General features: G+C 66.6%; 61 protein-coding genes, 1 tRNA gene and 1 other RNA gene (2 of these 63 only partly in view). 23 read left to right on the top strand and 40 right to left on the bottom strand.

The window, feature by feature from the left end; genetic code table 11:
* Both hrpB and BR78_RS0115590 read left to right on the top strand, forming a co-directional pair.
* On the top strand, window positions 1-1465 hold the 3' portion of the coding sequence (gene hrpB / locus BR78_RS0115595) for an ATP-dependent helicase HrpB (protein WP_029937014.1). It extends 1058 nt beyond the left edge of the window; only the last 1465 of its 2523 coding nucleotides appear in the window; the start codon falls outside the window, past its left edge; it ends in the stop codon at window positions 1463-1465.
* A gap of 27 nt (window positions 1466-1492) precedes the next feature.
* Complete coding sequence (locus BR78_RS0115590) at window positions 1493-1774, top strand: ETC complex I subunit (protein WP_029937013.1); 282 nt, start codon at window positions 1493-1495, stop codon at window positions 1772-1774.
* A 141-nt stretch (window positions 1775-1915) separates the two neighbouring features.
* Here the strand turns inward: BR78_RS0115590 and BR78_RS0115585 are convergent, their stop codons facing one another.
* From BR78_RS0115585 to BR78_RS0115565, 5 genes are read right to left on the bottom strand one after another with little or no spacing between them, the layout of a single operon-like run.
* Window positions 1916-2446 (bottom strand): NUDIX hydrolase, encoded by a 531-nt coding sequence (locus BR78_RS0115585; protein ID WP_029937012.1) that lies wholly within the window; start codon window positions 2444-2446, stop codon window positions 1916-1918.
* Window positions 2443-3111, bottom strand: coding sequence for a TPM domain-containing protein (locus tag BR78_RS0115580; protein WP_029937011.1), 669 nt, complete (start codon window positions 3109-3111; stop codon window positions 2443-2445). Before BR78_RS0115580 ends, BR78_RS0115585 begins: the two co-directional genes overlap by 4 nt.
* Entirely contained in the window at window positions 3111-3983 is an 873-nt protein-coding gene (locus tag BR78_RS0115575; RefSeq protein WP_029937010.1) for a TPM domain-containing protein, read from the bottom strand. Before BR78_RS0115575 ends, BR78_RS0115580 begins: the two co-directional genes overlap by 1 nt.
* Window positions 3980-4429, bottom strand: a complete 450-nt coding sequence (locus tag BR78_RS20605; RefSeq protein ID WP_231478274.1) for a TPM domain-containing protein — start codon at window positions 4427-4429, stop codon at window positions 3980-3982. The genes BR78_RS0115575 and BR78_RS20605 overlap by 4 nt, the downstream gene beginning before the upstream one ends.
* A 53-nt stretch (window positions 4430-4482) precedes the next feature.
* Window positions 4483-5064 carry a LemA family protein gene (locus BR78_RS0115565; protein WP_029937008.1) on the bottom strand — a complete coding sequence of 194 codons (582 nt, stop codon included), beginning with the start codon at window positions 5062-5064 and terminating at the stop codon, window positions 4483-4485.
* Window positions 5065-5181: 117 nt separating this feature from the next.
* Here BR78_RS0115565 and mscL point away from each other — a divergent pair, with 117 nt between their 5' ends.
* On the top strand, window positions 5182-5616 hold the full coding sequence (gene mscL / locus BR78_RS0115560) for a large conductance mechanosensitive channel protein MscL (RefSeq protein ID WP_029937007.1): 435 nt from the start codon (window positions 5182-5184) through the stop codon (window positions 5614-5616).
* Here the strand turns inward: mscL and BR78_RS0115555 are convergent.
* Window positions 5613-6044 (bottom strand): RrF2 family transcriptional regulator, encoded by a 432-nt coding sequence (locus BR78_RS0115555; protein ID WP_029937006.1) that lies wholly within the window; start codon window positions 6042-6044, stop codon window positions 5613-5615. The two genes, mscL and BR78_RS0115555, sit on opposite strands and share 4 nt — an antisense overlap.
* Before the next feature lie 58 nt (window positions 6045-6102).
* Between BR78_RS0115555 and ssrA the strand changes: the two genes are divergently transcribed.
* Window positions 6103-6448: a transfer-messenger RNA gene (gene ssrA / locus BR78_RS21415) on the top strand.
* Between the two features lie 126 nt (window positions 6449-6574).
* On the opposite strand, the gene BR78_RS21410 is transcribed toward ssrA, so the two are convergent.
* From BR78_RS21410 to BR78_RS0115530, 5 genes are all read right to left on the bottom strand, one after another.
* Window positions 6575-7474 carry a DUF2971 domain-containing protein gene (locus BR78_RS21410; RefSeq protein WP_081855806.1) on the bottom strand — a complete coding sequence of 300 codons (900 nt, stop codon included), beginning with the start codon at window positions 7472-7474 and terminating at the stop codon, window positions 6575-6577.
* Window positions 7475-7647: 173 nt separating this feature from the next.
* Window positions 7648-10023, bottom strand: coding sequence for a polyribonucleotide nucleotidyltransferase (gene pnp / locus BR78_RS0115545; protein ID WP_029937004.1), 2376 nt, complete (start codon window positions 10021-10023; stop codon window positions 7648-7650).
* Window positions 10024-10275: 252 nt separating this feature from the next.
* Entirely contained in the window at window positions 10276-10545 is a 270-nt protein-coding gene (gene rpsO / locus BR78_RS0115540) for a 30S ribosomal protein S15 (RefSeq protein WP_029937003.1), read from the bottom strand.
* Between the two features lie 24 nt (window positions 10546-10569).
* Window positions 10570-11490: a tRNA pseudouridine(55) synthase TruB gene (gene truB, locus BR78_RS0115535; protein ID WP_029937002.1), complete on the bottom strand. Its 921-nt coding sequence runs from the start codon at window positions 11488-11490 to the stop codon at window positions 10570-10572.
* A 3-nt stretch (window positions 11491-11493) separates the two neighbouring features.
* Window positions 11494-12078 carry a thymidine kinase gene (locus BR78_RS0115530; RefSeq protein WP_029937001.1) on the bottom strand — a complete coding sequence of 195 codons (585 nt, stop codon included), beginning with the start codon at window positions 12076-12078 and terminating at the stop codon, window positions 11494-11496.
* Window positions 12079-12144: 66 nt separating this feature from the next.
* Between BR78_RS0115530 and BR78_RS0115525 the strand changes: the two genes are divergently transcribed.
* Window positions 12145-12564: a GNAT family N-acetyltransferase gene (locus BR78_RS0115525; protein WP_197021388.1), complete on the top strand. Its 420-nt coding sequence runs from the start codon at window positions 12145-12147 to the stop codon at window positions 12562-12564.
* A 9-nt stretch (window positions 12565-12573) separates the two neighbouring features.
* On the opposite strand, the gene rbfA is transcribed toward BR78_RS0115525, so the two are convergent.
* From rbfA to BR78_RS0115485, 7 genes are all read right to left on the bottom strand, one after another.
* Window positions 12574-12969, bottom strand: coding sequence for a 30S ribosome-binding factor RbfA (rbfA, locus tag BR78_RS0115520; RefSeq protein WP_029936999.1), 396 nt, complete (start codon window positions 12967-12969; stop codon window positions 12574-12576).
* A gap of 8 nt (window positions 12970-12977) precedes the next feature.
* Window positions 12978-13397, bottom strand: coding sequence for a PaaI family thioesterase (locus tag BR78_RS0115515; protein WP_029936998.1), 420 nt, complete (start codon window positions 13395-13397; stop codon window positions 12978-12980).
* Between the two features lie 154 nt (window positions 13398-13551).
* Window positions 13552-16245, bottom strand: coding sequence for a translation initiation factor IF-2 (infB, locus tag BR78_RS0115505; RefSeq protein ID WP_029936997.1), 2694 nt, complete (start codon window positions 16243-16245; stop codon window positions 13552-13554).
* A gap of 8 nt (window positions 16246-16253) precedes the next feature.
* Window positions 16254-16946 carry a DUF448 domain-containing protein gene (locus BR78_RS0115500; RefSeq protein ID WP_037566772.1) on the bottom strand — a complete coding sequence of 231 codons (693 nt, stop codon included), beginning with the start codon at window positions 16944-16946 and terminating at the stop codon, window positions 16254-16256.
* Between the two features lie 61 nt (window positions 16947-17007).
* Window positions 17008-18636, bottom strand: a complete 1629-nt coding sequence (gene nusA, locus BR78_RS0115495; RefSeq protein ID WP_029936995.1) for a transcription termination factor NusA — start codon at window positions 18634-18636, stop codon at window positions 17008-17010.
* The gene (rimP, locus tag BR78_RS0115490; protein WP_029936994.1) at window positions 18636-19184 is read right to left on the bottom strand and encodes a ribosome maturation protein RimP; all 549 of its coding nucleotides are present in this window, start codon (window positions 19182-19184) and stop codon (window positions 18636-18638) included. The genes nusA and rimP overlap by 1 nt, the downstream gene beginning before the upstream one ends.
* A 127-nt stretch (window positions 19185-19311) precedes the next feature.
* Window positions 19312-21150 carry an alpha/beta hydrolase family protein gene (locus BR78_RS0115485; RefSeq protein ID WP_197021387.1) on the bottom strand — a complete coding sequence of 613 codons (1839 nt, stop codon included), beginning with the start codon at window positions 21148-21150 and terminating at the stop codon, window positions 19312-19314.
* A 212-nt stretch (window positions 21151-21362) separates the two neighbouring features.
* On the opposite strand from BR78_RS0115485, the gene BR78_RS0115480 reads away from it, so the two are divergent.
* Window positions 21363-22496 carry a PQQ-dependent sugar dehydrogenase gene (locus BR78_RS0115480; protein ID WP_029936992.1) on the top strand — a complete coding sequence of 378 codons (1134 nt, stop codon included), beginning with the start codon at window positions 21363-21365 and terminating at the stop codon, window positions 22494-22496.
* 1 nt (window position 22497) lies between these two features.
* Here the strand turns inward: BR78_RS0115480 and BR78_RS0115475 are convergent, their stop codons facing one another.
* Both BR78_RS0115475 and BR78_RS0115470 read right to left on the bottom strand, forming a co-directional pair.
* On the bottom strand, window positions 22498-22872 hold the full coding sequence (locus BR78_RS0115475; protein ID WP_029936991.1) for a PaaI family thioesterase: 375 nt from the start codon (window positions 22870-22872) through the stop codon (window positions 22498-22500).
* Window positions 22866-23315 carry a PaaI family thioesterase gene (locus BR78_RS0115470; RefSeq protein ID WP_029936990.1) on the bottom strand — a complete coding sequence of 150 codons (450 nt, stop codon included), beginning with the start codon at window positions 23313-23315 and terminating at the stop codon, window positions 22866-22868. The genes BR78_RS0115475 and BR78_RS0115470 overlap by 7 nt, the downstream gene beginning before the upstream one ends.
* A 127-nt stretch (window positions 23316-23442) precedes the next feature.
* On the opposite strand from BR78_RS0115470, the gene BR78_RS21810 reads away from it, so the two are divergent.
* From BR78_RS21810 to BR78_RS0115440, 6 genes are all read left to right on the top strand, one after another.
* Entirely contained in the window at window positions 23443-23595 is a 153-nt protein-coding gene (locus tag BR78_RS21810; protein ID WP_156022337.1) for a hypothetical protein, read from the top strand.
* A 5-nt stretch (window positions 23596-23600) separates the two neighbouring features.
* Window positions 23601-24551: a hypothetical protein gene (locus BR78_RS21040; protein ID WP_029936989.1), complete on the top strand. Its 951-nt coding sequence runs from the start codon at window positions 23601-23603 to the stop codon at window positions 24549-24551.
* Window positions 24539-25429 carry a hypothetical protein gene (locus BR78_RS0115455; protein ID WP_029936988.1) on the top strand — a complete coding sequence of 297 codons (891 nt, stop codon included), beginning with the start codon at window positions 24539-24541 and terminating at the stop codon, window positions 25427-25429. The genes BR78_RS21040 and BR78_RS0115455 overlap by 13 nt, the downstream gene beginning before the upstream one ends.
* A 42-nt stretch (window positions 25430-25471) precedes the next feature.
* Window positions 25472-26110, top strand: coding sequence for a winged helix-turn-helix domain-containing protein (locus BR78_RS21035; RefSeq protein ID WP_051683354.1), 639 nt, complete (start codon window positions 25472-25474; stop codon window positions 26108-26110).
* Window positions 26111-26158: 48 nt separating this feature from the next.
* On the top strand, window positions 26159-26938 hold the full coding sequence (locus BR78_RS0115445) for a crotonase/enoyl-CoA hydratase family protein (RefSeq protein ID WP_029936986.1): 780 nt from the start codon (window positions 26159-26161) through the stop codon (window positions 26936-26938).
* Between the two features lie 69 nt (window positions 26939-27007).
* Entirely contained in the window at window positions 27008-28201 is a 1194-nt protein-coding gene (locus BR78_RS0115440; RefSeq protein WP_029936985.1) for an acetyl-CoA C-acyltransferase, read from the top strand.
* On the opposite strand, the gene BR78_RS0115435 is transcribed toward BR78_RS0115440, so the two are convergent.
* Genes BR78_RS0115435 through rarD form a run of 5 tightly spaced genes read right to left on the bottom strand, consistent with a single transcriptional unit; the run spans window position 28198 to window position 30860 of the window.
* A complete protein-coding gene (locus BR78_RS0115435) occupies window positions 28198-28740 on the bottom strand; it encodes an SRPBCC family protein (protein WP_197021386.1) in 543 nt (180 codons plus the stop codon). The genes BR78_RS0115440 and BR78_RS0115435 overlap by 4 nt on opposite strands.
* Window position 28741: 1 nt before the next feature.
* Window positions 28742-29179 carry an SRPBCC family protein gene (locus tag BR78_RS0115430; RefSeq protein ID WP_029936983.1) on the bottom strand — a complete coding sequence of 146 codons (438 nt, stop codon included), beginning with the start codon at window positions 29177-29179 and terminating at the stop codon, window positions 28742-28744.
* The gene (locus BR78_RS0115425) at window positions 29176-29571 is read right to left on the bottom strand and encodes a VOC family protein (protein WP_029936982.1); all 396 of its coding nucleotides are present in this window, start codon (window positions 29569-29571) and stop codon (window positions 29176-29178) included. The genes BR78_RS0115430 and BR78_RS0115425 overlap by 4 nt, the downstream gene beginning before the upstream one ends.
* Window positions 29568-29912, bottom strand: a complete 345-nt coding sequence (locus tag BR78_RS0115420; protein ID WP_029936981.1) for an ArsR/SmtB family transcription factor — start codon at window positions 29910-29912, stop codon at window positions 29568-29570. Before BR78_RS0115420 ends, BR78_RS0115425 begins: the two co-directional genes overlap by 4 nt.
* 51 nt (window positions 29913-29963) lie before the next feature.
* Entirely contained in the window at window positions 29964-30860 is an 897-nt protein-coding gene (rarD, locus tag BR78_RS0115415) for an EamA family transporter RarD (RefSeq protein WP_029936980.1), read from the bottom strand.
* 157 nt (window positions 30861-31017) lie between these two features.
* Between rarD and BR78_RS0115410 the strand changes: the two genes are divergently transcribed.
* Complete coding sequence (locus BR78_RS0115410; protein WP_029936979.1) at window positions 31018-31968, top strand: hypothetical protein; 951 nt, start codon at window positions 31018-31020, stop codon at window positions 31966-31968.
* 25 nt (window positions 31969-31993) lie between these two features.
* Here the strand turns inward: BR78_RS0115410 and BR78_RS0115405 are convergent, their stop codons facing one another.
* From BR78_RS0115405 to BR78_RS0115370, 8 genes are all read right to left on the bottom strand, one after another.
* Window positions 31994-32572, bottom strand: coding sequence for an MAPEG family protein (locus BR78_RS0115405; RefSeq protein WP_029936978.1), 579 nt, complete (start codon window positions 32570-32572; stop codon window positions 31994-31996).
* A 1-nt stretch (window position 32573) separates the two neighbouring features.
* A complete protein-coding gene (locus tag BR78_RS0115400; RefSeq protein ID WP_029936977.1) occupies window positions 32574-33869 on the bottom strand; it encodes a dihydrolipoamide acetyltransferase family protein in 1296 nt (431 codons plus the stop codon).
* Between the two features lie 5 nt (window positions 33870-33874).
* Entirely contained in the window at window positions 33875-34879 is a 1005-nt protein-coding gene (locus BR78_RS0115395; RefSeq protein ID WP_029936976.1) for an alpha-ketoacid dehydrogenase subunit beta, read from the bottom strand.
* 32 nt (window positions 34880-34911) lie between these two features.
* Complete coding sequence (locus BR78_RS0115390; protein ID WP_029936975.1) at window positions 34912-36177, bottom strand: 3-methyl-2-oxobutanoate dehydrogenase (2-methylpropanoyl-transferring) subunit alpha; 1266 nt, start codon at window positions 36175-36177, stop codon at window positions 34912-34914.
* A gap of 124 nt (window positions 36178-36301) precedes the next feature.
* Entirely contained in the window at window positions 36302-37864 is a 1563-nt protein-coding gene (purH, locus tag BR78_RS0115385; RefSeq protein WP_029936974.1) for a bifunctional phosphoribosylaminoimidazolecarboxamide formyltransferase/IMP cyclohydrolase, read from the bottom strand.
* A 49-nt stretch (window positions 37865-37913) separates the two neighbouring features.
* The gene (locus BR78_RS0115380) at window positions 37914-39647 is read right to left on the bottom strand and encodes a heparinase II/III family protein (RefSeq protein ID WP_029936973.1); all 1734 of its coding nucleotides are present in this window, start codon (window positions 39645-39647) and stop codon (window positions 37914-37916) included.
* The gene (rpe, locus tag BR78_RS0115375) at window positions 39644-40303 is read right to left on the bottom strand and encodes a ribulose-phosphate 3-epimerase (protein WP_029936972.1); all 660 of its coding nucleotides are present in this window, start codon (window positions 40301-40303) and stop codon (window positions 39644-39646) included. The genes BR78_RS0115380 and rpe overlap by 4 nt, the downstream gene beginning before the upstream one ends.
* A gap of 59 nt (window positions 40304-40362) precedes the next feature.
* Window positions 40363-41652, bottom strand: a complete 1290-nt coding sequence (locus BR78_RS0115370) for an RsmB/NOP family class I SAM-dependent RNA methyltransferase (protein WP_029936971.1) — start codon at window positions 41650-41652, stop codon at window positions 40363-40365.
* A 13-nt stretch (window positions 41653-41665) separates the two neighbouring features.
* Here BR78_RS0115370 and BR78_RS21405 point away from each other — a divergent pair, with 13 nt between their 5' ends.
* Window positions 41666-41818, top strand: coding sequence for a DUF1674 domain-containing protein (locus BR78_RS21405; RefSeq protein ID WP_081855802.1), 153 nt, complete (start codon window positions 41666-41668; stop codon window positions 41816-41818).
* On the opposite strand, the gene BR78_RS0115360 is transcribed toward BR78_RS21405, so the two are convergent.
* From BR78_RS0115360 to tsaD, 3 genes are read right to left on the bottom strand one after another with little or no spacing between them, the layout of a single operon-like run.
* Window positions 41815-42351: a DUF1697 domain-containing protein gene (locus BR78_RS0115360; RefSeq protein ID WP_037566765.1), complete on the bottom strand. Its 537-nt coding sequence runs from the start codon at window positions 42349-42351 to the stop codon at window positions 41815-41817. The two genes, BR78_RS21405 and BR78_RS0115360, sit on opposite strands and share 4 nt — an antisense overlap.
* Window positions 42348-43325 carry an NAD(P)H-dependent glycerol-3-phosphate dehydrogenase gene (locus BR78_RS0115355; RefSeq protein ID WP_029936970.1) on the bottom strand — a complete coding sequence of 326 codons (978 nt, stop codon included), beginning with the start codon at window positions 43323-43325 and terminating at the stop codon, window positions 42348-42350. The genes BR78_RS0115360 and BR78_RS0115355 overlap by 4 nt, the downstream gene beginning before the upstream one ends.
* 10 nt (window positions 43326-43335) lie before the next feature.
* Window positions 43336-44361, bottom strand: coding sequence for a tRNA (adenosine(37)-N6)-threonylcarbamoyltransferase complex transferase subunit TsaD (gene tsaD / locus BR78_RS0115350; protein WP_029936969.1), 1026 nt, complete (start codon window positions 44359-44361; stop codon window positions 43336-43338).
* A 37-nt stretch (window positions 44362-44398) separates the two neighbouring features.
* Here tsaD and hemC point away from each other — a divergent pair, with 37 nt between their 5' ends.
* Genes hemC through BR78_RS0115320 form a run of 6 tightly spaced genes read left to right on the top strand, consistent with a single transcriptional unit; the run spans window position 44399 to window position 49694 of the window.
* On the top strand, window positions 44399-45313 hold the full coding sequence (gene hemC / locus BR78_RS0115345) for a hydroxymethylbilane synthase (protein WP_029936968.1): 915 nt from the start codon (window positions 44399-44401) through the stop codon (window positions 45311-45313).
* The gene (locus BR78_RS0115340) at window positions 45310-45978 is read left to right on the top strand and encodes a uroporphyrinogen-III synthase (RefSeq protein ID WP_029936967.1); all 669 of its coding nucleotides are present in this window, start codon (window positions 45310-45312) and stop codon (window positions 45976-45978) included. The genes hemC and BR78_RS0115340 overlap by 4 nt, the downstream gene beginning before the upstream one ends.
* 30 nt (window positions 45979-46008) lie before the next feature.
* Window positions 46009-46869, top strand: a complete 861-nt coding sequence (locus tag BR78_RS0115335) for a hypothetical protein (protein ID WP_037566760.1) — start codon at window positions 46009-46011, stop codon at window positions 46867-46869.
* A gap of 10 nt (window positions 46870-46879) precedes the next feature.
* The gene (locus BR78_RS0115330) at window positions 46880-48064 is read left to right on the top strand and encodes an acyl-CoA dehydrogenase (RefSeq protein WP_029936965.1); all 1185 of its coding nucleotides are present in this window, start codon (window positions 46880-46882) and stop codon (window positions 48062-48064) included.
* The gene (locus BR78_RS0115325) at window positions 48064-48588 is read left to right on the top strand and encodes a GNAT family N-acetyltransferase (protein ID WP_037566757.1); all 525 of its coding nucleotides are present in this window, start codon (window positions 48064-48066) and stop codon (window positions 48586-48588) included. Before BR78_RS0115330 ends, BR78_RS0115325 begins: the two co-directional genes overlap by 1 nt.
* On the top strand, window positions 48585-49694 hold the full coding sequence (locus BR78_RS0115320) for a CaiB/BaiF CoA transferase family protein (RefSeq protein ID WP_029936963.1): 1110 nt from the start codon (window positions 48585-48587) through the stop codon (window positions 49692-49694). The genes BR78_RS0115325 and BR78_RS0115320 overlap by 4 nt, the downstream gene beginning before the upstream one ends.
* Here the strand turns inward: BR78_RS0115320 and BR78_RS0115315 are convergent.
* The 3 genes from BR78_RS0115315 to BR78_RS0115305 all read right to left on the bottom strand — a co-directional run bounded on the left by BR78_RS0115315 (window position 49691) and on the right by BR78_RS0115305 (window position 51250).
* A complete protein-coding gene (locus BR78_RS0115315; RefSeq protein ID WP_029936962.1) occupies window positions 49691-50488 on the bottom strand; it encodes a DUF72 domain-containing protein in 798 nt (265 codons plus the stop codon). The genes BR78_RS0115320 and BR78_RS0115315 overlap by 4 nt on opposite strands.
* A gap of 55 nt (window positions 50489-50543) precedes the next feature.
* The gene (locus tag BR78_RS0115310) at window positions 50544-50966 is read right to left on the bottom strand and encodes a DUF2147 domain-containing protein (protein WP_029936961.1); all 423 of its coding nucleotides are present in this window, start codon (window positions 50964-50966) and stop codon (window positions 50544-50546) included.
* Between the two features lie 209 nt (window positions 50967-51175).
* Window positions 51176-51250: transfer RNA gene (locus tag BR78_RS0115305), tRNA-Gly, on the bottom strand.
* Window positions 51251-51438: 188 nt separating this feature from the next.
* On the opposite strand from BR78_RS0115305, the gene BR78_RS0115300 reads away from it, so the two are divergent.
* Genes BR78_RS0115300 through BR78_RS21400 form a run of 3 tightly spaced genes read left to right on the top strand, consistent with a single transcriptional unit; the run spans window position 51439 to window position 53115 of the window.
* Window positions 51439-52329 (top strand): tetratricopeptide repeat protein, encoded by an 891-nt coding sequence (locus BR78_RS0115300; RefSeq protein ID WP_029936960.1) that lies wholly within the window; start codon window positions 51439-51441, stop codon window positions 52327-52329.
* Window positions 52326-52937: an LON peptidase substrate-binding domain-containing protein gene (locus BR78_RS0115295; protein WP_029936959.1), complete on the top strand. Its 612-nt coding sequence runs from the start codon at window positions 52326-52328 to the stop codon at window positions 52935-52937. Before BR78_RS0115300 ends, BR78_RS0115295 begins: the two co-directional genes overlap by 4 nt.
* Window positions 52938-52947: 10 nt before the next feature.
* Window positions 52948-53115 carry a Trm112 family protein gene (locus BR78_RS21400; protein WP_081855801.1) on the top strand — a complete coding sequence of 56 codons (168 nt, stop codon included), beginning with the start codon at window positions 52948-52950 and terminating at the stop codon, window positions 53113-53115.
* Here the strand turns inward: BR78_RS21400 and BR78_RS21030 are convergent.
* On the bottom strand, window positions 53112-53571 hold the 3' portion of the coding sequence (locus BR78_RS21030) for a hypothetical protein (protein ID WP_051683353.1). Its footprint extends 194 nt past the window's final position; only the last 460 of its 654 coding nucleotides appear in the window; its start codon lies beyond the right edge, outside the window; it ends in the stop codon at window positions 53112-53114. The two genes, BR78_RS21400 and BR78_RS21030, sit on opposite strands and share 4 nt — an antisense overlap.

The following is a 53571-nucleotide window of genomic DNA, read 5'->3' as shown; positions in this document are numbered from 1 at the left end:
AGCCGACCTCTCGGCGCTGATGCTCGATTGCGCCCTGTGGGGCGTCGCCGATCCGCGCGATCTCGCCTGGCTCGATCCGCCGCCCGAGGCCGCGGTCGTCGAAGCCCGCAGGCGGCTGACGACGCTGGAGGCACTCGACGCGGACGGCCGCCCGACGGCGCACGGCAAGGCGATCGCGCGGCTGCCCCTGCCGCCGCGGCTGGGCCATATGCTCGTCCGCGCGGGGGAAATGGGATTGGCGCACACCGCCGCGCAGGTTGCGGTGCTGCTCGGCGAGCGTGGGCTCGGCGGGAACGATCCCGATCTCGAGCTGCGGCTGCGGCGCTGGCGGAGCGAACGCGGGATGCGGGCAGAGAATGGGCGGAGGCTGGCGGAACGATGGGCGAAGCTTCTCCCTCTCCCCTTCAGGGGAGAGGGTCGGGGAGAGGGGCTTGAACCGCGAACGCCCCGCACTCCCCCTCTCCCCGACCCTCTCCCCGCAAGCGGAGAGAGGGAGCTTGATATCGCCATCTGCATCGCACTCGCCTTTCCGGATCGGATCGCGCGGCGGCGCGATGCTTCCGGGGAGAGCTGGGTTTCGGCCGGCGGGCGCGGGTTCAGGCTCGACCCGACATCGCCACTCGCCCGCGCGGAATGGCTGGCGGTGGCGGAGACCCAGGGCATGGCTGCGGGCGCCCGGATTCTCTCCGCTGCGCAGATCGAGGCCGAAACCGTCGAGGCATTGTTCGGCGACCGGATCGAGACGCGCCGCAGCGTCCGCTTCGATGCCGCGACCGGCCGCATCGAAGCGCTGCGCGAACGTCGGCTCGGCGCGATCCGGCTTTCGAGCGGGAGCGATTCGGCTGCGAGCCCTGCCGAGATCGAGGCGGCGCTGCTCGAAGGGGTGCGAGAACACGGTCTCTCGCTGTTGCCATGGTCCGAAACCGCGCAGGCACTGCGGACTCGCGCGGCCTATGCGGGGATCGAGACGCTGAGCGACGCGGCGTTGCTGGCGAGCCTCGACGACTGGCTGCCGGCCGCGCTCGCAGGCAAGCGCCGGCTCGACGCAGTCGCGACCGAGGCGCTCACCCAGGCGCTCCAGAATCTGCTCGGCTGGGAAGGACAGAAGACAGTGGAGCGTCTCGCCCCGGCGCGGCTCGAGACCCCCGCCGGCTCCAGCCATGCGATCGACTATGCCGCCGAGGCGGGACCGACGGTCGAAGTCCGCGTCCAGGCGCTGTTCGGCCTCGCTACCCATCCCGTGCTGGGTGACGGCACGCCGCTGGTGCTCAGTCTCACTTCGCCCGCGGGGCGGCCGATCCAGACCACGCGCGATTTGCCCGGCTTCTGGAAGGGCAGCTGGGCGGTGGTCGCGAAGGAAATGCGCGGCCGCTATCCCCGGCACCCCTGGCCCGACGATCCCGCAAGCGCATCGGCGACGCTCAGGACCAAAAAGGCTGATGCAAGGAACGCCGCGCCGCGTTAAGGCGCTGAGGATTCATTGGAGGCCCAGGTGAGAACCGCCCGTATCTATCAGCGCCCGAAGAACGCGATGCAGTCCGGCCGCGCACGCACCGATCAATGGCTGCTCGAGCTCGAGCCGCTCACTGCGCAGCAAGCCGATCCGCTGACCGGCTGGAACGGCGGCAGCGAAACCACCAATCAGATCCGCATCGCTTTCCCGACCCTCGATGCCGCCAAGGCGCATGCCGAGCGGGAAGGCTATGCCTATCACGTCGTTCCCGCGCCGACGCACAAGCTCAAGCTCCAGGCCTACGCCGACAATTTCCGGTAGGGCGCCTAGGCGCCCGCCCTTCCCCGTCATCCCGGATGTTAGGCTTTCCCCGAAAACCGCCGGGTTTTCGGCTGGAAAGTCTTGCAGTCCGAGATCCACCGCGCCGCAAGCCTCTGCGGCCCGGTGGATGACGATGGCGAGCTAGTCGCCCAGTAGCGACTGAGCGAGCAGCAGCAGCAGTTTCACGTCGATCGCCACGCCCTCGGCGCGTTTGGCGGCGACAAAATCGGGTACGTCGCGGCGCGCGACGCGGTGGACAATGATGTCCTCGCCTTCGATCCCGCCGCCTTCGCCTACCTTGGTGAGCCCGGTCGCGCGGACCAAAGTGAAACCTTCGGTGACCATCCCCGGCGAGGCGTGGAAGAAGCCGAGATCCTGGGCCTGGTCACAATGATAGCCCGTCTCCTCCTCGAGCTCGCGCCGCGCGGCGTCCATCGCGGTGTCGTCATCGTGCGAATCGCCGATCAGCCCGGCGGGAAGCTCGAGGCAGCGTCGCCCGAGCGGCACGCGATATTGCTCGACGAGGAGGACATGGTCGTCGGCATCGATCGCCAGGATCACCGCTGCCTCGATGCCGCGGGCACGCGCGACGAACTCCCATTTGCCCTGCCGTTTGGCGACGATCCACTTGCCTTGCCAGACGGTCTCGACCGGCTCTTCGGGTGCACTCATAATTCGATCAGACGGTCCGGAAGTTCGTTGGTGTCGCCTTCGCTGCGCGGGAAATGTTCCGCAAGCACCTTGCCGATCTGCGCGACGGCTTCGGCGAGACCGTCGCCGGGCCGGCCGTCCCTCACGGCAAGGATGAGCGCGGCCATCGCCTCACCCCACACGTCGGCGGCCACCTTCGAATGGATCGATTCGTCAGCGATGATCTCGGCACGGTGCTCGGCGAGCGACAGATAGAGCAGCACGCCGGTGGAGGCCTTGGTGCGCTTCTCCGCAGCGGTTCGGAACAGCGTCAGCGCGCGCCGATTGACGCGGCGCGACTTGGTCGCCCCGGGCGTGAGCGCGATCCTGAGCGCATCGATCGCGAGGACGACGCGCGCGACGAGGAAGGTCACCGCCATCAGAACCAATGCGAAGGTGAGATACCAGCGCGGCGGCGTATCCGACCAGGCGTCGATCAGCCGGGCATGGAGCCATTCGACCGGCGCGGGCTGCCATGCGAGCAGCGCGAGCACGAGCAGCATCGCCAGCACCGTCCAGTGCAGCGCGACATCGTGATAGGCATCCGAGCGCCCCGCCACGACGGCGACGATCTCGCCGTCGGTGGAAAGTTCGGCCTCGGTGACTGCGGCGCTCACCCGCACATGATCGGCTTCGGTCAATCGCATCACCAGCTCCCCGAGGCGCCGCCCCCTCCGAACGATCCACCGCCGCCGGAGAAGCCGCCGCCACCGCCGCCTCCCCAGCCACCGCCGTCGCCCCCACCGCCGCCGCCCCATCCCGACGAGCCGCTGCCGCGGCTCATTTCGCTGGCGATGCTCCACAGGATGATCGGCAGCACGCCGCCGTCGTCACGCCGATAGCGGCGCGCGCCCCACGGGCCCTGCCGCCGGCGCTTGCCGAACCGGCTGAACCCGAACATCGGCAGGATCACGAAGAGGAGAATGATCCCCCAGAAGAGCAATCCGATCGGAAAGCCGCCACCGCTGCGCCGGTTCTGCCGGTGCGTGGAGCTCGCTTTGTCCGCCTGCGCCTTTGCCTTGGCTTCGGCGGCCTCCAGCGGCAGCTTCATTTGTTCGCCGATCGCCTGCGCGCCCGCCACGATGCCGCCGGGCATGTCGCCGGCCTTGAAGCGCGGCAGGATCGTGTCCTGGATGATGCTGCTCGACATCGCGTCGGTCATGATCGGCTCGAGGCCATAGCCGACTTCGATCCGGACCTTGCGCTCCTTGGGCGCGACGATGAGGAGGATGCCGTTATTGGCGTCCTTCTGCCCGATCCCCCAGGCTCGGCCGAGCTGGTAGCCATAGTCTTCGATCGGATATCCCTGAAGATCGGGGATCGTCGCGACGACGAACTGGCGCGTGGTCGCCTTGTTGATGTCCTCGGCGAGCTTGGTGATTTCCGCCTTCTGCGCATCGTTGAGCAGATTGGCGGCATCGACGACCGGTTCGCGATCGCGCTTGGGGAAATTGGGCTGCGCCTGCGCCGCCATCGGCAGCAGCAGGAGCAAGGCGAGCAGGGCCCGGAGCAACCTCATGCGCCGGCTCCCGGCCCGATCTCGCTTATGATGCCGTCGACACCGGCGGCGATGCCCTTGGGCATGTCGCCCGCGCGGAACGCCGGAAGGATCGCGTCGCGCAGAATGCGACCCGCCTCCTCGTCACGCAACGCCTTTTCGAGGCCGTATCCCACTTCGATCCGTGCCTTTCGTTCGTTGGGCGCCACGATCAGCAGCACGCCATCGTCAACATCCTTGCGTCCCACGCCCCAGCGTCGACCAAGATCGACGCCGAAGGTGGCGATGTCCTGCCCGTGCAGGCTGGGTATGGTGACCACGACCAGTTGGTGCCCGGTCGCCTTTTCCAGTTCCGCCGACTGCGCGGCGAGGCGCGCCTCCTGTTCAGGCGCGAGCAGATCGGCATCATCCACCACGCGCCCCGTCAAAGCCGGCAGCGCCGTTTGCGACGCTACCGGCTGGTCCACCGGCGCTGCACTGCAGCCTGCCAGTGCAAGCGCGAAGGCGAGCCGCAGGATGATCAGCTGCCGTTCCCGAAATCGACGGTCGGAGCATTCTCCGCGCCCGCCTTGGCCTGGAAGGGCGTCATCGGCTTCGAGCCATAGAAGATCTTGGCGCCGACCGCGTCGGGGAAGGTGCGGATGCGCGTGTTATAGGCCTGCACCGCGGCATTATAATCGCGGATCGAGATGGCGATGCGGTTCTCGCTGCCTTCGATCTGATCCATCAGCGTCTGGAAATTCTTCTGGCTCTGAAGCTGTGGATAGGCCTCCTGCAGACGCTGGAGCGACAGCGACAGGCCGTTCTGCGCCTGATTGAACGCCGACAATTTGGCCGGATCGGTGAGATCGTCACCGCTGACCTGGATCGAGGTCGCCCTGGCGCGGGCATTGACGACGTCCGTGAGGATCTTGCTCTCCGACCCGGCCGCGCCCTTCACCGTCGCGACGAGATTGGGGATCAGATCGGCGCGGCGCTGGTAGTTGGTCTGGACATCAGCCCAGCGCGCCTTGGCATTCTCCTCCGCGGTGGGCACGCTGTTGAGCCCGCAGGCCGAGAGCAGGGCGGCGCCAGCAAGCGCGAGAACGGCACGAAACTTCATCACCTGGTGATCCTCCGGATCTTGTCGAGAAGTGTCTTATACGACGGCAACACTGGAGCCCGAAAGCGAAATCGGACATGTAACGATACCGAACGACTGCAAAGGAGGTTTGTGCCCATGTGGAAGGAATTCCGGACGTTCATCGCGCGCGGCAACGTGCTCGATCTCGCAGTGGGCGTGATCATCGGTGCCGCTTTCGGCACGATCACCAAGTCGCTGACCGACGATTTGATCATGCCGGTGGTCGGCGCGCTCTTCGGCGGGCTCGATTTCTCGAGCTATTTCCTCAAGCTGGGCGCGGTGCCCGCGAGCTATACCGGATCGCTGACCGATTATGCCGCGTTGAAGGCCGCGGGCGTGCCCTTGCTCGGCTTCGGCGCGTTCATCACCGTGGTGATCAACTTCCTGATCCTCGCCTTCATGATCTTCCTGCTGGTGCGCTTCGCCAACAAGGTGCTGCGCAACAGCGCGGAGGCTGCGGCCGATCCGGCGGAAGTCGAGCTCCTGCGCGAGATCCGTGACGAGCTGAAGAAGCGGGGCGGCGCGGTCTAGGCCGCGGCAAGCTCCTCCGCGACGGCATCGGCGAGGCTGGTGCCGTCGAGGATGCGCGCGGTCTCGTCGCGCACCCGCGCCATGGCGTGGCGGATGGCACAGCTCGCCTCATCCTTGCAGTCGTTGCACGGGCGATAGGCGGTGCGGCTGACGCAGGGTACCAATGCGAGCGGCCCTTCGATCACGCGGATGATCTCGCCCAGCGAGATCAGGTGCGGCGGACGGGCGAGCCGATAGCCGCCCATCTTGCCGCGTGTCGACAGCAGGAATCCCGCCTCGCGCAGATCGGCGAGGATGAGCTCGAGAAACTTCCTCGGCACATTGGCTTCGGTCGCGATGCGATTCATCGGCACGGGCCCGGTGGCGGACTGCTGCTGCGTGAGGAAAAGCATCGCTCGAAGCGCGTAACGGGAACGCTGCGTCAACATGATGCACCCTTCATGCCAAGTGATTGCCTCTATGTGAACCCCTTAGGGGTGCCAACCTGACCTTTTCATTAAGCAAAGAGCACCCTATATGGGTCGTGCCGGGTTCGCCCGGCTATGGGGATAAACGAAGGCGTGCAATAGGCACAGCGGACCCGGGGGCAGTACCCGGCGGCTCCACCATAAATGGTGGTGTACTGGACACCGTTTCTGACGGGGCCGAACCAGGATCGACGTGTGTTGAAAAGCGCTATCTATCTCTCAGCGTGGGCCACTGTGACGGTCCATTACACAAGTGCCAACGATAACGAAGCACTCGCTATTGCGGCGTAACCCTACGGCCTAACGGCCCAAGGTTATTCCAAAATGCGCGGTTGGACCCCACCGGGCAACAGAAGGGGAATCCAGCGGTACGGGGAGCACCGGGCAACAGAAGCTCCCCACTTCCACTAATCCCGCTTCCCATGCTGGACGGTCGGGAGTGTTGCGCGCGCCCCGCTCATACAGCCAAGCCCGCCTGCTCGCTTATCCGTTCACGTGCGACGGTAAGGCGTATCGGCAAAGTAGATTTCCGGGGCATAGCCATGCTGCCTGCAGAGCGCCTCCACCGCATGTCTCTCGTCCGATTCAGCGAATCCCGGTCCGATACCGATGCTCATCACGGGCAATTTCTCAGCCTCACCCGCCAAGTATAAATCGAGATATGGGACCAACCTATCACCTGATGACCGAACCTTTATGTGATCTTTCTCATCCTCACTGATAACAGATATCACCCTCCACTCCCCCTCTCTTACAAATGATTTGTGCTTATTTAGAGCAGAGCAGTTTTCTATAGCGTAGTCATACCATCTAGCGGCATCCTCTATCAAATTTTCATCTATGCCGTTTGAAGTCTTCTTGATAAGCTCTATGAGGATGTCATCGAATATCTTTGATATCACGCCAGACTGACGTTCGTGGAGATATTCCACCTTAGCAAATCCGAACTGAGCGTCATCTGGCTCAGCCGTCTTGAAAATCAGAGGCCCGTTGAGGCCGACAGTGTAGCCGCGTCCGTCGCGCCCGTACCCTCTCCATTGGCTCAGATCATCGGAATCCGCTGACAAAGAAAAAACAAATCGATGATCATTCGACGAAATAAGGTGGTATTTTAGTATTTCTATACAAAGCTTCTTCGCGGCTTCCGAAGCACTATCGTTCGACAGCACCGTCTCAACATAAGAACGAGATGCCCCGCAAAAGTGGCGCTGTTCCTGTCGATCATTCAGAAAACGTAGATCTGTCGCCCATACGACACCGCTCTGTAGCATTCCAACTAGACCAGATGCATCAGTATAATGATAGAGTACATCCGGAACGTCGACAGGATTGGTATAGAGAGCTTTTGCGATCCAGCTTCTCGCAACATGTTCAAATTGATTCGTTGTCATGACGGGGATGATCGCACAGAAAATCTTCCGTGCAAGACGTCAATCGCTTCGTCAGGTAAGGCCAAGCGACGCAGTCGCGCTATGCACAGGGGCCCCGCGGCGGAGATACACCAAAGAAAAAGGGGCCCGCGTTTCCGCGAGCCCCTTCATCCCCTCCGAACTTTCGCCGGTTTTTAGTCGCGGTCGCCGGTCAGGAACGCGGGCAGGCCGATGTCCTCGCCGCCTTTGTCCTCGCCGCCTTCCGAACGTTCGCGGCGCGGGCCGCGCCCACCGTCACGATCGCCACGGCCTTCGCCGCGCGGACCACGATCTCCGCCGCCTTCACGACGCGGGCCACGGTCACGATCGCCACCACGGCCACCGCCGCGCTGGCGGTCGCCACGATCGCCGCGATCACCGCGCGGGCCGCGATCGCCGCCTTCGCGGGGCTCGCGGGCCGGACGGGTGTCTTCCAGCTCTTCGCCGGTCTCCTGATCGACGACGCGCATCGACAGGCGAACCTTGCCGCGCGGATCGATCTCGAGGACCTTGACCTTGACTTCCTGGCCTTCGCTCAGGACGTCCGAGACCTTCTCGACGCGCTCGTTCTTGATCTCCGAGACGTGGACGAGACCGTCCTTGCCGCCCATGAAGTTCACGAAGGCGCCGAAATCGACGAGGTTGACGACCTTGCCGTTGTAGATCTTGCCGACCTCTGCCTCTTCGACGATGCCCTTGATCCAGGCGATCGCCGCCTCGATCTGGCTGTGGTCGCTCGACGAGACCTTGATCACGCCTTCGTCGTCGATGTCGACCTTGGCGCCGGTGGTGGCGACGATCTCGCGGATCACCTTGCCGCCGGTACCGATCACGTCGCGGATCTTCGACTTGTCGATCGTCAGCGTCTCGATGCGCGGTGCGTGCGCCGAGAGCTCCTCACGGGTGTGATCGAGCGCCTTGGCCATTTCGCCGAGGATGTGCGCGCGGCCTTCCTTGGCCTGGTTCAGCGCGACGCGCATGATCTCTTCGGTGATGCCGGCGATCTTGATGTCCATCTGCATCGTGGTGATGCCTTCGGACGTGCCCGCGACCTTGAAGTCCATGTCGCCGAGATGATCCTCGTCGCCGAGGATGTCGCTGAGGACGGCGAAGTCCTTGCCCTCGAGGATCAGGCCCATCGCGATGCCCGAGACCGGGCGCTTGAGCGGCACGCCGGCGTCCATCAGGCTGAGCGAGCCGCCGCACACCGTCGCCATCGACGACGAGCCGTTGGACTCGGTGATGTCGGAGAGGACGCGGATCGTGTAGGGGAACTCTTCCTTGGTCGGCAGCACCGGGTGCAGCGCGCGCCAGGCGAGCTTGCCGTGGCCGACTTCGCGACGGCCCGGGGCGCCGAAGCGGCCCACTTCGCCGACCGAGTAAGGCGGGAAGTTATAGTGCAGCATGAAGTGCTCGTAGTTGAGCCCGTTCAGACCGTCGATCATCTGCTCGGCGTCGCGGGTGCCGAGCGTGGTGGTGCAGATCGACTGGGTCTCGCCACGCGTGAACAGCGCCGAGCCGTGCGCGCGGGGCAGGAAGTGCACCATTGCCTCGATCGGACGGATCTGGGTGGTGGTGCGGCCGTCGATGCGGGTGCCGTCCTTGAGGATGGCGCCGCGGACGATCTCCGCCTCCAGCTTCTTCATCAGCTTGCCGGCAGCCATCTGGTCCTGCGGCGCGGCGTCGGCGAAAGCTTCCTTGGCCTTGGCACGGGCTTCGTTGAGCGCGCTCGAGCGGGCCGACTTGTTGGTCAGCTTGTAGGCGGCTGCGATGTCCTTGCCGACGAGCTTCTTGAGCTTGTCCTTGGCGGCCGAGAGATCGGCCTGGGCGGCCATTTCCCACGGATCCTTGGCGGCCTGCTCGGCGAGGTCGATGATCGCGTTGACGGCCTGGCGGCACGCCTTGTGCGCGAACTGGACGGCGCCCAGCATCACTTCCTCCGAAAGCTCCTTGGCTTCGGATTCGACCATCATCACGGCTTCGCCGGTGGCGGCGACGACGAGATCGAGATCGCCTTCCTTGACCTGATCGAGCGTCGGGTTGAGGACGTACTCGCCGTCGACATAGCCGACGCGCGCGGCGCCGATCGGGCCCATGAAGGGCACGCCCGAGATGGTGAGCGCTGCCGAAGCGGCGACCATCGCGAGGATGTCGGGCTCGTTCTCGCCGTCATAGCTCAGCACCTGGGCGATGACGTTGATCTCGTTGTAGAAACCCTCGGGGAAAAGCGGGCGGATCGGACGGTCGATCAGGCGGCTCGTGAGAGTCTCCTTCTCGGTCGCGCCACGCTCGCGCTTGAAGAAGCCGCCGGGGATGCGTCCCGCGGCCGAATACTTCTCCTGATAATGGACGGTGAGCGGGAAGAAATCCTGCCCTTCCTTGACCGAGCGCGCGGCCGTGACGGCGCAGAGCACGACGGTTTCACCCAACGTCGCGAGCACCGCGCCGTCGGCCTGGCGGGCAACGCGGCCCGTTTCGAGCGTGAGCGTCTTGCCGCCCCACTCGATCTCCACTTTCTTCATGTCGAACATTTTATTTCCTTCACTCCCCGCGCCCGATGCGCGAGGGGCCTATTAGTCGAGCCGTTCCTGGCTCGTGGAGAGAGGCCGGATTGCCCTTCTCCTTTGTGCTCCTGCGGAGGCAGGAGCCCAGGGTCACAAGCGAATCGCCTGAAACCCTGGATCCCCGCCATCGGGCCCCAGCAAAGTACTACTTTGCTGGGAACCCCAAGCGGGGATGACGCAATACGTAAACGGCCCGCCGAAGCGGGCCGAACGATTGCGTCACTTGCGAAGACCGAGCTTCGCGATGAGGTCTGCGTAGCGACCCTCGTCCTTCTTCTTGAGATAGTCGAGGAGGCTGCGGCGCTTGTTGACCATCAGCAGAAGACCGCGGCGCGAGTGATTGTCCTTCGCGTGGGTCTTGAAGTGCTCGGTCAGGTTGACGATGCGCTCGGTGAGGATCGCAATCTGCACTTCGGGGCTGCCAGTGTCGCCCTTTTCGCGGCCATGTTCCTTGACGAGCACATCCTTGCGCTCTTGCGAAATCGTCATGTGTCTTTTTCCTACGACATCACTTTACAGGTTGAACCCGCGGACGACCCGGACGAGTCCGGACTGAGCCTCCACCAGCGCGACGGGAGTTTCCTCCAGCAGCGCGAAATATTGGCCATCCCTCAAGTCAGGGGCATCAGCGGCGATCCCGGCCAGAACCTGCCCCTGTCGGAGCAGCCCTGCCTGGTCGGGAGTGAGGGATAGAGCCGGGATGTCGTCCAGCCCCGCCCTCAATGGCAGGAGAAGGTGTTCAAGCGTGCGGGCCTTAGCGGCATCGGCCAGTTTGTCCAGCGAAATCGCGGAATCGAGCGTGAAGGGGCCAGCCTTGGTGCGGCGGAGCATCGTGACGTGGCCGACCGTGCCCAATGCGAGCGCGATGTCGCGCGCGAGTGAGCGGATATAGGTGCCCTTGGAGACATGCGCGGTGAACGTGGCCGCCTCGAGCGGCCCGTTCCCGCTTTCAGCGAAATCGAGCGCCTGGATGACGACGTTGCGGCTCGCAAGCGTCACTTCCTCGCCAGCGCGGGCCAGATCATAGGCACGCTCGCCATCGACCTTGAGCGCCGAATAAGCGGGCGGAATCTGCGCGATGGGCCCGGTGAAGTGCGGCAGGACCGCAGCGATGTCCCGCGCCGTCGGGCGCACATCGGATCGCGCAATCTCGACACCCTCGGCATCGAGCGTGTCGGTCTGCACGCCGAACCCGATGGTGAACTCATAGGCTTTGTCGCTGTCTAGCATCCGCCCGGCGAGCTTGGTCGCCTCGCCGATCGCGATCGGCAGCACGCCGGTGGCGAGCGGATCGAGGGTCCCGCCATGCCCGACCTTGGGCATATCCTTTTTCTTTGGGCCATAGCCGGCTTCGCGCAGCGCGCGCTTCACTGCGCTCACGCCTTGCGTGGAGCCGAGCCCGAGAGGCTTGTCGAGGATGATCCAGCCGTGCACCGATCAGCCCGGTATTCTGGTGCGTTGCATGAAATGCCGCCGGCACAAGGCGACATAGCGTTCGTTGCCGCCGATCTGCTTCTGCTCGCCCTGCCGCACCGCCCGGCCCGAATCGTCGACGCGCAGATTCATCGTCGCCTTGCGGCCGCATTCGCAGACCGACTTTATCTCGACGAGCGAGTCCGCCAGCGCGAGGAGCTCGGCCGAACCTTCGAACAGCTTTCCCTGGAAATCGGTGCGCAGACCATAAGCGAGCACCGGGACGTCGTCCTCGTCGCACAAGGCGGCGAGCTGACGGACCTGCACGGCCGAGAGAAACTGCGCCTCGTCCACCAGCACGCAGGCGAGCGGCGCTTCGAAATGCGCGTCCTGCGCGATCTGCTGGAGGTCGGTTTCGGTTGCGAAGGGTATCGCAGTGGCGCTGATGCCGAGCCGCGAATCGATCACCCCCTTGCCGCCGCGATCATGCACGCCCGCGGTGAACAGCAAGGTGCGCATGCCGCGCTCGCGATAATTGAAATCGGCCTGGAGCAGGGTGGTCGATTTCCCCGCATTCATCGAGGCATAATAGAAATAGAGCTTGGCCATGGCGGCTTATTGCCCAATTTCCGGGACCGGACCAGCATGGCGAGACCCATGCCGCAGGAGAGAGTCGTGAAGGATATCACCGTGGATCGCGTCGGCCCCGAGCACGCGGATTGGTTCACCAATATCGCGGCCGACGTGTTCGACGAAGCGATCGATCCCGAACGCCTGTCCCTCTATCTGCGCGCGCCCGATCATCTGATGGTGCTCGCGCGCGACGGCGCGCTGGTCGTCGGCCAGGTCGCCGCCGTGATCCATCGCCACCCCGACAAGCCGCCCGAGCTTTATATCGACGAAGTCGGGGTCACGAGCAGCCATTTGCGGCAAGGCATCGCCGGACGAATGGTCGAGGCGATGCTGGCGATCGGGCGCGCGGCGGGGTGCGAGGAATGCTGGCTCGGCACGGAACCCGACAATCTCGCCGCGCGCGCGCTGTACAAGCGCTGGGCGGAGGCCAAACCGATCGTGATGTACCAGTTCGATCTGTAAGCGCGCCGTTCAGCTATCGCTATCGTCCAGATCCTGCGCCACCTTGGGAGCGCGCAGCAGCTGATCGATATGCGTGCCCTCGTCGAAGCTCTCGTCGGCGAGGAATTTGAGCTTGGCCGCATATTTCATCTTCACGCGGTGCGCGACCTCGCGCTGGAGATAGGCGGTGTTGGTGCGCAGTGCCTTGATCACGACCTCCTCGTCCTTGCCGAGCAAAGGCTTCACGAAGACAGTGGCGTGGCGCAGATCGGGGGACATGCGGACTTCGGTGATCGAGACCATGTGGCTCGCCAGCGTCTCGTCATGCACGTCGCCGCGCTGGAGGATTTCCGAAAGGACATGCCGCACCTGCTCGCCCACGCGGAGCAGGCGGACGGAGCGTTCTTCAGGCTGGTTGTGCTTCATATTCCGGTTCAGTCCCGACGCGCCATCGCGCCTTCCATGACGCGGCCCGTGAAGGTGCCGCGGGCGACGAGGATGCCGCCTTCGTCAAACAATTCGGCTTCGGTGACCGCAATGGTCTTGCCGAGGCTGACCACCCTGCCTTTGCCGGTGAAGCGCCCCGGACGGGCGGGCTTCAGGCAAACGACATGGAAGTCGATCGTCGGCGCATAGACCGCGCCTTCGGCGGCGGCGTAGAGCGCCGGGCCCTGCGTATCGTCGAGCATGGCCGCCAGGAAACCGCCCTGCACCGTGCCCGCCGGATTTAGGAAGCGATCATCGGCGACGAAGCCGATCTCGATCGTCTTCCTGTCCGCGTCGAACGCCTTCATCTCCCAGCCGAGCAGCCGGGCCGACGAGGGCGACGGGAAATCGTCGAAGATCGAACTCATCGCAGCAGCCAGACCGGCAAGGCGAAGCACAAGAACAGCGGCAGGCAGCCGATGCTCGCACCATCCGCCGCCGAGAACAACGCCCTACGCCACCAGCTTCGCCGGCGCGGTGCCGGAGGCGATGACTTCCGTCGTCTCCCCCGGCTTTCCGGCATTACAGCGTGCGCTCGCGCATCTCGACTTCGAAGGTCTCGAGATAGTCGCCCGCCTTGATGTCGGTGAAGTTCTGCGAGAACGTGACACCGCATTCGAGACCCGCGCGCACTTCGGGGACGTCGTCCTTGAAGCGGCGCAGCGACGCGATCTCGCCCTGGTAGATGATGACATCGTCCCGGGTGATGCGCGCCTTGAGCGCCTTGCGGATCGCGCCTTCGGTGACGAGCAGACCCGCCGCCTTGCCGTGCTTGCCCGCGCTGAACACTTCCTTGATCTCGGCGCGGCCGACGACGGTTTCGAACGCTTCCGGCCCGAGCTGGCCGGCCATGCCGGCGCGGATCTCGTCGGTCAGCTCGTAGATCACGTCATAATATTTGAACGCGACCTTGTGACGATCGGCGATCTCGCGTGCCTTGGCGTTCGGACGGACGTTGAAGCCGATGATCGGCGCGCCCGAGGCCGCGGCGGCGTTGACGTCGCTCTCGGTGATGCCCCCCACCCCGGCATGCAGCACGCGCGCCTTGATGTCGTCGGTCGAGATCTTGTTGATCGCCGCGACGATCGCCTCGACGGTGCCCTGGGTGTCCGCCTTGACGACCAGCGGATATTCCATCGCCTGCTTTTCCTTGAGCGCCGAGAACATGCTCTCGAGGCTGGCCGGGGCATTGGTGGTGCGCTTCTGCTGGATCACACCGGCGCGATATTCCGCGACTTCGCGGGCCCGCGCCTCGTTCTCGACGACTTGGAGCGGATCGCCCGCCATCGGCACGCCCGACAGGCCGAGAATCTCGACCGGCATCGACGGCCCGGCTTCCTTGACCTGACGGCCCTTGTCGTCGACCAGAGCGCGAACCTTGCCGCTCTCGGCGCCGACGACGAACACGTCGCCGACCTTGAGCGTGCCGCGGCTGACGAGCACGGTCGCGACCGGACCACGGCCCTTGTCGAGCTTGGCCTCGATCACGGTGCCTTCGGCCTCGCGATCCGGATTGGCGCGCAATTCGAGCAATTCGGCCTGGAGCTGGATCTTCTCGATCAGCTGATCGAGCCCGGTTTTCTTGAGTGCCGAGACCTCGACGTCCTGGACCTCGCCGCCCATCTCCTCGACCATCACTTCATGCTCGAGCAGGCGCTCGCGCACGCGCTGAGGGTTCGCCGAATCGAGGTCGACCTTGTTGATCGCCACGATCATCGGCACGCCGGCCGCCTTGGTGTGATTGATCGCCTCGATCGTCTGCGGCATCAATCCGTCATTCGCGGCCACCACCAGCACGACGATGTCGGTGACGTTGGCGCCGCGCGCGCGCATCTCGGTAAAGGCTTCGTGGCCAGGCGTGTCGAGGAAGGTGATCTTCGACTTGTCCTTCAGCGTGACCTGATAGGCGCCGATATGCTGGGTGATGCCGCCGGCCTCGCCCTTCACCACATCGGTGCCGCGCAGGGCATCGAGCAGCGACGTCTTGCCGTGATCGACGTGGCCCATGATCGTGACGACCGGGGGACGCGTCTGCAGCGTATCCTCGGCATCCTCGACCGTGTCGGCAGCCAGATCGATATCGGCATCCGAAACGCGCACGATATTGTGGCCGAACTCGGTGACGAGCAATTCGGCGGTATCCTGATCGATCGTCTGGGTGATCGTGACGGGCATGCCCATCTTGAACAGCGCCTTCACTAGGTCGCTGCCCTTTTCGGCCATACGGTTGGCGAGTTCCTGCACGGTGATCGCCTCGGGCACTACGACGTCGCGGACCTGCTTGGCCTGCGGCTCGCGCGCGCCGCCATAGGAACGGCGATGCTCTTTCTCACGCGCGCGCTTGAGCGCGGCGAGCGAGCGGGCGCGGGCGCCGTCATTGTCGCCGAGCGCTCGATTGACCGTGAGCTTGCCCGACTGGCGGCGGTCATCGGCCTTGCGGTCGCGCTGCTGCGGACGTGCCGGTTCGGCGGGACGTCGCGGCGCGAGGCCGCCGGCCGAAGGCGCGGTGCGCGGCGCGGCCGACCCTGTCGACGCGGCGGGCGCTGCGGCCGCGGGACGCTCCTGCGGCTGCGGCTCGGGCTTGGGCTGCGGCTTGGGGATTTCGGGACGTTGCACCGGCGTGAAACGACGCGGCGCGGGCCGGCTGGGATCGAGCTGGATCTCGACCGGCTGGGGCGCGGGAGCCGGCGCAGGCTCGGGGGTCGGCGCCGGTGCCGGTGCCGGAGCGGCCTCAGGGGCGGCAACCGGCTCGGGTGCGGCCTTGGCCTCAACCTTGGGCGCATTCGCGGCTTCGGCAGCGGCGCGCGCGCGTTCCTCGGCGCGGCGCGCTTCGGCCTCGACCGCCTCGGCACGCTCGCGCTCTTCGCGGCGGCGGGCTTCCTCGAGCGCGTTCATGCGCTGTTCGTCGGCCTCGCGCAGCAGGCGCGCCTGACGCTCCTGCGCCGATTCGTTCGAGACCGGCGGACGCGGTGCGGGAGCTGCGGGCTGCGGCGCCTGCGGTGCGGGGGCTGCGGCGACGGGCTCGGGCGCTGGCGTCTGCTCTTCCTGCGGAACGCCGTGCGGACCGAGGACGCGGCGGCGCTTGACCTCGACCACCACCGTATTCTTGCGGCCATGGCTGAAGCTCTGCTGCACTTTGCCCGTCTCGACGGTGCGCTTGAGCCCCAGCGGCTGACGCATGCCCAGTTTCGGCTTTTCGTTATCGGTATCGCTCATGCGCGTGCTCAAAGTCCTTCAGTCGAGTTCGTCGTGTTCTGCGACCCGCCCGGCGGGAACGCGGATGCGCCTTGCGAGCCTGTTTCGCAAGGGCGGGGAGTGGGTTCGGGTCCGATAAAGTGCAGCCACCGGTCGAGCGCTTCGCTCACCCGCCTGGCCGCCCTGGGATCTGTCAGGCCTGCATGTACCACATTTTCGCGGCCCAGCGCCAAGGACAATATGGTGCGCGGGATCGGCAATGTTAACCCCTTGCGCCCGCTTCCTTCCATGTCCGAGCCGACGCGCCATGCCTGGGCGAGCTTGCCCGCTCCGTCCTCGCCCGCGTCCGACGCGTGCAGCAGCAGGTGCAGCTTGCCCGAGCGCGCCGCCTTGTCGAGCCGCTCGCCGCCGATCGTGACATGGCCGGCCTTGGCTTCGAGCCCCAGCCGATCGAGCACGTTGCGCTGCAGCTGCGTCTCGATCCGCTCACCGAGATCGTCGGGGATACGGAGATCCTGCGTCTTGAAGGCACGCGAGAGCGCGCCTCGGAGCTTGCCCTTGGCTTGCGCGGCTTCGAGCTCGGCGCGCGCGACACCGATCCACGCGCCACGGCCGGGAGCCTTGGCGCGGACATCGGGAAGCACGTCGCCATCGGGCGAGAGCGCGAGACGGATGAGCCCCTCGCGCGGGGATTCCTCGCGCGACAGGATGCAGGTGCGCACCGGCTCGCTCCCTTGCCCGGGGGCAAAGGAGGAGTCAGGCTTGGCCGTTACGCCAGCTTTATCATTGCTCGGAGTCCGCAACAGCGTCCTCCGCACCGGCCGGAGCCGGCTCTTCGTCCGCGAACCAGTGCGCGCGGGCAGCCATGATGATCTCGTTGCCCTGCTCGTCGCTGAGGCCGTATTCGGCGAGAATTCCGCCCTTGTCCTCGGCGCGTTCCGACGACTTGGCGTTCTCGGCGCGGCGACGCGGCTCCTGACGCTTCTTCTGGACCAACTCGTCGGTGGCGAGGTCGGCCAGATCGTCGAGCGTCTTGATGCCCGCCTTGCCGAGCGTGACCAGCATCGCTTCGGTCAGATACGGCATGGTCGCGAGATCGTCCTCGACGCCGAGCTCGCGACGGGCCAAGCGATTGGCTTCCTCGCGGCGATCGAGCGCTTCCTGCGCGCGGCTCTGCAGCTCCTGACCGAGTTCTTCGTCGAAACCCTCGATCCCGGCGATCTCGTTGAGCTCGACATAGGCGACTTCCTCGAGGCTGCCGAAGCCTTCCGCGACCAGCAGCTGCGCGAGCGTCTCGTCGACGTCGAGCTCGTTCTGGAACAGCTCGCTATTCTGGACGAATTCCTTCTGGCGCTTCTCGCTGGCATCGGCCTCGGTGAGAATGTCGATCGCCTTGGCGGTGAGCTGCGAAGCCAGGCGGACATTCTGGCCGCGGCGGCCGATCGCGAGGCTGAGCTGATCGTCGGGGACGACGACTTCGATGCGGTCATCCTCTTCGTCGATCACGACGCGGCTGACATTGGCCGGCTGGAGCGCGTTGACGACGAAGGTCGCGGTGTCGGGCGACCAGGGGATGATGTCGATCTTCTCGCCCTGCATTTCCTGGACCACCGCCTGGACGCGGCTGCCCTTCATGCCGACACAGGCGCCGACCGGGTCGATGCTCGAATCGTGGCTGATCACGCCGATCTTGGCGCGGCTGCCCGGATCGCGCGCGGCGGCCTTGATCTCGATGATGCCGTCGTAGATTTCGGGGACTTCCTGCGCGAACAGCTTCTTCATGAAGTCGGGGTGCGCGCGGCTGAGGAAGATCTGCGGGCCCCGGTTCTCGCGGCGGACGTTGAGGATCAGCGAGCGGACACGGTCGCCGACGCGAACGACTTCGCGCGGAATCTGCGCGTCGCGGCGGATCACGCCCTCGGCGCGGCCGAGATCGACGACGACGTGGCCGAACTCGACGCGCTTGACCACGCCGGTGATGATCTCACCCATGCGGTCCTTGAATTCCTCGAACTGGCGCTCGCGCTCGGCGTCGCGGACCTTCTGGAAGATGATTTGCTTGCTGGCTTGCGCCTGGATGCGGCCGAATTCGATCGGAGGCAGCGGATCGACGATGAAATCGCCGATTTTCGCGTCCTTCTGGAGCTTCTGCGCGCCCTTGAGATCGACCTGCTTGAAATAATCGTCGACTGCCTCGACCACTTCGACGACGCGCCACAGCCGGAGATCGCCAGTGACCGGATCGAGCTTGGCGCGGATGTCGTTCTCGCTGCCGTAGCGATTCTTGGCGGCGCGCTGGATCGCGTCTTCCATCGCCTCGATCACGATCGCCTTGTCGATCAGCTTTTCCTTGGCCACCGAATCGGCGATCGCGATCAGCTCGGCGCGGTTGGCGGTAATGGCAGTGGCCATCAGTCTTGTTCCTCTGCTTCGAATTCGTCTGCGCCCTCTGACGAGAGCGGCGCGGTTGCGGCGATGAGTGCGTCGGTCATCAGCAATTTGGCGTCCGCCACCTTGGCGAACGGCACCGTGACCTGCTTGTATTTCTGCACGTCGATGCTGACCTGGTCGGCCTCGGCGCCGAGCAGCACGCCGGTCAGCTGCTTGCGGCCATCCTCGGTCGGCTCGACGAGATTGATCCGCGCTTCGTGGCCCTTCCAGTCCTCGAAATCCTGGAGGCGCGTGAGCGGGCGATCGATCCCCGGCGAGCTGACTTCGAGCCGATAGGCATGATCGATCGGATCGCGGCCGGCGGCCTCGAGTTCGTCCAGCCGATCCGAGATGCGGCGCGAGAGATCGGCGCAATCCTCGATCGTCAGCTGGCGCGTATCGGGGCGCTCGGCCATCACCTGCAGCGTCGGATCCGACTGGCCGCCGAACATCTTCACGCGCACGAGCGCCAGCCCGAGCGCCTTGGCTTCGGGTTCGATCAGGCTGGTCAGTGCGGCGATGTCCGCCATGGGTTCTCCGGGCAATCAGATAAGCAGCTTCAGCGCCGGAGCCCTGCGGGCCCCGACCTCGGCACGTTTGACGATGTCGAGAAAGCAAGTGCGATATACGCGCTCGCCGCCCGGCAGGCAAGTGGGACTAGGCGGGGTTGTGCACCGCGAGGAATCTGCCGACCCGCTCGAGGAAATCGGCGTTGTCGATCGGGCCCTGCAGCGTATGGCCCTGGCCCCGATAGGCGACATAATCGTGTGCGCGGCCGAGGCGGCTGAGCGCCTCGTGAAGGCGGATCGACTGATCGGGCGGCACGGTTTCGTCGGCCGTGCCGTGCGCGATCAGGATCGGCATCCGCACTGCCGCGACGCGCGCGATCGGTGAAAGCGTATCGAGCGAGGAGGCGCGGCCCTGGATGCGGCGCTTCCAGTTGCGATAGTCGCGCTCCTCGAAGGTCTTGTGGTCGTAAGCGAGCTGGGCAGCGACATCGGAAATGCCGGCGAAGCTCACGGCACAGCGATAACGCGAATCGTTCCGGGCCGCGGCCCACATCGCTGCATAGCCGCCATAGGAAGCGCCCATGATGCAGACGCGGCCCGGATCGGCAATTCCCCGGGCGGTGAGCCAATCGACGCCGTCGTCGACATCGTCCTGCATGCCGCGGCCCCATTCGCCGTCGCCCTTGCCGACGAAGCCGCGGCCGAAGCCCGTCGAGCCGCGATAATTGGGCTGGAGCACGGCATAGCCGCGATCGGCGAGATATTGGACCCAGGGATCATAGCCCCAGCTGTCGCGCGCGAACGGGCCGCCATGCGGCATCACGATCAGCGGCAGGCCGAGCGCGGCGCGCCCGGCGGGAAGCGTGAGGTAACCGCTGATTTCGAGCCCGTCGCGAGCATAGTAGTGCACCGTCCGCATCTCCGAAGCGCGCTTGCCGGTCAGGCCCGGGCTGACGGCGGCGACCAGCTTCGCCCCGCCGTCGCCATAGACATAGAAGGCGCCGGGATCGCCGGCCGCTTCGCTGAAGACCAGCGAGCGGCTGCGGTCGGCGGTCGTCGAAATCACGCGATTGGCGCGGCCGGGAAGCGTGGCGTCGATCTGCACCTGCCGCGCCGCCATATAGGGGTCGAACCAGCGCGTCTCCGGGCGATCGGCCGAATATTCGACGCCGAGCAGGCGGCCGTCGGGATCGGTCTGGAAGCCATCGAGATCGACTTGCGCATCCTCGTAGAGCAAGGCGCCGAGCTGACCGGCGGGGAAATCATAGGCGTAGAGGCCGACCCGGCCGGCGGGCGTCTGCGCCAGCGCATAGCCGCGATCGGTGCCGCGGACGGGCACCAGACGGTCGATCCCGGAGCCGCCAGCGCCTGCGCCGCGCGCGGAGCGGCTGAAACGGTCATGCTCATGCTTGCGATAGAGCATCCACGACTTTTTGCCGTCCTGCGCCATGCCCGCCCGAATCACGCCCGCCGAATCGGCGTACCAATCCCAGACATGATCCTGTGGCGCGACTTCGAGCATTGTCGCACCGGTGGTTAGATTGACGCGGTACACGCCCGGTGTGGGGCGGCCGGAAACCGCCGCGCTGAGCAGCAGGAACCCGCCATCGGGCGAGACATGAAGGATCTCATTGCCGGATTCGACCGCGCGCGCCGGGCCGAGTTGCGTGAGCTTGCCGGCCGCGATGTCGATCCGGACGAGGCGCGTCTCTTTCTCCCGTTCGAGAAGCAGACTGACGAGCAGGCGATCGGGACCAAGCCAGCGATGCCATTCGAGTCGCTGCTCCTCGGGCAAGGCTATGGGACGCACGGAGGGAACGGCGCCGGACATATCGAAGACGGCGAGTCTGGGCCGTCCATCGATCAAGGTCCGCGCCGCCACCCGGCGCCCGTCAGGCGAGAGCGCCGCGTCCTCGATCGTGGGACGGGCGAAATAGCTGGCCGCGGCGGGCACGACCGATTGCGCCCACGCCGGACTTGCAGACAAGGCACACAGTATCGCCGCGCAAACATATCGTCCGAACATTCACTTGCCCCACGCTCAACGCGGCGATCATGTCTGACAGAAGAAAATTGCGCAACCGGGGACTTTTACGCAACTTATTGATACGCAAGCGGAATGAGCGCGCGTTGCATCTGGACGGCGGGGCGCAAGCAGGGAATGAGCGTCGCGTGTCCAAACAGCGTTCAGGTGAGACCATGCCCAGCCTCCGCGTGCTTCTTCCGGCGGCGCTGCTCGCCGCGTGCAATCCCCAATCCGATGCGGTGGCGCAGGACAAAACGCCCGCGGCGGCGGGACTGCCGTTCAAAGTGACGCCGGTCGCCGATTTCGATGCGCCTTGGGCGATGACCTTCCTGCCCGATGGACGATTGCTGGTGACCGAGAAAGCGGGAACGCTGCTGCTCGTATCTCCCGACGGCCAAAAGCGTCAGACGGTCGCGACGTTCCCGGTCGATTCGGCTGGACAGGGTGGCTTGATGGACGTCGTCCTCGCGCCCGATTTCGCGAGCAGCAAGCATGTCTATCTGAGCTATTCGGCTGCGGGCGAAGGCGGCAAAGGCGTCGTGCTGGTGCGCGGCGAATTGGCGAGCGACCGGGGCGCGCAACCAACGCTGCTCGGAATCACCGAGCTTTTCCGCGCCACGCCGTTCGTTTCGGGCAATGGCCATTATTCAGGCCGCATCGCCTTCTCGCCGGACAGCAAATACCTGTTCTTCACCAACGGCGAACGCCAGAAATTCGACCCGGCGCAGGATCCGAAAGCGACTTTAGGCAAGGTGCTGCGGCTGACGCTCGAGGGCAAGCCGGCACCTGGCAATCCGCTGGCGGCAAAGGGCTTTCACCCGGCAATCTGGTCCTACGGCCACCGCAACCTGCTCGGCATCGCCTTCGATAGCGCCGGCAATCTCTGGGAGCAGGAGATGGGCCCCAAGGGCGGCGACGAAGTCAATCTGATCCTGCCGGGCAGGAACTATGGCTATCCCAAAGTGTCGAACGGCGACCATTATGACGGCCGCGACATCCCCGATCACCGCCCTGGCGACGGTTTCGAGGCACCGAAAGTGTGGTGGAATCCGGTGATCAGCCCCGGCGGGCTGATCGTCTATTCGGGCAAGATGTTTCCGCAATGGCAGGGCGATCTGTTCATCGGCGGCCTTTCGAGCCAGTCGCTGGTGCGCATCGACGTCGACGGCACGAACGCGCGGAAGGGCGATCAATGGCCGATGGGCGCACGCATCCGCGAAGTCGAGCAAGGCCCCGACGGCGCGATCTGGCTGCTCGAGGATGGCGGCGATTCGCAGGGGCGCCTGCTCAAGCTGACTGCGAACTGAGCTAGCGCACGATCAGATAATTCATCCGCGCGGCGGCGATCGGACGATCGGGCTCGTCCTGCCACGCCACAGCCTCGACATTGGCGACGCGGGTACCGAGCCGGGTCACCGTGCCGCGGGCGCGCGTCGGCTTGTCGCGGCCGCCGCGCATATAATCGACCGTGAGGTTGATCGGCTTGATCCGGGCGCCGCCCTCGGCTTCCAGCGCCTGCTTGAGCGCGCCGACCGCCGCCATTTCGAGCAGCCCGCCGATCGCGCCGCCATGGAGGAAGCCCGGGCGCCCGATCACGTCGATGACGAAGGGCATGACGAGGGTCGGGGCGGTCTCGCCCGGCTCGACGCTCAGCCCCAGCAATTCGGCATAGGGAATCACCAATAGCCCTCCACTGCCATGAAGGTGCCTGCGACGTGCGCGAGCGGATCGTTCGGGTCGCCGTCATGCGCCTGCCCGCGGACGAACGCGATCGAGCGCGTGATCCGATAGCATTCGCCGCGGCCGATAACGGTATGGCCGGGCCGCGCCGGACGCAGATAATCGATGCGCAGATCGAGCGTGGCGTGACCCTTGAACGCATCGAGCTTGAGCCAGACGCCTACGCTGGTCGCCATGTCCATCAACGCGAGGATCGGCCCGGAGGCAATGATCCCGGACGCTTCGTCGCCGACCAGATCGGCATGATAGGGAAGCGCGAGCTCGGCCCAGTCGTCGCCGTGATCGTGATAGACGATCCCGAGCCGGCCACCGTGTCCGCCGAAGCGACCGCCGAACAACAGCCTGGGATCGAAGCCGCGCGCCGGAGGCGTCTCGCTGTCGGTCATGCCGCCGCCCTAGCGCGGCGAATCGGTCCGCGCAAACCATGCCGGATGTCGACATTACACGCTTGTAACGTGCGCCACCGCGTTCCCCCGAGCTAGCCTGAAGCGTTCTCAAAGGGGGGAAGTGCAGATGGTGCGGATCGATCCGGGCGAGATCGCCGAGCTGGGCACGCGAGTGGCAGTGCATGGCGCGGTGCGCGCCGGCGAGATCGCGAGCGTCGACGACCTGTTCGAAATGCTCGTGGGGATCGCCGTACTGATCTACGAGATGGCGCCAAGTTGAGCGCCATGTGCGTATCCGAGGCGATTCGCGCGGCGATCGTCGCGGCGCGGGCCGAAGCGGGTGCCGCGATTCGGAAGTGCCGCGAAGGCGCGGCGTATCGGGCCGCGACGACTGCCTTCGCCGATTGCATGGATTCGCAGGAGAAGGCGGCGGATAGGGCCGAGCGATTGCTGGAGGACCCGGGCTGGGCGGCGGCGCTGATCGCCCCGTTGATCGAGGCGCTGGCAGCCGATCCGCTTTTCGAACCGCCGCTCAAGGCGCATCGTGACGCGCTGCGCACCGGAGCCATATTGTTCGACTGTCCCGTAGCGTCGATCGCCGCGAGCATCACCAGCGCATCGGCGATGGCAAGGTTGCCGCCGCCACGGACGATCGTCTTCACCGGGAGGGTGGCGGTCACGCGCACGATTCGCGCGGGGGGCGCGCGGCTGCGGCGCTGGCGATCCGAAGCGATAGGACCACAATTCGAGGCGGCCGATGCGGCGTCCTGCACACCGATGACGCCGGTGCGGCTGCAGGACGGCATGGTCGATCGCATGGACGGCCGCAGACGGGCGCGACTGATCTGCGATGCCGAAGGCGATGTCGTCACGCTGGTCGCGACGATCCGCGCCGGCGCGGCGCCGCTGATGCGCGAATACGACGTCGACAGCGGCGCGCTGCTCCGCATCGCCGATGCCGATGATCGCCCCTCGCGCACCGAGATGCTGCTACGCTTCCTCCGCGTGGCGGGGAGAGCCGACGCAAGTCCCTGCTTCGAAGAGGCGACGCATGCATCCGGATTCCATTTGCGCTGGGCGGCGATGCGCGAATGGCTGGCACTGGACGCGGCGGCGGCGGCGAGTCGGCTGGCGGAGATGGCATGCGCCGATCCCCATGCCGAAGTACGGGCGGCGGCGGCGTGCATGCTGCCGATCGTCGAGCAGCGGCTGGCGGCGGCGCGATGCCCCGTCTGATCGAACCGGGCGCTGGAGGGGCGATCGAACTCGACGACTTGGTCGAGGCGCTGGACTCCACGCCGTTCGATGCGCGTGACGAAGAGGAGTTCGCGGCATTGGGCCCGCTGCTCGCGCGGCTCGGGCGCAACGTCGATTTCCTCGCCGAGCTGGCGATCGACGAGCTCAAGGGACAGTGCGAGGCGCAGCATCGCGGCAACGGCTATGGCGCGCAGGTCTTCCTGCTGCGTCCGCCCAATGGGCGGTATGTGCTGCGCGCCAATTTCTGGCCGGCACGCACCGATCCGGTGGTGCGCGCGAGCGGCGCCGCCGCATTCTTCTACGATCTGCCGCACGATCATAATTTCCCGTTCCTGACCTATGGCTATCTGGGACCGGGCTATTGGAGCGACTATTTCGAATATGACGTGGCCGGGCTCGCGGGCATAGCGGGCGAAGATGCGCGACTGCGTTTCGTCGAGCGCTCGCGGCTCGAGCCGGGCAAGTTGATGCTCTATCGGATGCGGCGCGACATCCATGTCCAGCTGCCGCCGGACGCGTTTTCGGTCTCGCTGAACATCCTCGGCGCCGATCCCACCCAGCCCTGGCTCGATCAATATCGCTTCGACATCGGCCGCGGAGTGATCGCGGAAGGACTGACCTGCACGAGCGCCGAGGCATTGCTGGCAGTCGCGGTGCACCTCGGCAATGGCGAGGATCTGGCAGCGGAATTCGCCCGGCATCATCCCTGCGACCGCATGCGGGTGACTGCGCTCGATGCGCTGGCCTCGGCGAGATCGGAAAGGGCGGATGCGCTGCTCGAGGCGGCGGCGTCCTCGCCCGGCAGGTATGTCGCGGAACACGCCCGGCTGCGGCTGACGACACGAGATGCTCCGTAATGGAGATGTTTCCATCCGCTATGGCGCAATTACGGTTAGGCTATGGCCGTGGCCGGAATCGTCGCCTGCGCGCTCCATATCCCGAAGCTTCGACGGGCCGCCGGCGCGCGCGGGCTGGACCTGGTGCCGATCGCATCGGCCGCGTTGCGGCACAGTGGCGCGCAAGCGGCGATCATCGGCCTCGAGGGTCGCGATCCCGCGGCTTGTGTCGCGATGGTCCGCGCACAGGATTGGCACGGCGCGCTGATGCTGGCGCTTGCGGACGGTTGCGGGGCAAGCATCGAAAGCGCGCTCGACGCGGGCGCCGACGATGCAGTTACGCTTCCGGCCAGGGCCGGCGAGATCGCCGCGCGACTTGCCGCACGGCTGCGCAGGCACTCCCCGGTCGTGACGTTCGGCGGACTGCGGATCGATCCGGTCGAGCGGCGTGCGCAGCGCGACGGCCACAGCATCGCGTTGCTGCCGCGGGAATACGCTTTGTTGCTGCACCTGGCGCGATCGGCCGGGCGCTGCGTGGGCCGCGAGGAGCTTCTCGCCGCGGTCTGGGGTCTGCGGTTCGATCCGGGAACCAATGTCGTCGAGGTCCATGTCTCGCGGCTGCGCGCCAAGCTCGACCGCGACTTCGCAACGCCGATGCTGATGACCGACAAGGGGCGCGGATATCGGCTCGCGATGGGCTGACCGGTGGGCTGGATTGGCGTAGCGTGGCGGCGGAAGAGAGGACGGGGAATGGCCGGACAGCGCGTCAGCATCGCAATTGAGGACCATGTCGCCGATGTCCGGCTGACGCGGCCGGAGAAGCTCAATGCGCTCGATCCGGCGATGTTCGCGGCGCTGACCGACGCGATCGCGCAGCTCGAAGCCACGTCCGGACTGCGTGCGGCGGTGCTGTCGGGCGAGGGCCGCGGCTTCTGTGCAGGCCTCGACATGGCGAGCATGGCGAGTGGTGGATCGGGAATGGACCTCGCGACACGGACGCACGGACTCGCCAACGATTTCCAGCAAGTCGCCTGGGGTTGGCGGACACTGCCCGTCCCGGTGATCGCGGCGGTGCACGGCGTCGCGTTCGGCGGCGGGCTGCAGATCGCCAGTGGCGCGGACATCCGGATCGTGGCGCCCGATGCCCGGCTCTCCGCGATGGAGATGAAATGGGGGATCGTCCCCGACATGGCGGGCTATGCCTTGTGGCGCGGCAATGTCCGCGACGATGTGCTGCGCGAGCTGATCTACACCGCGCGCGAGTTCGGCGCGGAGGAGGCGCTGGCATTGGGTTTCGTGACGCGGATCGCCGCCGATCCGCATGCCGAGGCGATGGCGCTCGCGCGGGCGATCGCTGGGCGTAACCCCGATGCGGTGCGCGCGGCGAAGCGGCTGGCGAATCTCGAGGCGGATGTCGGCACCGTTCTGCTCGCCGAAAGCCGCGAGCAGGCCGCTTTGCTGCGCTCTCCCAACCAGATCGAGGCAGTGATGGCCAACACGCAGAAACGCGCGCCGAGCTTTACCGACTGAGTCTTGCAATCGGGCGGAGTGGCTTTAGATCGAGAGCCATACCCGAAACTCGAAAAGCGAGTCCCGAGCATGCGAGAGGCTGCCATCATCTCCACTGCCCGCACCGGCGTGGGCAAGGCCGGGCGCGGCTATTTCAACGATACCGAAGCGCCGGTTCTCGCGGCGCATGTGATGAATGCGGCGGTCGAACGGGCGGGAATCGACCCCCGCCGAATCGACGACGTCTTCTATGGCATGGGCAATCAATGGGGGACGCAGGGCGGCAACATGGCACGGCTGGCGCTGTTCGCGGCGGGGATTCCGCACAGCGTCCCGGCGTTCAGCCTCGACCGGAAATGCGGCTCGGGCCTGACCGCGATCGCGCTCGCCGCGCGATCGATCATGACCGACGAGATCGACGTAGCGCTGGCAGGAGGCATGGAATCGATCAGCCTGACGATGCAGAACGCGCCGCGCGTAGTGAACCGGTCGGTGATCGAGCAAGTGCCTGCTGCGTACATCCCGATGATCGAGACCGCCGAGATCGTCGCCGAGCGCTACGGGATCAGCCGTGCGGCGCAGGACGAATTCGCTGCGATGAGCCAGCAGCGCGCAGCAGCGGGGCTCGAGGCGGGCGCCTTTACCGAGGAGATCGTGCCGATCACGGTCGGGAAGGCGCTCTACGACAAGGAAGGCAATCGCGCCGGCAGCGAGACGGTCACGGTGACGCAGGACGAGGGCATCCGGCCCGGGACCACAATCGAGGCGCTGGCGGGGCTTCGGACCGTGTGGAAAGACGGCGAGTTCGTGAAGGAAGGCCGCAACGTCACGGCCGGCAATGCCAGCCAGCTCTCCGACGGCGCCGCCGCGCAGATCCTGATGGACCGCAAGACCGCAGAGGCGGAAGGCAAGGAGATCCTCGGCATCTATCGCGGCTTCCAGGTGGCGGGTTGCGAGCCCGACGAGATGGGGATCGGCCCGGTCTTCGCGGTGCCCAAATTGCTCGCGCGTGCAGGGCTGAAGGTCGCGGACATCGGGCTGTGGGAAATCAACGAGGCCTTCGCCAGCCAATGCCTCTATTGCCGCGACACGCTCGGCATCGACCCCGACAAGCTCAACGTCAACGGCGGGGCGATCGCGATCGGCCATCCGTTCGGCATGACCGGAAGCCGACTGGTCGGGCATGCGCTGATCGAGGGGCGCAAACGCGGGGCACGTTATGTCGTCGTCTCGATGTGCACCGCCGGCGGCATGGGCGCCGCCGGCCTGTTCGAAATCCCCTAGGCTGACAGTCCGAGCGCCTTGGCGGCGGCGGCCTCGGCCTGGGCATGCAGCGCCCAGAAGCTGGCGATGTGCTTGCCCTCCAGCCGCCGTTCGAGCACCGCGAGGTGCGAGCCCCAGCCACCGCCGAAATTGCGCGCATCGTCGGGGCCGCGCAGACCGGCATGGGTCAGGACCAGGCGAGTGCGGTCATTGCCGATGCGATCCAGCTCGATCGTCACTTCGCCCGCCTCGCCCCCCGACCAGGTGAAGGCGATCAGCCGGGGCGGTTCGAGCTTGGTGATCGTCTCGCTCCACGCCTTACCGTCATAGGGCGCATAGCGTTCGGGCATCGGATCGGTCTCGTCGGCGAGGTTGCCGTGCCGCATCGTCAAGCCGAGCGCGCCGCCTTCGTGCAATTGGGTCGGTCCGCCCATGAACCACCGCGCGCGCAGATCGGAATCGACCAGATATTGCCACACCGTCTCGATCGGGGCGGCGAGCTCACGCTCGAAACGAAGCATCTGCGGCGTGATCGTGTCGCCAGTCAGGGTATCGGCCATTTCAGCTCTCCAATATGCGGGCGAGGCTTTCGAGGATCATCGTCCAGCCCTGACGGGTCTGCGCCTCATATGCCGCCCATTGCGGGTCCATTTCGTGGGTGAGGCTAAGCGTGCAGCCATCGGACGTGTCGACGATATCGACCGAGACGCGGGTCCATTCGCCTTCCTCCGCCGGATCGGCCGCGAATAGGAAGACGAGGCGGCGCGGGCGATCGATCTCGAGATAACGGCCGCGGTGCTCGGCATCGCCGCCGGGACGGCGTTCGGTGAGCGTGAAGCCGCCGCCGACACGCGGATCGATCTCACAGCGGATCATCTCGCCGTCGGGCGTGGCGAACAAGAAACGCGCGGCATCGGCGGGATCGAGCCAGGCGTCGAACACGCGCTCCGCCGGCGCGGCGAAGCCCCGCGTCACGGTGAGGACGACCGGGCCGCTCATTGGAGATTGATCTGCCACGACACGCCGAACTTGTCGGACACCCAGCCGAACCGGCGGCTCCAGCCGTAATTGTCGAGCGGCATCAGCACCCCGCCGCCGGCGCTGAGCGCGTCGAACAGCCGATCGGTCTCGGCTTCGTCGTCGCAGTCGACGAAGAAGGACCAGGACGGCGTGAAATCGAAACCGTGGGTGATGAAGCTGTCATGCACCATCACCGGCTGGCCGGCGATCTCGACATGCGCGCGCAGCACGGTTCCCTCGGGCCCCGGGCCTTCAGCACCGAAACGCTCGATCGAAACGATGCGGCTGCCGGGGACGGTCTCGACATAGAAATCGAGCGCGGACTGCGCCTTGCCATGCTGGAACATGAGGAAGGGCGTTGCCTTGGTCATTCGCGTCCTCCGATATCTTTCTGCTGGTCTTCGGCGATCAGCGCCTCGAGCCGATCGAGACGGATCGTCCAGAACTGCTCCCATTGGCGGAGCCATTTGTCCGCCTCGGCCAGCGGGCGGGCGTTGAGGCGGCAGAGCTGGTTGCGGCCGACTTTACGCCGCGCGACGAGCCCCGCGCCTTCGAGCACCTTCACGTGCTTGGCGGCGCCGGCGAAGCTCATCGAAAAGGGCTCGGCCAGTTCGCCGATCGACTTCTCGCCGAGCGCGAGCGTGGCGAGCATGCCCCGCCGGGTGGGATCGGCCAAGGCGTGGAAAGTCGTATCGAGTCGTTGTTCAACCATATAGTTGAACATGGGACGCGCCCGGGATTTAGTCAACCATATGGTTGAATATTATTCCGGTGCGGCTGGAGCCCGCGACGCACGGATGCCGTCGAACGCATAGAGTGCGCAGCCGGTCCAGATCAGCGCGAAGGTGGCGATATGGACAGTGCGCACCGGTTCGCCGAACAGTAGCACGGCTTCGGCGAACTGGAGCGAAGGCGCGATATATTGGAGCAGCCCCAACGTGGCGAGCGGCATGCGCCGCGCGGCGGCGGCGAACATGAGCAACGGCGCGGCGGTGACTGCGCCGGCGAGAACCAGCAGCAGATCGAGATGCGTCGACTGGCCGAATGCGTTGGTGCCCGACTGGCCGGCATGAACCAGCAGCGCGAGACAGAACGGCGCGAGCAGCAGCGTCTCGACCGTCAGGCCGCCCAGCGCATCGATTGCCGCGACCTTGCGCAGCAGCCCGTAGAGCCCGAAGCTGATCGCGAGCGCGAGCGAGATCCACAACGCCCCGCCGCCGTTGATCGCAAGCACCGCCACGCCAGCTGCGGCGATTGCGATCGCGACGCCCTGGATCCGCCGCAGCCGCTCGCCCAGAAAGGCGAAGCCGAGCGCGACATTGATCAGCGGATTGATGAAATAGCCGAGGCTGGCCTCCAGCACATGATCGTTCTGGACCGCCCAGATATAGACGATCCAGTTGACTGCGATCAGCAAGGCGCTCCCGACGAGCAGCAGCAGGGTCCGCCCTCGTGCGGCGGCGAAGATCGGCCGCGCGCGCCGGAAGATCAGGATGATCACCGCAAGCAGCAGCAACGACCAGAGCACACGATGCGCGAGCACCTGGAGCGCGGGTACGCCTTTGAGCAAATGGATGTAGAGCGGGAGGATGCCCCAGAGCGTGTAGGCGCCGACGCCAAGTGCGAGGCCGCCCGTATCGGCGGTGGACGAAGTGCGCATGCGTCCCCTTTGCCCGGCGCGGCCGGATGGGCAAGCGGGACATGGCTTGCCCGGTGAAAAATCATGCTTCGCGCAGTAAGTCGGCGCCGTCGAAATCGTCGCTTAACCCCTTGCCCGCAATTGCGGGTCGGCTAGCGTCGGTAATCGGGGGGAACGCATGGACGATATCGACGAAACGGGTCGCGGGATGCCGTATGACCATCCGGTGATCGCGACGCTCGCGGGCCTCGCCGTCCTCGTGATCGGCGCACTGCTGGTGCCGCGGTTTCTGCCGCGACAATCGCTCGGACTTCTGTTCGGCGGCGGCGTGGCGCTTGCGTTGATGCTGTGGGCGATCGGCTTTGCGCTGACGACGCGCTATTCGACCATCGCGTGGAAATCGGGTTCGCTCGCGCTGCTGGGGCTGGGCGGCATCGGCGCCGCAATGATCGCACATGCGCAATATGAGACGCTGTCGCGCGCCGATGCGAGCAGCTTCGCAGAGGTCGAGTTCGGGCCCGGTGGGGCGGCGCTGGTGCCGGCGGGTGCCGCGGCACGCGGGCCGCTCTCCCGCCTCTTCGTCGAAAGTGTGACTGCCGATACGCAGGCACAGCGGGACTTCGGCACCGCGTTCGGCCGCCTCGGCGTGGCGAACCTGACCAGCCCCTATCTGCTCGGTCAGGACCCGCGCGTGCTGTCGCAATGCGCCGCAATTGCCGATCTCCAGACGCTGGCACGGTCTCAGGCGGCGGCCCGCGACCAGCGCGCCAAGGCGGTGGCGCAGGCACTCTTCGCTGCCAATCTGCCCGCAAAGGCAAAGGAAGGCATCGCCGTGATGGCCGGGCCGGCCGCGTCCGCCGGCGATCCGCTGCTCACGAACCAGCTGGCGATGGTAGGCGCGACCTCCGACCTCTGCGAGCTGCTGGCAAAGCGCGGCTGGTTCAACAATGGCGGCTATTTCGGCTTCCGCAGCGGCACTGACGAAGCACGGTTCCGCGCTTTGTCAAAACGCCGGATGGAGCTGGCCGGCGAGACCGCGCGGATCGAGCGCGCGACGCAGGAGCGGATGGCCGCCGGCCGCGAAGCCGTTCGCGACGTGCTGAGCCGATCGATCTTCCTGCCCGGCTAGGCGGGGTAAGAGAGCAGGAAATGGCTCATGCGGGCCTTCGCAGCGTGCGGAAGAGATAGGCCTCGATCACCAGAAAAGGGCCGATCAGTGCCGCCGTCCCGGTCCAGCCCGCCAATGCGTATCCGAAGGTGCCGACGCCGTAAGCCAGCGTCACCAGGCTGATCCCCATCGAGAATATGCCGAACCCCCGCCACGCGGGATCGACATGATAGCCGACCCAATAGGCCCAGCGCCCCAATGTCCACAGGATCGCCGTGGCCGCGACCACGCGCAGATCCCCGACATGGCGCGCCAGCAGGAAGAGGCCGGGCACGAACAGCGCCGCCTGCTCGAGCGTGTTCCGGAGGTAGCGCTGATTGATCACCAGCCGCCGCGAATCGGCACCGGCGAGCGGATCGATCGAGGCATGGAACAGGCGCTCATGCGCCACAGCCTCGATCCCGAGCGCCAGCGTGAGGAGGAGTACGGCCCCGCTGCAGCCGAGCGCGAACCCCATCGGATCGTCATGGATCGGCGGCAACGCATGCCGAAGCACGACCCAGAGCACGCCCGCCGGCGGGAGCGACAGCCCGACCGCGAGCATGATCCTGGCGCGCGGCGCCATCTCAGTCGGCGAACAGCAATACGGGGGTTTCGAGCAATTTCTTGACCGCCTGGACGTAGCTCGCGGCGTCCCAGCCATCGACGACGCGGTGGTCGCAGCTGATCGAGAGGTTCATCAGCTTGGCGCGAACGATCTCGTCGCCGTGGAAGACCGGGCGCTCGACGATCTTGTTGGGGCCGATGATCGCGACTTCGGGACGGTTGATCACCGGTGTGGTGGCGATACCGCCCAAGGGCCCGAGCGACGTGATCGTCAGCGTCGAGCCGCTGAGTTCCTCGCTCTTCGCCTTGCCGGTGCGCGCGGCTTCGGCGAGGCGACCGATCTCGGAGGCGAGCTGCCAGACATTGCGGTCTTGTGCGTCGCGGATCACCGGAACCATGAGGCCCGCATCGGTCTGCGTCGCCATGCCGAGATGGACGCGGCCGTGGCGCGTGACCACGCCGGCCTCGTCGTCGTAGCGCGCGTTGATCATCGGGAAATCGGGGATCGTCCGGCAGATCGCGACGATCAGGAAGGGCAGCATCGTCAGCTTGGGGCGATTGCCGCGATTGGCATTGAGATCGCCGCGCATGTCCTCCAGCGCAGTGACGTCGATTTCCTCGACATAAGTGAAATGCGGGATCGCGCGCTTCGACGCGGCCATGTTCTCGGCAATGCGGCGGCGCATGCCGATGACCTTGACCGGCTCGTCCTCACGGGCGCGGCTGGCGTGGGGGGCGTGATAGCCCTGCCCCTGGCCATAGCGGAGATAGGCGTCGAGATCGGAATGGCGGAGGCGATCGCCTTCGGCCTTTACTGCAGCGAGATCGATGCCGAGATCCTTCGCGCGGGCGCGGACTGCCGGCGAGGCGAGGATTTGGCGGTGCTGCGATGCTTCTTCTTTGTGCTCCTGCGAAGGCAGGAGCCCAGAGTCGCTAGCGACGTCCCTGGGGCTCTGGGCTCCTGCTTCCGCAGGAGCACTGGCAGGTTCCGGCGCGGTTTCGACGACTTCCTCGACACCCGGCGTTTCCGCCTCGACCTGCTCTTCGACTTCCTCGGAAACCACCGCCTCGTCGCCGTCGGTCTCGATCACCATCAGCGCCGAACCGATCGCGACCTGATCGCCGACCTCTCCGGCGAGCTCGACCACCACGCCCGACACCGGCGATTCCATCTCGACCGTCGCCTTGTCGGTCATCATGTCGGCGACCTGCTGGTCCTCCTCGACACGCTCGCCGACGCGCACGTGCCATGCGACGATCTCGGCCTCGGCGATGCCCTCGCCGATGTCCGGCAGGCGGAAAGTGAAGCGGGCCATTCGGGTCAGTCCTTCAGGAGTTTCTTGAGCGCCTCGCCGATGCGCACCGGGCCGGGGAAATAGGCCCATTCGAGGCTGTGAGGGTAAGGCGTGTCGAAGCCGGTGACGCGTTCGATCGGGGCTTCGAGATGGTAGAAGCAGCGCTCCTGGACGAGCGCGGAGAGCTCGGCGCCGAAGCCGCCGGTACGCGTCGCCTCATGGACGATCAGGCAGCGGCCGGTCTTCCTGACCGATTGCTCGACCGCCTCGATGTCGAGCGGGACGAGCGTACGCAGATCGATGATCTCGGCGTCGACGCCCAGTTCCTCGATCGTGCTGGCGACGACATGGACCATCGTGCCGTAGCAGAGGATCGTCACCGCCTCGCCCGCGCGGACCGTTGCCGCCTTGCCGAGCTCGACGCGGTAATGCCCCTCGGGCACTTCGCCCGCCGGATGCGCCGACCAGTTCTTCGAGGGACGGTCGTAATGGCCGTCAAAGGGGCCGTTGTAGATGCGCTTGGGCTCGAGGAAGAGCACGGGGTCATTGTCCTCGATCGCGGCGATCAGCAGCCCCTTGGCGTCATAGGGTGTCGACGGGATCACCGTCTTGATCCCGGAGACGTGGGTGAAGATACCCTCAGGCGACTGGCTGTGCGTCTGCCCGCCGAAGATCCCGCCGCCATAAGGCGAGCGCACCGTGATCGGCGCGATGAAGTCCGCCGCCGAGCGGTAGCGCAGCCGCGCGGCTTCGGAGACGAGCTGGTCGAGCGCCGGGTAGATATAATCGGCGAACTGGATCTCGGGGACCGGACGCAGGCCATAGGCGCCCATGCCGATCGCAACGCCGATGATGCCGATCTCGGTGATCGGCGTGTCGAAGGCGCGGGTCTTGCCATACTTCGCCTGCAAGCCCGCGGTGGCGCGGAAGACGCCGCCGAAATAGCCGACATCCTCGCCCATCACGACGACGTTCGGATCGCGCGCCATCATCACGTCCATGGCGGAATTGATCGCCTGGATCATGTTCATGCGGGTCGTCGCGCCCGCCTCGTCCGCGGCGCTCATATCCCTGCCGCCTTGCGCTCGGCGATCATCTGTTCGGACTGTTCCTTGAGGTGCCACGGCATCTCCTCGAACACGCCCTCGAACATCGTCTCGAAGGGCTGGTGCAAGCCGTGGCCGAGGATGCCGTTCTTCTCGGCCTCCTTCTGGGCGCGCTTCACGTCCTCGGCGAGCTCGAGATCCTGCGCGGCGTGGCGCTCTTCGTCCCATTCGCCGAGGGCGATGAGATGGTCCTTCAGACGCCGGATCGGATCGCCGAGCGGCCAGGCATTGGGCTCGCCCGCCGAACGATAGGCGGTCGGATCGTCCGAGGTCGAATGGCCCTCGGCGCGATAGGTGAAATGCTCGATCAAGGTCGGGCCCTGATTGGTCCGCGCGCGCTCGGCCGCCCATTGCGTGGCCGCGTAGACCGCGAGCGCGTCGTTGCCGTCGACGCGCAGCCCGGCAATGCCGTAGCCGACCGCGCGCGCGGCGAAGGTCGTCGCCTCGGCACCGGCAAAGCCCGAGAAGGAACTGATCGCCCATTGATTGTTGACGACGTTGAGGATGACCGGCGCCTTGTAGACCGTCGCGAAGGTCAGCGCCGAATGGAAGTCGCCCTCGGCAGTCGAGCCTTCGCCGCACCAGGTGGCCGCGATGCGCGTGTCTCCCTTGGCGGCGCTCGCCATCGCCCAGCCTACTGCCTGCGGATATTGGGTGGCGAGATTGCCCGAGATCGAGAAGAAGCCGTGATCCTTGGCCGAATACATGATCGGCAGCTGGCGGCCCTGCAAGGGATCGCCTTTGTTCGAGTAGATCTGGTTCATCATGGTGACCAAGGGATAGCCGCGCGTGATCAGGATCCCCTGCTGCCGGTAGGAGGGGAAGCACATGTCATCGCTGGCGAGCGCCATCGTCGCGGCGACCGATACGGCCTCCTCGCCGGTGGACTTCATGTAGAAGCTGGTCTTGCCCTGGCGCTGGGCACGGAACATGCGTTCGTCGAACGCACGGACCATCGCCATCGAGCGGAGCATTTTCCGGAGCGCATCGGGGTCGAGTCGCGGGTTCCAGGGGCCGACGGCTTCACCCGATTCGTCGAGCACGCGGACGAGCGTGTAGGCGAGCTCATGGAAGTTGGCGGCGGGTTCGGCGGTGTCCGGGCGGCGGGCCGAACCCGCTGGCGGAACCTCGACGTCGCTGAAGTCGGCCTCGTCGCCGGGACGGAATCTGGGTTCCGGCACATGCAACGATAGCGGCGGCAAATTGGCGCGCGAAGCGTCCATGGTCTCTCCGAATTGCAGGCCCTGTCGCTTCGAGAACGCACGGGCCCGGTTTCCGGACGCTTGTTATAAAATTTCAAAAGCCTTGTCGAGTAGGTCAGCAAGACTGACCTGATGACAGCGCCGGTCAGTGGCGGAAATGCCGCATTCCGGTGAACACCATCGCGAGCCCGGCCTCGTCGGCGGCGGCGATGACTTCGTCGTCGCGGATCGAGCCGCCGGGCTGGATCACTGCGGTGGCGCCGGCTTCGACCGCCGCGAGCAGGCCATCCGCAAAGGGGAAGAAGGCGTCCGACGCGACGGCCGAGCCGATCGTGCGAGGCTGAGTCCAGCCGGCCTTCTCCGCCGCGTCCTTCGCTTTCCATGCGGCGATGCGCGCCGATTCGAGGCGATTCATCTGTCCCGCGCCGATTCCGGCGGTAGCGCCGTCTTTGGCATAAACGATCGCGTTCGACTTGACGTGCTTGGCGACAGTCCAGGCGAAGCGGCAGTCGGCAAGTTCCTGTTCGGTGGGCGCGCGCCTGGTGACGACCTTGAGATCGCCGAGCCGGCCATTGTCGCGCGACTGAACGAGCATGCCGCCGGCGATCGACTTGAGCATCAGCCCCGGCCGGGCGGGATCGGGAAGATCGCCGGTGATGAGCAGGCGGAGATTCTTCTTCGCGGCGAAGACGGCGCGGGCATCGGCGTCGGCGTCAGGAGCGACGACGACTTCAGTGAAGATGCCGGCCATCGCTTCGGCGGTCTCGCGGTCGAGTGTCTGGTTTACGGCGATGATGCCACCGAAAGCCGAGACCGAATCGCAGGCGAGCGCCTCGATATAGGCTGCCTTCAGCGTATCAGCAGTAGCGACGCCGCACGGGTTCGCGTGCTTGACGATAACCACCGTCGGCGGCCCGTCCTTGAACTCGGAGACCAATTCGAGCGCGGCATCGGCGTCGTTGTAATTGTTGTAGCTGAGCGCCTTGCCCTGCAACTGCTCGGCCTGCGCGATGCCGCGCGCTCCGGTCTGGGGAAGATACAAGGCCGCGGACTGGTGCGGATTTTCGCCGTAGCGCAGCTCGGGTCCCTTGGTGAGCGCGATCGGCAGCGTGGCGGGGAAGCCTTCGCCCTGATCGGCGAAGGCGAACCAGCTCGCGATCGCCGCATCATAGGCGGCGGTAGCGGCATAGGCCTTGGCGGCGAATTTGCGGCGCTGATCGAGCGTCGTGCTGCCGCCGAAAACCAGCGGATAATCGGCGGGATCGGTGAGGATTGCGACCGACTCATGGTTCTTCGCGGCCGAACGGACCATCGAAGGGCCGCCAATGTCGATATTTTCGATGATCTCCTCGCGCGCTGCGCCACGTGCGACGGTCTGGGCGAAGGGGTAGAGGTTCACCACCACCAGATCGATCGCGCCGATCGCATGCTCCTCCATCGAGGCGACGTGCTCGGCATTGTCGCGCACCGCGAGCAGGCCGCCATGCACCTTGGGATGGAGCGTCTTGACGCGGCCGTCCATCATCTCGGGGAAGCCGGTGAGATCGGAGATGTCTCGGACTTCGAGGCCGGCATCACGCAGCGCCTTTGCCGTGCCGCCGGTGGAGACGAGCTCGACGCCCTGCGCGGCTAGCGCCTGCCCGAGCTCGATGATTCCAGCCTTGTCGGAAACCGAAAGGAGTGCGCGCTTGATCGTGACCTGGTCCATGGCCCGCCCTCCTAAGGATCGAGCCTCGCCCCGCAACCCCTAATTGCCTCTATTTGGCCCGGTGGAACAGCCAGCTGAGATTGGCGCCGCCCGCGGGGCTGGCGCCGGTGACGACAAGCTGTTGGCTGGACAGCGGACGGCCCCGCGGATCGATCCACAAGCTATCTTCCACCGTGAGCTCGCCGCCCTTGCAGCGGAATTGCCAGAGATGCCCCGACGCGGTGCGCAGGATCGCGGCGAAGCCGTCGGCGGTGGGCGTCACCTCGACCTGTGGATGGAGATGGAAGCGCGCCGTGAACGGCGTCGGCATCTTGTGTTTACGCCTGTCGGCGGGAAGCAGCATGTCCTCGCCGCGAATGTCGCGGCCGTCGGGCGACATCGCGACGACGCGGCGATGGAGATAGCCGAGGCGGCGGACATAGCCGTCGTGGCTCGCCTCGATCCGGCTGGCGCTGTCGGTCTCGTGCCGCGCGAGCTCGACCTCGACCACGCCGCGGCCGAGCGTGCCGTCGGAATGGATCGCCGTCGAATTGCTGTTGCTCAGCACGAGCGTCGAATGCGCGGCGGTGGTGCGCAGCCCTTCGGTGAGCGCCGCCGGCACCTGCGCATGCGTCGCACGCGCCCCGCCGCAATTGACGACGATGCGATCCACGCCATCGGAGAATTCGAACGCCAAAGTCGAGGCACAGCCGCCCTCGACCAGCCGCGCCAGAGGCGGCGGCGCGGCATCCATGATCAGGACGCTCTGCCCCGCAGCGAGCCGCTGATAGCCCCATTCGCGCGCCTGCTTAAGCGGGCGGGTGCGCACGCCGGTCGCCTCGATCACCTGCTCGATGATCTCGCCCGCGATTGGACCCGAGCCCTGCCAGCTCGAAAGGCCCTTGTCGCCATGACACAGTCCGAGCAGCGCAGTGACCATGCGCGCTCGCGCGGCATCGATGAAGTCCGGCGTCTGGAGCCGGCGCGAGGCATAGGCCTCACCGAGGATGGTCAGGAGCTGGATCGATTCGAGTTGCGCGGCGGGCGAGCGCGTGACGCTGCCGCCATCCTCGAACACCGAATGATCGAGCGCGCGCTTGAGGCCGTTCTCGCCGAACGCGCGGCGTGGATCCCCGCCCGGCATCGACAGGCCTGCCACCAGCACACCGGACCAGGCGGCGATGCGCGCCACGCCGGGCTGGACGCGATCCGCGCCGCGATCGAGGTGGCGCGCGCCGCGCGCGAGCGCATGGAGCACGCTCGATCGATAGATGAGATTGCTGGACGAAAGAATCAGCGGCGCATGCGCCGTCCAGAACAGGATGCGGCGGCCCCATTGATCGGCGCGCCAGGCCGGATCGGAGACTTTCTCACCATGCGCCTCCAGCCAGCGTCGCATGATCTCCTCGGCGATCGGCGCACCTTGCGCGCGGGTCGTGACACTGGACAGATCGCGGAGCCAGGCGAAGCTCTGGAGATATTCGGCAAAAGGCGTCGACCAGCCGGGTTTGCTGAAATCGAGCTGCTCGATCGCACGCTCCTCGCCGCGGAAGCGGACCACGCCTTCGAGCAGACCGTTGCCTCGATGGACATCGCCGAAAAAGGGATCGTCGGGCACTGCGATGAGCTTGAGCGGATAGCGTCCGCGCAGCCGCATCGCGTGGAGCGGCGTGCCCCAGGTGAGGCGCTGGAAACGTTCGGAGATGCGCTCGGCAAGGCTCAGGCCGCGATCGCCGCCGGTGCGGATGAGCCGTTTGCCTTCCTCGACTCCGTCGGCGCCGGACCCGGGCAATGAATCGTTCATCCGCCCCTTAACGCCGCGATATTGCCGGCGTAACGATCAGGACCGCCCGTAAAGGTGGCGGTGCCCGCGACCAGCGCATCGGCGCCCGCGGCGATCACGCGCGGCGCGGTATCGCGATCGACTCCGCCATCGACTTCGAGATCAATCGCGCGGCCCGACGCAGTGATCCGGCGGCGCAGCTCGGTGATCTTGGGCAATTGGCTCTCGATGAACTTCTGTCCGCCGAAGCCGGGGTTGACGCTCATCACGAGGATCAGGTCGATCATGTCCATGACATGGTCGACAACATCGACGGGCGTCGCCGGGTTCAGCACCACGCCGGCGCGCTTGCCCAGCGCCTTGATCGTCTGGAGCGTACGATGGAGGTGCGGGCCCGATTCCGGATGCACCGAGATCGTATCGGCACCGGCGTCGGCGAAAGCCGCGAGCATCGGATCGACCGGCGCGATCATCAGATGGACGTCGAACGGCTTGGCGGTGTGCGGACGCAGCGCCTTGATCACGCCCGGACCGATGGTGATGTTGGGCACGAAATGGCCATCCATGACGTCGACATGGATCCAGTCGGCCCCCGCCGCGTCGATCGCGCGGATTTCCTCGCCCAGACGGGCGAAGTCGGCGGAAAGGATCGAGGGGGCGATGCGGACAGCGGGCATGCCGCTTGCTCTAGCATGGCATGAGTCGCGCGCAACCGGGGTTCATGCCGATGCCGGTGTCACGATCGCCGCAGCCGCACGATGAAGAAGCCGTCGAGGCCGCCGGACTCGGCCAGTGCCCCGGGGAGGAGGCGGAGGCTACCGTCCTCGCGCGGCGTGACGCCTTCGGGGAGTTCGTTGGGAGATATCGGCGCAATCGCGAATTCGGGATGCCCGGCGAGGAAACGGGCGAGCTGGGCCTCGCCTTCCTGCGGCTCGAGCGAGCAGGTCGAGAAGACCAGAATGCCGCCGGGCTTCACCCACGCCGCGGCACGGTCAAGCAGGCGCGACTGGAGCGCCGCCATCTCGGCGATCAGCGAAGGGCGAACGCGGTGGAGCACGTCGGGATGGCGGCGGAAGATGCCCGTGGCGCTGCACGGCGCATCGAGGAGGACGGCGTCGGCGGGTTCGCGTGGCTGCCATTCGAGGAGATCGGCCGCGATCACCGTCGCGGCGAGGCCGGTGCGTTCGAGATTTTCGTGAAGTCGCGCGAGACGACTTTCCGACACGTCGACGGCAGTCACGGCCCAACCCGCGGCGGCGAGCTGGAGCGTCTTGCCGCCGGGCGCCGCGCAGAGATCGAGCGCCGTGCCGCTGCCCTTGCCGATCAGCCGCGCCGGGATCGAGGCGGCGAGATCCTGTACCCACCAATCGCCTTCGGCATAGCCTTCGATACCCGTGACCAGGGCCTTCTCGTCGAGGCGAAGATGGCCGGGAAGCAGGCTCTTGCCCGGCAGATCGGGGGCGTGCGCCGGATCGCGCAGTGTCAGGTCTAGCGGCGGCGGGACGGCGACGGCACGCTCGGCATCCTCGATCATCTGGTCGCCCCAGGCGGCGTGCCAGCGCAGCGCCACCGGATCGGGAAGCGTCGGCGGTTCGGGCAAAGCCGCGCCCTGCCGGACTAACGTGCCGAACACGCCGTGGACGAGCTTTCGCGGGCCGCCGTCGACAAGCGGCAGCACGGTCGAAATCGCGGCATGGCCGGGTGTGCCGAGCGCGAGCGCCTGCACCAAGGCTATACGGAGCGCAAAGCGCGCCTTGGCGTCGTCGGGCAAGTCGCGCTGGGTGGCCGAATCGATCAGCGCATCGAGATCAGGAAGCCGGCGCAGCGCTTCGGCGGCGATGGCATGGGCGAGCCCGCGATCGTTGGGAGCGAGGCCGGAAGCGGCCGAATCGAGCGCCTGTTCGAGCGCGAGGCCGCGGCGGAGCACGGCGTCGAGCAATTTCAGCGCAGCGCGCCGCGCGGGAACGCCGGGGCCGTCGGGCTCTTGACCGCGCGTGCGGCGGGGACGATTGGGGGCTTTACTCATTGGAGCCAGTGCCATGGGCCAGCGCCCGAGCCATGTGAAGCCCCCGCAGCATCTCTCGAAGAGCCCGCCGGTACCCAAGCCCGCGCCCGCCGCGCCGCCGACGGACCCGCTCGACCCGACACGCTACGGCGATTGGGAGCGCAAGGGCGTCGCCGTCGACTTCTAGTCGGCGAGCGCGGCGAGCAGCTTCTGGACCGTGTTCCAGTTACGGCCGGTATTGCCCCGCGAGAGCTTGGCCTTCTGCATCGCCGGGATCAGGTTCGAGCGCCCCTGGCCGTCGGGGAAATCGGTGAACAATTCGCGGCCGATCGGCTCCATCCTCTCGGGCCCGTCATAGCTTTCGGCCAAGCGCTTGATCGCGGCCTTGTCTACGGACTCGCGGTGGAAGCTGACGACGAGGAAGCTGGGCCGTTCGCGCGCCGCTTCGGGGAAGGGATTGGCTTCGACCAGCCGGGCGAGCTCGGCGCTGTTGCGGACGAATATCTCGGATTTTAGGCCGGTGGCCTTCTCCAGCGCTGCATGGAGATCGCGCTCGAGCGCCTCGGGCTTCGCATCACCCGCCTCGAACACGACATTGCCCGAGGCGAGAATCGTCTTGACCCCGGTGAAACCCATTCCCTCGACCACCGCCTTCAATTCGGCCGACTTGAGTTGTCGCTTGCCGAGATTGACCCCGCGCAGCATCGCCGCCCACTTCATTGGACTTCCTCGCGCAGCGGGCGGCTGAGCAGCGCTTCGATGACATCGCGTACCGCAACACCTTCCAGCAGGGCGTTCACGGCCTCGGTCACCGGCATGTCGACCCGTGCCTCCGCGGCGGCCTCGCGGAGCACGGGGGCAGTGAACGCGCCCTCGGCGACAGTTTTGCGATCGGCCAACAGCGCGGCGGCGCTCTTGCCCTGGCCGAGCCCCACCCCGAGCGAGAAGTTGCGCGAATTGGTCGAGGAACAGGTGAGGACGAGATCGCCGAGCCCCGACAGGCCCGTCAGCGTCTCGGCCTGGCCACCGCGAGCGAGGCCGAAGCGCGTCATCTCGGCGAAACCGCGCGCGATCAGTGCGGCGCGGGCATTGAGGCCGAGACCCGCGCCCTCGACCACCCCACAGGCGATCGCGAGGACGTTCTTGACCGCGCCTCCAATTTCCGCGCCGATGATATCGGCCGAGCCGTAGGTGCGAAAAGCGGGGCCGGCGAGACGTTCGGCGAGGCGCGCGCGCAAGCCTTCGTCCTCGCAGGCGAGCGTCACGGCGGTGGGTTTTCCGGCGGCGACCTCGTGCGCGAAGGTGGGCCCGGAGAGGACGGCGATCGGCGCGTCGGGCGCGGCCTGATGCGCGACTTCGCCGACGAGGAGGCGAGTCCCCGCCTCGATGCCCTTGGCGCAGAGTACGAGGGGGGTGGTGCCGATCGGGGCGGCGGCGAGCACCGCGCGGACATGCTGGGCAGGGGCAACGACGAGGAGTGCGTCGTGGCCAGCGAGATCGGCGAGATCGCCGGTGGCGCGAATGGTTTCGGAAAGCGGGACGCCGGCGAGGAAGTGACGGTTCTCGTGGGCAGTGTTGACGCTCTCGACCACTTCGGGCTCGCGCGCCCAGAGCGTGACGGGCAGGCCATCGCGGGCCGCGACCTGCGCCAATGCGGTGCCCCATGCGCCGCCGCCGATGACCCCCATTCTCATGGCCGAATCCTCATGCCTTCACTCCTGCGCCGCGCACTTTCTCCGCCCCCGGATCGAGCGGCCAACGGGGGCGGGCCGGGAAGTCGAGCGGGTCGGTGAGGCCGAGCGCAAATCGCTCGGCGCCGGCCCAGGCGATCATCGCGGCATTGTCGGTACACAGCCATAGAGGCGGCGCGACGAAGCGCTTGCCGTGCCCGCCAGCGAGGGCCTCGAGCGCCCCGCGGACGCTCGCATTCGCGGCGACTCCGCCAGCGACCACAAGCGCCGTGGCATCGACCGATTGCAGTGCCCGTCGGGTGCGATCGAGCAGGCAATCGACCACCGCCTGCTGGAACGACGCGGCCAGGTCCTCGGCACTGTACTGGCCGACGACGCGGGCGACGGCGCTCTTGAGTCCGGCGAAGGAAAAATGCGGCTCGGCCGAGCCGACCAGCGGGCGCGGAAGCGGCACGGCGCGGGGATCACCGTGCGCCGCCGCTTTCTCCACCGCTGGACCGCCGGGAAAGCCGAGGCCGAGCAGCTTGGCGGTCTTGTCGAATGCCTCGCCCGCGGCGTCGTCGATCGTGGTGGCGAGCCGGCGATAGGCGCCGACACCCTCGACCAGCAGCAACTGGCAATGCCCGCCCGAGACGAGCAGCAGGAGATAGGGGAAAGCCAGGTCGGGATCCGCCAGGCGCGGCGACAGGCCATGACCCTCGAGATGGTTGACCGCGACGAGCGGCTTGCCGCTCGCCAGCGCCAGCGCCTTGCCCGTGACGAGCCCGACCATCACGCCGCCGATCAGCCCCGGCCCCGCGGTGGCGGCCACGGCATCGATATCGCCGAGTGTGACGCCGGCCTCGGCTAGCGCGGCCTCGACCAGCGGACCGATCACCTCGACATGCGCGCGCGCGGCGATCTCGGGGACGACGCCGCCATAGGGCCGATGCGCCGCTTCCTGTCCCGCGAGCTTGTGGGCGAGGATCCGGCGATCGCTCGTCACCAGGGCGGCGGCGGTCTCGTCGCAGCTCGATTCAATTCCAAGGATCAGCGCCATTGCATCCAATTAGTCCACGGGGGCATTAGCACAAGCCATGCCCAAGTTCCGCCTCGGCACCCGCGGCTCGCCGCTCGCCCTCACCCAGGCCAATATGGTGCGTGACGCGCTGATCGCCGCGCACGCAATCGCGCCCGACGCCATCGAGATCGTCACGATCCGCACCACCGGCGACAAGGTGCAGGACCGCGCGCTCGCCGAGATCGGCGGCAAGGCATTGTGGACCAAGGAGCTCGATCGGGCATTGCTGGACGGCGAGATCGATTGCGCGGTGCATTCGATGAAGGATGTCGAGACGTTCCGGCCCGCGGCGATCGCGATCGCGGCGATGCTGCCGCGCGCGGACGTGCAGGACCGTTTGGTCGGCGCCGCATCGATCGAGGCGCTTCGGCGAGGTGCCGTGCTGGGGACGAGTTCGCCGCGGCGCGCCGCGCAGATGCGCAGATTGCGGCCCGACCTCGAGATCGTGCTGTTCCGCGGCAATGTCGACACCCGGCTGGCCAAGCTCGCCGCGGGCGAAGCCGATGCGACCTTGCTCGCCGCTGCCGGGCTCGACCGGCTGGGACGCCATGACGTCGGAAACCCGATTCCGATCAACGTGATGTTGCCTGCGCCGGCGCAGGGAGCCGTCGGCATCGAGTGCCGCGGCGACGATTCGCATGCCCGGGCGATGCTCGCGAAGATCGACGATCCGCAGACCCATGCCTGCGTGACGGCGGAGCGTGCGTTGCTGGCGGCGCTCAAGGCGGACTGCCACTCGCCGGTGGCGGCGCTGGCGACGATCGAAGGCGCGATCATGACGCTCAGGGCCGAATTGCTGTCCGAGGACGGCAGCGTCCACGTCTACGCCCAGGAGGCAGGCGCACCGTCCGATCCGGCATTGCCGATCGCAGTCGCGCGCGACCTGCTGATAAACGCGCCCGACGAGATTCGTCGGCTGTTCGGCGGGTGAGCCGCCGAATCTCCGTTCTGCGGCCCGAACCGGGCAACCGCGTCACAGCGGCGGCGATCGAGGCGCGTGGGCACGGCGCGATCCGGATGCCGCTGTTCGCAGTGCGCGCGCTTGCATGGGACGCGCCCGACGCGGACGCGTTCGACGCACTGATCCTGACCAGCGCCAACGCCGTCCGTCACGCCGGGCCGGGCCTGACGGCGCTGCTTGGGTTGCCGGTATACGCAGTGGGCGCGGCGACAGCGGAGGCGGCGCGGCGAGCCGGTTTCGATGTCGTCTGCGTTGGGACAAAGGGCGCCGAGGCACTCCTCGCAACGGCCGAGGCGGCGGGAATTCACCACGCGCTGCACCTCGCAGGACGCGAACGGACGCTGGAGTCGGGCGGAATCGTGGCGCGGGTCATCCCGGTCTATGCCAGCGAACCCGACGCACCGCAGGACGCGGCGCGCCTCGCCGGCAGCATCGCATTGGTCCAATCCGCGCGTGCGGCAGCACGGCTCGGCTATGTCGTCGATGCCGCGGGAATCGATCGCGGCGGTATCGCGTTGGTGGCGGTCAGCGCCCGTGCGGCAGAAGCGGCAGGCCAGGGCTGGGAGCATGTCGTGGTGGCCGACGATCCGCGCGGCGAAGCATTGATCGAGGCCGCAATCGCGCTCGCCGATTGACCGCGCGGGCGGCGCAGCGAATAAGGGGGCATGAGCGACGAGCCCCTCGCCCCGGAGCCGGCCCGCGGCCCCGAGACACGGACCCACTATCTTATTGGCGGTCTTGCCTTTGTCGGCGGCATCGCCGTGACGGCGGCCGCCTTCCAGCTTGGCGGAGGTGGAGGCACACCCCGCCCGGTGCCGAGCCTCGTGCCGGTCGAGACCGTCCAGACCGAGCCGAATCGGCCCGCCGCTTTGCCCGCGGGCACCGATGTGGCGACGCTGGGCGCACGCGAGCAGGAGCTTGCCGGCAAGCTCGACCAGCTCGAGCTGCGGCTCCGTGATATCAGTGGCAGCGCGCGCAACGCTTCCTCTTATGCCAGTCGCGCGGAGCAACTGCTGATCGCCGCGGGCGTGCGCCGCGCGATCGAACGCGGCCAGCCACTGGGCGCGCTCGACGGCCAATTGCGGCTGCGCTTCGGCGAGAGCCATGGCGAGGCAGTGAGCATGATCCTGCGCGCCTCGGCCGATCCAGTGACGCTCGGCGATTTGCGCCTCGCGCTCGAGACGATCGCTCCGCGGCTCGCGAGTGGGGCCGACGATAGCATGTGGATGCGCGTACGGCGGCTGCTGAGCGATCTCGTCGTGCTCCGCGAGGCCGATTCGCCGAGCCCGCGCACATCGGATCGGATGCGGCGCGCCCGCCTCGCTCTCGATCATGGCGATGTCGAAACCGCACTCGCCGAAGTGGTGCATATGCCCGGCATCGCGAGCGCCGAAAGCTGGGTAGCTGCGGCGAGGCGCTATATCGCGGCGCGACAGGGATTGCTCGAGATCGAACGGGCCGCGCTCGAAGCGCCGCCCGCCACGCCGCCGGCCGCGGCACCCCCCGCGCGCCCGGCGAGCAGCTGAAGGAAGACCAATGGCAGAGATGGGCCGGTTCGACTGGCAGGATCCGTTCGCGCTCGACGCGCAGCTGACCGACGAGGAGCGGATGGTGCAGGCCGCCGCGCGCGATTACGCGCAGGGCGAATTGCTGCCGCGGGTGACCAGCGCCTTCCTCGACGAGCGATTCGATCGCGAGATCATGGCCGAGATGGGCGCGCTGGGGCTGCTCGGCCCGACGATCCCCGAAAGCTATGGCGGTGCCGGCCTCGGCTATGTCGCCTATGGGCTGGTCGCGCGCGAAGTCGAGCGCGTCGATTCGGGATATCGCTCGGCGATGAGCGTACAGTCGAGCCTCGTGATGCACCCGATCTACGCGTACGGCACCGAAGACCAGAAGCGGAAATATCTTCCCAGGCTGGCGACCGGCGAATCGATCGGCTGCTTCGGGCTCACCGAGCCCGATGCGGGATCGGACCCCGGCGGCATGCGCAGCCGGGCGGAGAAGATCGACGGCGGCTATCGCCTGACCGGCACCAAGATGTGGATCACCAACTCGCCGATCGCCGACGTCATGGTCGTGTGGGCGAAATCCGACGCACATGGCGGCGGAATCAAGGGCTTCGTGCTCGAGCGCGGCATGGCCGGGCTCTCGACCCCCAAGATCGAAGGCAAGCTTTCGCTGCGCGCGTCGGTGACCGGCGAGATCGTGATGGACGGCGTCGAAGTGAGCGAGGACGCGCTGCTCCCCGAGGTACAGGGGCTGAAAGGCCCGTTCGGCTGCCTCAACCGCGCGCGCTACGGGATTGCGTGGGGAACGATGGGCGCCGCCGAGGCGTGCATGCACGCCGCCCGGCAATACACGCTCGATCGCGCCCAGTTCGGCAAGCCGCTGGCATCGAACCAGCTGGTGCAACTCAAGCTCGCCAACATGCAGACCGAGATCGCGCTGGGGCTGCAGGCGGCTTTGCGTTGCGGCCGAATGTTCGACGAAGGCACGCTGAGCCCCGAGGCTATCAGCATCATCAAGCGCAACAATTGCGGCAAGGCGCTCGATATCGCCCGAGTCGCGCGCGACATGCACGGCGGCAACGGCATCTCGGCCGAATTCCACGTGATGCGCCACGCAATCAACCTCGAGACGGTGAACACCTATGAGGGCACCCACGACGTGCACGGCCTGATCCTCGGCCGCGCGATCACCGGCATCGCGGCGTTCTGATGGACTTCCAGCCGACGCTGACCGGCAAACTTGCGCTGCTGCGGCCGACCGTGCCCGAAGACTGGGAGGGAATGTTCGCGGTCGCGTCGGATCCCCTGATCTGGGAGCAGCACCCGTTTCACAATCGCTGGCAGGAACCGGTCTTCCGCGCCTATTTCGAGGATGCACTGGCGAGCGGGGGCGGCCTTACGATCCTGGACAAGGCGAGCGGAGCGATCATCGGCGCGAGCCGCTACGATTTTCCCGACGCGGTGCGCGATGAGGTGGAGATCGGCTGGACCTTTCTGGCGCGAACCTATTGGGGCGGAGTGTGGAACCGCGAGATCAAGCGGCTGATGCTCGACCATATCCATCGCTTCGTGAGCGGCGCGGTGTTCGTGGTGGGCGAGAATAATTTGCGATCCCGCCGGGCGATGGAGAAGATCGGCGGCGTGCTGCAAGAAGGCCGGGTCGAGCGCGGCAACGGTCATGTGCTCCCCGGTCATTGCTATTACGTCATCCGCCGCGGCGGGTTTCGCGGGTGAAACCGCTCGCGGGGCTCCGGGTCGTCGAGCTGGCACGGATTCTCGCGGGCCCATGGTGCGGCCAGTTGCTCGCCGATCTCGGCGCCGAAGTGATCAAGGTCGAGCGGCCGGGCGCCGGCGACGACACAAGGCATTGGGGGCCACCCTTCCTGTATGGGCCGGACGGCGCGAATCTCGACGCCGCCTATTTTCACGCCTGCAATCGCGGCAAGGAGAGCCGTGGGATCGACATCGCCACGCCCGAGGGACAGGCCGAAGTCCGCGCGCTGATCGCCGGTGCCGATGTCGTGATCGAGAATTACAAGGTCGGCGGGCTCGCCAAATACGGGCTGGACCCCGCCAGCCTGCTTGGCGCGGATCCGCGGCTGATCGTCTGTTCGATTACCGGCTTCGGGCAGGACGGTCCCTATGCCCATCGCGCCGGCTATGACTTCATCATCCAGGGCATGGGCGGGGCGATGTCGCTGACCGGCGAACCCGACGGCACGCCGCAGAAAGCCGGCGTAGCCTATGCCGACCTCTTCACCGGGGTCTATTCGGCGGTTGCGATCCTGGCGGCGCTCAGACGCCGCGACGCGACCGGCGAGGGCGCGCATATCGACATGGCGCTGCTCGACACGCAGGTGGGGGTGCTCGCCAACCAGGCGCTCAATTGGATGGCGAATCCGGCCAGGGTCCCGCACCGGATGGGCAACGGCCACGCCAATCTGGTCCCGTACCAGGCCTTCGAGACCAAGGACGGCGCGCTGATCGTCGCGGTGGGCAATGATTCGCAGTTCCGGAAGCTGTGCGACGTGGTGGGGCTCGATCTCGCCGACGATCCCCGATTCGCGACCAACCCGGCGCGAGTGACTCATCGGGCGGTGCTGATTCCGCTTGTCACGGCGGCCATTCAGCGCTGGGCCAAGGCCGACCTCTACGAGGCGCTCGAGGCGGCGGGGGTGCCGGCGGGGCCGATCAATACAGTCGACGAAGTGTTCGCCGACTCACAGGTGATTGCGCGGGGCATGCGGATCGAACGCGAGGGGCTCCCCGGGCTGGCGAGCCCGATCGTGATCGATGGCGAGCGGATGGTTTCGGATCGGGCCAGCCCGAAGCGTCCCTAGGCCAGCCGGCGAGTCAGCTCCTGCGCCGCCGCCGGAGCGCGAACCTTGCCGCCATGGATGAAGAAGAGGAAGGTCTCGCGCGGCACGGCCGGCGCGGCCTCCGTAGTGACATAGGGCAGCCCCTCGGGACGCCCCCCGCTGGCCCAGGTCCGGGCCGCTTCGGTCCAGCGCGGGAAATCGGCCTCGGGGTAACAGAGCGGATTATCGTCCTCGCCAGCCTCGAGCCGGGCATAGACGAAGTCGCCGGTGATGTCGGCGATCGCGGGATATTGCGGCGAATCGGCATAGACGATCGCGACGCCGGCCTCACGGCACATCGCGACGAACTCGGGAACCTGGAAGCTCTCGTGCCGCACCTGAACCGCGTGGCGGAGCTTCACGCCGGCCTCCTCGCGCGGGAGCAAGGCGAGGAAGGCACGGAAATCCTCGGGCTCGAACTTCTTGGTCGCCATGAACTGCCAGAAGATCGGGCCGAGCTTGTCGCCGAGCTCGACGAGTCCCTGCGACACGAAGCGCCGGATCGATTCGCCGCCCTCGGCGAGGACTTTCCGATTGGTGCAAAAGCGCGACGCCTTGACCGTGAAGACGAAGCCGTCGGGCGCGGTCTTCGCCCAGCCTTCGAAGGTCGCGGGCTTGAAGGTGGAATAATAAGTGCCGTTGATCTCGATCGCGCCCAGCGCGCGGCTGGCGAACTCGAGCTCCTTTTTCTGGCTCAAGCCCTCCGGATAGAAGGTCCCGCGCCACGGCTCGAAGGTCCAGCCGCCGATGCCGATTCTGATGGGTGCCTGGGCCATGGCCCGCTTTTAGCCGAGAAAGCGCGCGCAGTCAGTCCGGAAGCTGCGCTCGAATTCAGGGGAGCCGCTTCCATGTCTGCGACTTGCAGATCACGCCGAACAGCACGCAACCCTTGCCGACCATCGTGTCCGAATCGGCGAAGGTGATCGTTCCGGAGAAGGTCTTGCGGATATCCGGCACGAAGACCTTACCGCGCCACTTGCCCGTGCCGGCGGGCTCGAGATTGCGGAACAGGCGGGTGCCGACCAGATTTTCGGTGCCGCCCTTGCGCGCATCGGCCTGGGCCTTGGCGCTCGCCCAGGTGACGGTGCCGCAGAGTTGGCCGTCGCATTTGTCGATGCGGACATGGACGCTGTTGGACGGATTGCGCCATTCGGTCGCCAGCGGCGGGGCCGGCGCCTCATCGGCGAATGCGGGAGTGGCGGCGGGCAAAGCGACGAGCGCGAGTGCCAGCGATTTGGAAACGATGGACTTCATCGCAGACCCTTTCGAACACCGACGATGGCTCTCCGGTGAACGGCACCGAATCTGGAAATCGTAGATGTGCCGCACAAGGCGCGGATTTGGAAATGGAACCTTGGGAGGCGGCGCCGCGGCAAAGCCGCGTCGTCGGTCGTCGCTTTGCGACGCCGGCCGAGCTTCTCGCTTGATCGTGATTTAGCGCCGCTAAAATCACGGCGAGAAGCTGGAGCGGGCGAAGGGATTCGAACCCTCGACCCCGACCTTGGCAAGGTCGTGCTCTACCCCTGAGCTACGCCCGCTCTGGCGTCTGGCCCCGTTGCGACATGTCGCTGGGGGCGGGTGAGGCGCGGCCACTAGCAGCGGCTTTCGGGCAGCGCAAGCCCCTACAGGCGATTCGGGAAAAGGCTTGGCGCACGAGGCGCGAACGCCCACATAGCGGGCAAACCGAGACCGCTTTGCCAGGAGCAACCAATTGGCCACGCTAGGACTGTCCCCCGCCGAGAAGGAAGCCGTCGAAGCCTTCCGCCGCGACGTCGTCGAGCCGTCGATGACCAGCCTCGTCGTCATCGATTTCTGGGCGGAATGGTGCGGGCCGTGCAAGGCACTCACGCCGATCCTCGAAAAGGTGACTGCAGATTACGCCGCCAAGGGCGTCACGCTCGCCAAGGTCGATGTCGACAAGAACCAGTTCATCGCCGCGCAATTCCAGGTGCGTTCGATCCCGACCGTCTATGCGATGTTCCAGGGCCAGCTCGTCGCCGACTTGTCGACTGCGCGCACCGAAAGCCAGTTGCGGACGATGCTGGACCAGATCCTGCGGCAATTGCCCGTCGAAAGCGAAGAGGCGTCAGCCGAAGCCGAGCTGGAGCCGCTCATCGCGATGGGCGAGCAGGTATTGGCCGAAGGCGATGGCGAGCGCGCGCTCTCGGTCTTCGAGCAGATCGCGGAGATGGCACCCGAGCATCCGCAGATCGCCGCCGGGCGCGCCCGCGCACTGCTCGAGCTCGGGCGTGCCGACGAAGCCGAGGCAGTGCTCGCGGCGCTTCCCGAAGAGGCAGCGAAGGGGCCCGAGATCGAACAGGCACGCGCCGCGCTGGCGCTCGCCCGCGAAGCGACTCCGGTCGAGGACCTGTCGGGGCTCGCCGCCAAAGCCGCGACCGGCGATATGGGCGCGCGTTACGAGCTCGCCGGCGGACAGATGGCTGCGGGCGACCGCGACGCCGCCGCACAGACGCTGCTCGCAATGATTGCGGACGATCGCGAATGGAACGAGCGTGCCGCCCGCGCGCGCCTGCTCAAACTGTTCGAGGCAGTGGGGCTCGAGGACCCCTGGGTTTCGGCGCAACGCCGCAAGCTCTCGGCGATCCTGTTCGGATGACGGTGACGCGGCTCTCGGTGTTTCCGCTCGCGGGCGCGCTGCTCTTTCCGCGGATGCACCTGCCGCTCCACATCTTCGAACCGCGCTATCGTGCGATGATCTCCGACGCACTGGCCCGCGACCGGCGGATCGGCATGATCCAGCCGCGCGACGCGAGCGAGCCGCCGGCGCTGTTCGAAATGGGTTGCGTCGGCCGAATCGCCGAGGTCGAGGCGCTGCCGGACGGACGATACGATATCGTGCTCGAGGGATTGGCGCGATTCACGATCGTACGCGAGCTCGACGTCACGACGCCGTTCCGCCAGGTCGAGGCCGAACTGGAAGAGGCTGGCGCCGAGGAAGTGCTCGCAATGGCCGAACGTGCCTCGCTCGAGATGGAATCGCGGCGATTCGCCGACGGGCTCGGCTATGCAGTCGATTGGGAAGCAGTGACGCGGCTCGACGACGAATCCTTGGTCAACGGTATCGCTCAGATCGCGCCGTTCGACGTCGCCTCGAAACAGGCCTTGCTGGAAGCAGATGGGCTTTCGGCCCGATCGGAGCTGATCGTCCAGCTGATGCAATTCTTCGGCCGCCACGGCGAGGAAGGCGGAGCGACGCTTCAGTGAGGTCGGGGCAATGATCGATCCATGGCTGCTCGAAAAGCTGGTCTGCCCCGCGACGCGCACCCCGCTGCGCCATGACGAAGCGCGAGAGGAACTGGTGTCCGACGCGGCGGGCCTCGCCTATCCGATCCGCGATGGCGTGCCGATATTGCTGATCGAGGAAGCCCGGCGCCTTCGCTAGCGGCTGCGCCGATAAATGCCGGTGAAACTGACGTTCGCGCCGCCACAGGCATTGTTGTCGTATGCGAGCAGATAGGGGCCGAGCAGCCGCAATTGCACGCGGCAGCGATATTCTTCGTCCGGCGCGTCGTCGAAGGGGGCAGCCATGTTTCCGTTCTCGCCGCTCTCGTCGACCGAGAAGGCAATGCGGTCTCCGGCGCTTCGGGTATCGACGGCAAATTCGCCGACATGGACCGAGCCGATCGCGACTCGCTGGGGATCATGCCCGCCCCAGGTCGCCGAGCCCTCGACGTGCAACGTCCCGCCAATCCGGCCTGGCATGACCTTGATTTCGGATTCCCATGCCTGCCACACGCCTTGCCAGCGCGTCCCGGCAGCGATCCGGGTCAGACGGGCGCTGTCGAGCCAGCCGCTGCGGGTCTTGCCCGCCGGGTTGACGAAGGTGACCGAGGTGAAC

The organism is Sphingomonas sp. UNC305MFCol5.2 (assembly GCF_000712135.1).
Lineage (GTDB): Bacteria > Pseudomonadota > Alphaproteobacteria > Sphingomonadales > Sphingomonadaceae > Sphingomonas.
The sequence above is the reverse complement of the archived record's forward strand: the minus strand, read 5'-3'. Positions and strand labels throughout refer to the sequence as shown.

Excerpts from the sequence above, each read along its gene's own strand:
- BR78_RS0115585 (WP_029937012.1), bottom strand. The coding sequence starts at position 2,446 with ATGAGTGCACCCGAAGAGCCGGTCGAGACCGTCTGGCAAGGCAAGTGG.
- BR78_RS0115580 (WP_029937011.1), bottom strand. The coding sequence starts at position 3,111 with ATGCGATTGACCGAAGCCGATCATGTGCGGGTGAGCGCCGCAGTCACC.
- BR78_RS0115575 (WP_029937010.1), bottom strand. The coding sequence starts at position 3,983 with ATGAGGTTGCTCCGGGCCCTGCTCGCCTTGCTCCTGCTGCTGCCGATG.
- BR78_RS0115565 (WP_029937008.1), bottom strand. The coding sequence starts at position 5,064 with ATGAAGTTTCGTGCCGTTCTCGCGCTTGCTGGCGCCGCCCTGCTCTCG.
- mscL (WP_029937007.1), top strand. The coding sequence starts at position 5,182 with ATGTGGAAGGAATTCCGGACGTTCATCGCGCGCGGCAACGTGCTCGAT.
- BR78_RS0115555 (WP_029937006.1), bottom strand. The coding sequence starts at position 6,044 with ATGTTGACGCAGCGTTCCCGTTACGCGCTTCGAGCGATGCTTTTCCTC.
- BR78_RS21410 (WP_081855806.1), bottom strand. The coding sequence starts at position 7,474 with ATGACAACGAATCAATTTGAACATGTTGCGAGAAGCTGGATCGCAAAA.
- pnp (WP_029937004.1), bottom strand. The coding sequence starts at position 10,023 with ATGTTCGACATGAAGAAAGTGGAGATCGAGTGGGGCGGCAAGACGCTC.
- rpsO (WP_029937003.1), bottom strand. The coding sequence starts at position 10,545 with ATGACGATTTCGCAAGAGCGCAAGGATGTGCTCGTCAAGGAACATGGC.
- BR78_RS0115530 (WP_029937001.1), bottom strand. The coding sequence starts at position 12,078 with ATGGCCAAGCTCTATTTCTATTATGCCTCGATGAATGCGGGGAAATCG.
- rbfA (WP_029936999.1), bottom strand. The coding sequence starts at position 12,969 with ATGAAGCACAACCAGCCTGAAGAACGCTCCGTCCGCCTGCTCCGCGTG.
- BR78_RS0115515 (WP_029936998.1), bottom strand. The coding sequence starts at position 13,397 with ATGAGTTCGATCTTCGACGATTTCCCGTCGCCCTCGTCGGCCCGGCTG.
- infB (WP_029936997.1), bottom strand. The coding sequence starts at position 16,245 with ATGAGCGATACCGATAACGAAAAGCCGAAACTGGGCATGCGTCAGCCG.
- nusA (WP_029936995.1), bottom strand. The coding sequence starts at position 18,636 with ATGGCCACTGCCATTACCGCCAACCGCGCCGAGCTGATCGCGATCGCC.
- rimP (WP_029936994.1), bottom strand. The coding sequence starts at position 19,184 with ATGGCGGACATCGCCGCACTGACCAGCCTGATCGAACCCGAAGCCAAG.
- BR78_RS0115480 (WP_029936992.1), top strand. The coding sequence starts at position 21,363 with ATGCCCAGCCTCCGCGTGCTTCTTCCGGCGGCGCTGCTCGCCGCGTGC.
- BR78_RS0115470 (WP_029936990.1), bottom strand. The coding sequence starts at position 23,315 with ATGACCGACAGCGAGACGCCTCCGGCGCGCGGCTTCGATCCCAGGCTG.
- BR78_RS21810 (WP_156022337.1), top strand. The coding sequence starts at position 23,443 with ATGGTGCGGATCGATCCGGGCGAGATCGCCGAGCTGGGCACGCGAGTG.
- BR78_RS21040 (WP_029936989.1), top strand. The coding sequence starts at position 23,601 with ATGTGCGTATCCGAGGCGATTCGCGCGGCGATCGTCGCGGCGCGGGCC.
- BR78_RS0115455 (WP_029936988.1), top strand. The coding sequence starts at position 24,539 with ATGCCCCGTCTGATCGAACCGGGCGCTGGAGGGGCGATCGAACTCGAC.
- BR78_RS21035 (WP_051683354.1), top strand. The coding sequence starts at position 25,472 with ATGGCCGTGGCCGGAATCGTCGCCTGCGCGCTCCATATCCCGAAGCTT.
- BR78_RS0115445 (WP_029936986.1), top strand. The coding sequence starts at position 26,159 with ATGGCCGGACAGCGCGTCAGCATCGCAATTGAGGACCATGTCGCCGAT.
- BR78_RS0115440 (WP_029936985.1), top strand. The coding sequence starts at position 27,008 with ATGCGAGAGGCTGCCATCATCTCCACTGCCCGCACCGGCGTGGGCAAG.
- BR78_RS0115435 (WP_197021386.1), bottom strand. The coding sequence starts at position 28,740 with ATGGCCGATACCCTGACTGGCGACACGATCACGCCGCAGATGCTTCGT.
- BR78_RS0115430 (WP_029936983.1), bottom strand. The coding sequence starts at position 29,179 with ATGAGCGGCCCGGTCGTCCTCACCGTGACGCGGGGCTTCGCCGCGCCG.
- BR78_RS0115425 (WP_029936982.1), bottom strand. The coding sequence starts at position 29,571 with ATGACCAAGGCAACGCCCTTCCTCATGTTCCAGCATGGCAAGGCGCAG.
- BR78_RS0115420 (WP_029936981.1), bottom strand. The coding sequence starts at position 29,912 with ATGGTTGAACAACGACTCGATACGACTTTCCACGCCTTGGCCGATCCC.
- rarD (WP_029936980.1), bottom strand. The coding sequence starts at position 30,860 with ATGCGCACTTCGTCCACCGCCGATACGGGCGGCCTCGCACTTGGCGTC.
- BR78_RS0115410 (WP_029936979.1), top strand. The coding sequence starts at position 31,018 with ATGGACGATATCGACGAAACGGGTCGCGGGATGCCGTATGACCATCCG.
- BR78_RS0115405 (WP_029936978.1), bottom strand. The coding sequence starts at position 32,572 with ATGGCGCCGCGCGCCAGGATCATGCTCGCGGTCGGGCTGTCGCTCCCG.
- BR78_RS0115400 (WP_029936977.1), bottom strand. The coding sequence starts at position 33,869 with ATGGCCCGCTTCACTTTCCGCCTGCCGGACATCGGCGAGGGCATCGCC.
- BR78_RS0115395 (WP_029936976.1), bottom strand. The coding sequence starts at position 34,879 with ATGAACATGATCCAGGCGATCAATTCCGCCATGGACGTGATGATGGCG.
- BR78_RS0115390 (WP_029936975.1), bottom strand. The coding sequence starts at position 36,177 with ATGGACGCTTCGCGCGCCAATTTGCCGCCGCTATCGTTGCATGTGCCG.
- purH (WP_029936974.1), bottom strand. The coding sequence starts at position 37,864 with ATGGACCAGGTCACGATCAAGCGCGCACTCCTTTCGGTTTCCGACAAG.
- BR78_RS0115380 (WP_029936973.1), bottom strand. The coding sequence starts at position 39,647 with ATGAACGATTCATTGCCCGGGTCCGGCGCCGACGGAGTCGAGGAAGGC.
- rpe (WP_029936972.1), bottom strand. The coding sequence starts at position 40,303 with ATGCCCGCTGTCCGCATCGCCCCCTCGATCCTTTCCGCCGACTTCGCC.
- BR78_RS0115370 (WP_029936971.1), bottom strand. The coding sequence starts at position 41,652 with ATGAGTAAAGCCCCCAATCGTCCCCGCCGCACGCGCGGTCAAGAGCCC.
- BR78_RS21405 (WP_081855802.1), top strand. The coding sequence starts at position 41,666 with ATGGGCCAGCGCCCGAGCCATGTGAAGCCCCCGCAGCATCTCTCGAAG.
- BR78_RS0115360 (WP_037566765.1), bottom strand. The coding sequence starts at position 42,351 with ATGAAGTGGGCGGCGATGCTGCGCGGGGTCAATCTCGGCAAGCGACAA.
- BR78_RS0115355 (WP_029936970.1), bottom strand. The coding sequence starts at position 43,325 with ATGAGAATGGGGGTCATCGGCGGCGGCGCATGGGGCACCGCATTGGCG.
- tsaD (WP_029936969.1), bottom strand. The coding sequence starts at position 44,361 with ATGGCGCTGATCCTTGGAATTGAATCGAGCTGCGACGAGACCGCCGCC.
- hemC (WP_029936968.1), top strand. The coding sequence starts at position 44,399 with ATGCCCAAGTTCCGCCTCGGCACCCGCGGCTCGCCGCTCGCCCTCACC.
- BR78_RS0115335 (WP_037566760.1), top strand. The coding sequence starts at position 46,009 with ATGAGCGACGAGCCCCTCGCCCCGGAGCCGGCCCGCGGCCCCGAGACA.
- BR78_RS0115330 (WP_029936965.1), top strand. The coding sequence starts at position 46,880 with ATGGCAGAGATGGGCCGGTTCGACTGGCAGGATCCGTTCGCGCTCGAC.
- BR78_RS0115325 (WP_037566757.1), top strand. The coding sequence starts at position 48,064 with ATGGACTTCCAGCCGACGCTGACCGGCAAACTTGCGCTGCTGCGGCCG.
- BR78_RS0115315 (WP_029936962.1), bottom strand. The coding sequence starts at position 50,488 with ATGGCCCAGGCACCCATCAGAATCGGCATCGGCGGCTGGACCTTCGAG.
- BR78_RS0115310 (WP_029936961.1), bottom strand. The coding sequence starts at position 50,966 with ATGAAGTCCATCGTTTCCAAATCGCTGGCACTCGCGCTCGTCGCTTTG.
- BR78_RS0115295 (WP_029936959.1), top strand. The coding sequence starts at position 52,326 with ATGACGGTGACGCGGCTCTCGGTGTTTCCGCTCGCGGGCGCGCTGCTC.
- BR78_RS21400 (WP_081855801.1), top strand. The coding sequence starts at position 52,948 with ATGATCGATCCATGGCTGCTCGAAAAGCTGGTCTGCCCCGCGACGCGC.